This window comes from Pseudomonas sp. S8, assembly GCF_050473925.1.
GTDB classification, from domain to species: Bacteria; Pseudomonadota; Gammaproteobacteria; order Pseudomonadales; family Pseudomonadaceae; genus Aquipseudomonas; species Aquipseudomonas parakoreensis.
This window is the reverse complement of record NZ_JBFDVZ010000016.1, coordinates 5285437-5341933: the sequence shown is the minus strand read 5'-3', so window position 1 is coordinate 5341933 and position 56497 is coordinate 5285437. Positions and strand designations below refer to the sequence as shown.

54 protein-coding genes and 4 tRNA genes (2 of these 58 running past the window's edge) are annotated in these 56497 nt (G+C 60.7%); 31 read left to right on the top strand and 27 right to left on the bottom strand.

Annotated elements, in window-relative coordinates:
- The 3 genes in view from AB1J88_RS25315 to AB1J88_RS25305 are tightly spaced (at most 50 nt apart) and all read right to left on the bottom strand, a layout consistent with a single transcriptional unit that may run on beyond the window.
- Nucleotides 1–112 carry the 5' end (the start) of a heme ABC transporter ATP-binding protein gene (locus AB1J88_RS25315; protein ID WP_430292192.1) on the bottom strand. The gene continues 656 nt to the left of window position 1, outside the view, so only the first 112 of its 768 coding nucleotides appear in the window; its start codon is at nt 110–112; the stop codon falls past the left edge of the window.
- Entirely contained in the window at nt 112–1095 is a 984-nt protein-coding gene (locus AB1J88_RS25310; RefSeq protein ID WP_430292717.1) for a FecCD family ABC transporter permease, read from the bottom strand. The genes AB1J88_RS25315 and AB1J88_RS25310 overlap by 1 nt, the downstream gene beginning before the upstream one ends.
- 50 nt (nt 1096–1145) lie before the next feature.
- Nucleotides 1146–2018, bottom strand: a complete 873-nt coding sequence (locus AB1J88_RS25305; RefSeq protein ID WP_430292191.1) for a heme/hemin ABC transporter substrate-binding protein — start codon at nt 2016–2018, stop codon at nt 1146–1148.
- Nucleotides 2019–2180: 162 nt separating this feature from the next.
- Between AB1J88_RS25305 and AB1J88_RS25300 the strand changes: the two genes are divergently transcribed.
- Nucleotides 2181–2498 carry a Rieske (2Fe-2S) protein gene (locus AB1J88_RS25300; RefSeq protein WP_108183816.1) on the top strand — a complete coding sequence of 106 codons (318 nt, stop codon included), beginning with the start codon at nt 2181–2183 and terminating at the stop codon, nt 2496–2498.
- Here the strand turns inward: AB1J88_RS25300 and sfsA are convergent.
- Together sfsA and AB1J88_RS25290 are read right to left on the bottom strand one after the other, a co-directional pair.
- Nucleotides 2495–3208: a DNA/RNA nuclease SfsA gene (gene sfsA, locus AB1J88_RS25295; RefSeq protein WP_041065421.1), complete on the bottom strand. Its 714-nt coding sequence runs from the start codon at nt 3206–3208 to the stop codon at nt 2495–2497. The genes AB1J88_RS25300 and sfsA overlap by 4 nt on opposite strands.
- Nucleotides 3208–4380, bottom strand: a complete 1173-nt coding sequence (locus AB1J88_RS25290) for a pyridoxal phosphate-dependent aminotransferase (protein WP_430292190.1) — start codon at nt 4378–4380, stop codon at nt 3208–3210. The genes sfsA and AB1J88_RS25290 overlap by 1 nt, the downstream gene beginning before the upstream one ends.
- Before the next feature lie 334 nt (nt 4381–4714).
- Here AB1J88_RS25290 and dksA point away from each other — a divergent pair, with 334 nt between their 5' ends.
- From dksA to AB1J88_RS25210, 16 genes are all read left to right on the top strand, one after another.
- Complete coding sequence (gene dksA / locus AB1J88_RS25285; RefSeq protein WP_108183819.1) at nt 4715–5158, top strand: RNA polymerase-binding protein DksA; 444 nt, start codon at nt 4715–4717, stop codon at nt 5156–5158.
- Nucleotides 5159–5355: 197 nt separating this feature from the next.
- Nucleotides 5356–6252 (top strand): tRNA glutamyl-Q(34) synthetase GluQRS, encoded by an 897-nt coding sequence (gene gluQRS / locus AB1J88_RS25280; RefSeq protein ID WP_430292189.1) that lies wholly within the window; start codon nt 5356–5358, stop codon nt 6250–6252.
- A gap of 77 nt (nt 6253–6329) precedes the next feature.
- Complete coding sequence (locus AB1J88_RS25275) at nt 6330–6506, top strand: hypothetical protein (RefSeq protein WP_003176118.1); 177 nt, start codon at nt 6330–6332, stop codon at nt 6504–6506.
- A complete protein-coding gene (locus AB1J88_RS25270; RefSeq protein ID WP_161794896.1) occupies nt 6490–9444 on the top strand; it encodes a sensor histidine kinase in 2955 nt (984 codons plus the stop codon). Before AB1J88_RS25275 ends, AB1J88_RS25270 begins: the two co-directional genes overlap by 17 nt.
- Nucleotides 9445–9466: 22 nt before the next feature.
- The gene (locus tag AB1J88_RS25265; RefSeq protein WP_041065407.1) at nt 9467–10903 is read left to right on the top strand and encodes a sigma-54-dependent transcriptional regulator; all 1437 of its coding nucleotides are present in this window, start codon (nt 9467–9469) and stop codon (nt 10901–10903) included.
- 734 nt (nt 10904–11637) lie between these two features.
- Nucleotides 11638–13038 (top strand): polynucleotide adenylyltransferase PcnB, encoded by a 1401-nt coding sequence (locus AB1J88_RS25260; protein WP_041065404.1) that lies wholly within the window; start codon nt 11638–11640, stop codon nt 13036–13038.
- A 3-nt stretch (nt 13039–13041) separates the two neighbouring features.
- Nucleotides 13042–13527: a 2-amino-4-hydroxy-6-hydroxymethyldihydropteridine diphosphokinase gene (gene folK / locus AB1J88_RS25255; protein ID WP_198758344.1), complete on the top strand. Its 486-nt coding sequence runs from the start codon at nt 13042–13044 to the stop codon at nt 13525–13527.
- A 446-nt stretch (nt 13528–13973) separates the two neighbouring features.
- Nucleotides 13974–14774 (top strand): 3-methyl-2-oxobutanoate hydroxymethyltransferase, encoded by an 801-nt coding sequence (gene panB / locus AB1J88_RS25250; protein ID WP_041065398.1) that lies wholly within the window; start codon nt 13974–13976, stop codon nt 14772–14774.
- Complete coding sequence (panC, locus tag AB1J88_RS25245) at nt 14771–15631, top strand: pantoate--beta-alanine ligase (protein WP_430292188.1); 861 nt, start codon at nt 14771–14773, stop codon at nt 15629–15631. The genes panB and panC overlap by 4 nt, the downstream gene beginning before the upstream one ends.
- A 150-nt stretch (nt 15632–15781) precedes the next feature.
- Entirely contained in the window at nt 15782–16162 is a 381-nt protein-coding gene (panD, locus tag AB1J88_RS25240; RefSeq protein WP_003205654.1) for an aspartate 1-decarboxylase, read from the top strand.
- A gap of 230 nt (nt 16163–16392) precedes the next feature.
- Complete coding sequence (pgi, locus tag AB1J88_RS25235) at nt 16393–18057, top strand: glucose-6-phosphate isomerase (RefSeq protein WP_041065390.1); 1665 nt, start codon at nt 16393–16395, stop codon at nt 18055–18057.
- 213 nt (nt 18058–18270) lie between these two features.
- Entirely contained in the window at nt 18271–20208 is a 1938-nt protein-coding gene (gene acs / locus AB1J88_RS25230) for an acetate--CoA ligase (protein ID WP_430292187.1), read from the top strand.
- Nucleotides 20209–20259: 51 nt separating this feature from the next.
- Entirely contained in the window at nt 20260–21132 is an 873-nt protein-coding gene (locus tag AB1J88_RS25225; RefSeq protein ID WP_041065384.1) for an oxygenase MpaB family protein, read from the top strand.
- 191 nt (nt 21133–21323) lie between these two features.
- Complete coding sequence (locus tag AB1J88_RS25220) at nt 21324–22340, top strand: class I SAM-dependent rRNA methyltransferase (RefSeq protein WP_430292186.1); 1017 nt, start codon at nt 21324–21326, stop codon at nt 22338–22340.
- Nucleotides 22341–22496: 156 nt separating this feature from the next.
- Nucleotides 22497–25445: a DUF748 domain-containing protein gene (locus AB1J88_RS25215; RefSeq protein WP_430292185.1), complete on the top strand. Its 2949-nt coding sequence runs from the start codon at nt 22497–22499 to the stop codon at nt 25443–25445.
- Entirely contained in the window at nt 25445–25741 is a 297-nt protein-coding gene (locus AB1J88_RS25210; RefSeq protein WP_086792838.1) for a DUF2845 domain-containing protein, read from the top strand. The genes AB1J88_RS25215 and AB1J88_RS25210 overlap by 1 nt, the downstream gene beginning before the upstream one ends.
- 234 nt (nt 25742–25975) lie before the next feature.
- On the opposite strand, the gene AB1J88_RS25205 is transcribed toward AB1J88_RS25210, so the two are convergent.
- The gene (locus tag AB1J88_RS25205; protein WP_007963876.1) at nt 25976–26332 is read right to left on the bottom strand and encodes a BON domain-containing protein; all 357 of its coding nucleotides are present in this window, start codon (nt 26330–26332) and stop codon (nt 25976–25978) included.
- Between the two features lie 295 nt (nt 26333–26627).
- On the bottom strand, nt 26628–27068 hold the full coding sequence (locus AB1J88_RS25200; protein ID WP_041065372.1) for a pilin: 441 nt from the start codon (nt 27066–27068) through the stop codon (nt 26628–26630).
- Between the two features lie 228 nt (nt 27069–27296).
- On the opposite strand from AB1J88_RS25200, the gene pilB reads away from it, so the two are divergent.
- The 5 genes from pilB to yacG are packed head-to-tail and all read left to right on the top strand — an operon-like array spanning nt 27297 to nt 31908.
- The gene (gene pilB / locus AB1J88_RS25195) at nt 27297–28997 is read left to right on the top strand and encodes a type IV-A pilus assembly ATPase PilB (RefSeq protein ID WP_430292184.1); all 1701 of its coding nucleotides are present in this window, start codon (nt 27297–27299) and stop codon (nt 28995–28997) included.
- A 2-nt stretch (nt 28998–28999) separates the two neighbouring features.
- A complete protein-coding gene (locus AB1J88_RS25190; protein ID WP_430292183.1) occupies nt 29000–30217 on the top strand; it encodes a type II secretion system F family protein in 1218 nt (405 codons plus the stop codon).
- Between the two features lies 1 nt (nt 30218).
- The gene (locus AB1J88_RS25185; protein ID WP_086792844.1) at nt 30219–31091 is read left to right on the top strand and encodes a prepilin peptidase; all 873 of its coding nucleotides are present in this window, start codon (nt 30219–30221) and stop codon (nt 31089–31091) included.
- Entirely contained in the window at nt 31088–31711 is a 624-nt protein-coding gene (gene coaE, locus AB1J88_RS25180; protein WP_430292182.1) for a dephospho-CoA kinase, read from the top strand. The genes AB1J88_RS25185 and coaE overlap by 4 nt, the downstream gene beginning before the upstream one ends.
- Nucleotides 31708–31908 (top strand): DNA gyrase inhibitor YacG, encoded by a 201-nt coding sequence (gene yacG / locus AB1J88_RS25175; RefSeq protein ID WP_430292181.1) that lies wholly within the window; start codon nt 31708–31710, stop codon nt 31906–31908. The genes coaE and yacG overlap by 4 nt, the downstream gene beginning before the upstream one ends.
- Before the next feature lie 6 nt (nt 31909–31914).
- Here the strand turns inward: yacG and AB1J88_RS25170 are convergent, their stop codons facing one another.
- From AB1J88_RS25170 to AB1J88_RS25160, 3 genes are all read right to left on the bottom strand, one after another.
- Complete coding sequence (locus AB1J88_RS25170; RefSeq protein WP_222018318.1) at nt 31915–32130, bottom strand: hypothetical protein; 216 nt, start codon at nt 32128–32130, stop codon at nt 31915–31917.
- A 65-nt stretch (nt 32131–32195) separates the two neighbouring features.
- The gene (locus AB1J88_RS25165; protein ID WP_222018316.1) at nt 32196–32885 is read right to left on the bottom strand and encodes an energy-coupling factor ABC transporter permease; all 690 of its coding nucleotides are present in this window, start codon (nt 32883–32885) and stop codon (nt 32196–32198) included.
- Nucleotides 32882–33349 carry an FAD/FMN-containing dehydrogenase gene (locus AB1J88_RS25160; protein WP_430292180.1) on the bottom strand — a complete coding sequence of 156 codons (468 nt, stop codon included), beginning with the start codon at nt 33347–33349 and terminating at the stop codon, nt 32882–32884. The genes AB1J88_RS25165 and AB1J88_RS25160 overlap by 4 nt, the downstream gene beginning before the upstream one ends.
- Before the next feature lie 129 nt (nt 33350–33478).
- Here AB1J88_RS25160 and AB1J88_RS25155 point away from each other — a divergent pair, with 129 nt between their 5' ends.
- From AB1J88_RS25155 to AB1J88_RS25140, 4 genes are all read left to right on the top strand, one after another.
- Nucleotides 33479–34105 (top strand): DUF1780 domain-containing protein, encoded by a 627-nt coding sequence (locus AB1J88_RS25155; protein WP_003228301.1) that lies wholly within the window; start codon nt 33479–33481, stop codon nt 34103–34105.
- On the top strand, nt 34102–34629 hold the full coding sequence (locus AB1J88_RS25150; protein ID WP_041065352.1) for an MOSC domain-containing protein: 528 nt from the start codon (nt 34102–34104) through the stop codon (nt 34627–34629). Before AB1J88_RS25155 ends, AB1J88_RS25150 begins: the two co-directional genes overlap by 4 nt.
- Nucleotides 34630–34680: 51 nt before the next feature.
- Nucleotides 34681–34854, top strand: coding sequence for a DUF3094 family protein (locus AB1J88_RS25145; protein ID WP_003228304.1), 174 nt, complete (start codon nt 34681–34683; stop codon nt 34852–34854).
- Nucleotides 34855–34917: 63 nt separating this feature from the next.
- Nucleotides 34918–36216, top strand: a complete 1299-nt coding sequence (locus AB1J88_RS25140; protein WP_041065349.1) for an NAD(P)/FAD-dependent oxidoreductase — start codon at nt 34918–34920, stop codon at nt 36214–36216.
- A gap of 159 nt (nt 36217–36375) precedes the next feature.
- Here AB1J88_RS25140 and AB1J88_RS25135 read toward each other — a convergent pair whose 3' ends face one another.
- From AB1J88_RS25135 to rluD, 8 genes are all read right to left on the bottom strand, one after another.
- The gene (locus AB1J88_RS25135; protein WP_430292179.1) at nt 36376–38001 is read right to left on the bottom strand and encodes a methyl-accepting chemotaxis protein; all 1626 of its coding nucleotides are present in this window, start codon (nt 37999–38001) and stop codon (nt 36376–36378) included.
- A 160-nt stretch (nt 38002–38161) separates the two neighbouring features.
- Nucleotides 38162–38238, bottom strand: a tRNA-Pro gene (locus tag AB1J88_RS25130).
- Nucleotides 38239–38335: 97 nt separating this feature from the next.
- Nucleotides 38336–38411, bottom strand: a tRNA-Lys gene (locus AB1J88_RS25125).
- A gap of 5 nt (nt 38412–38416) precedes the next feature.
- A tRNA-Pro gene (locus AB1J88_RS25120) sits at nt 38417–38493 on the bottom strand.
- A gap of 9 nt (nt 38494–38502) precedes the next feature.
- Nucleotides 38503–38578: transfer RNA gene (locus AB1J88_RS25115), tRNA-Asn, on the bottom strand.
- 295 nt (nt 38579–38873) lie between these two features.
- Nucleotides 38874–41438 (bottom strand): ATP-dependent chaperone ClpB, encoded by a 2565-nt coding sequence (gene clpB, locus AB1J88_RS25110; RefSeq protein ID WP_430292178.1) that lies wholly within the window; start codon nt 41436–41438, stop codon nt 38874–38876.
- Between the two features lie 131 nt (nt 41439–41569).
- On the bottom strand, nt 41570–42292 hold the full coding sequence (pgeF, locus tag AB1J88_RS25105; RefSeq protein ID WP_041065342.1) for a peptidoglycan editing factor PgeF: 723 nt from the start codon (nt 42290–42292) through the stop codon (nt 41570–41572).
- Nucleotides 42289–43251 (bottom strand): 23S rRNA pseudouridine(1911/1915/1917) synthase RluD, encoded by a 963-nt coding sequence (gene rluD / locus AB1J88_RS25100; RefSeq protein ID WP_047296633.1) that lies wholly within the window; start codon nt 43249–43251, stop codon nt 42289–42291. Before rluD ends, pgeF begins: the two co-directional genes overlap by 4 nt.
- Nucleotides 43252–43402: 151 nt before the next feature.
- On the opposite strand from rluD, the gene AB1J88_RS25095 reads away from it, so the two are divergent.
- The 4 genes from AB1J88_RS25095 (at nt 43403) to AB1J88_RS25080 (ending at nt 47706) form a co-directional block, all read left to right on the top strand.
- Entirely contained in the window at nt 43403–44425 is a 1023-nt protein-coding gene (locus AB1J88_RS25095) for an outer membrane protein assembly factor BamD (protein ID WP_041065336.1), read from the top strand.
- 125 nt (nt 44426–44550) lie between these two features.
- On the top strand, nt 44551–44784 hold the full coding sequence (locus AB1J88_RS25090; RefSeq protein WP_027612810.1) for a PP0621 family protein: 234 nt from the start codon (nt 44551–44553) through the stop codon (nt 44782–44784).
- Nucleotides 44774–46363 carry a sensor histidine kinase gene (locus tag AB1J88_RS25085; protein WP_047296636.1) on the top strand — a complete coding sequence of 530 codons (1590 nt, stop codon included), beginning with the start codon at nt 44774–44776 and terminating at the stop codon, nt 46361–46363. Before AB1J88_RS25090 ends, AB1J88_RS25085 begins: the two co-directional genes overlap by 11 nt.
- Nucleotides 46360–47706, top strand: coding sequence for a sigma-54-dependent transcriptional regulator (locus AB1J88_RS25080; RefSeq protein WP_108183840.1), 1347 nt, complete (start codon nt 46360–46362; stop codon nt 47704–47706). The genes AB1J88_RS25085 and AB1J88_RS25080 overlap by 4 nt, the downstream gene beginning before the upstream one ends.
- 90 nt (nt 47707–47796) lie before the next feature.
- Here the strand turns inward: AB1J88_RS25080 and thiO are convergent, their stop codons facing one another.
- The 7 genes from thiO to AB1J88_RS25045 are packed head-to-tail and all read right to left on the bottom strand — an operon-like array spanning nt 47797 to nt 54569.
- The gene (gene thiO, locus AB1J88_RS25075; RefSeq protein ID WP_430292176.1) at nt 47797–48897 is read right to left on the bottom strand and encodes a glycine oxidase ThiO; all 1101 of its coding nucleotides are present in this window, start codon (nt 48895–48897) and stop codon (nt 47797–47799) included.
- A 58-nt stretch (nt 48898–48955) separates the two neighbouring features.
- Entirely contained in the window at nt 48956–49357 is a 402-nt protein-coding gene (locus tag AB1J88_RS25070) for a type IV pilin protein (protein WP_430292175.1), read from the bottom strand.
- A gap of 15 nt (nt 49358–49372) precedes the next feature.
- Nucleotides 49373–52462 (bottom strand): pilus assembly protein, encoded by a 3090-nt coding sequence (locus AB1J88_RS25065; protein WP_430292174.1) that lies wholly within the window; start codon nt 52460–52462, stop codon nt 49373–49375.
- Nucleotides 52449–52928: a pilus assembly PilX family protein gene (locus AB1J88_RS25060; protein WP_174377363.1), complete on the bottom strand. Its 480-nt coding sequence runs from the start codon at nt 52926–52928 to the stop codon at nt 52449–52451. The genes AB1J88_RS25065 and AB1J88_RS25060 overlap by 14 nt, the downstream gene beginning before the upstream one ends.
- 11 nt (nt 52929–52939) lie before the next feature.
- Nucleotides 52940–53653 carry a PilW family protein gene (locus AB1J88_RS25055; protein ID WP_041065317.1) on the bottom strand — a complete coding sequence of 238 codons (714 nt, stop codon included), beginning with the start codon at nt 53651–53653 and terminating at the stop codon, nt 52940–52942.
- Nucleotides 53650–54099 (bottom strand): type IV pilus modification protein PilV, encoded by a 450-nt coding sequence (pilV, locus tag AB1J88_RS25050; protein ID WP_041065314.1) that lies wholly within the window; start codon nt 54097–54099, stop codon nt 53650–53652. Before pilV ends, AB1J88_RS25055 begins: the two co-directional genes overlap by 4 nt.
- Nucleotides 54096–54569 carry a GspH/FimT family pseudopilin gene (locus AB1J88_RS25045; protein WP_041065311.1) on the bottom strand — a complete coding sequence of 158 codons (474 nt, stop codon included), beginning with the start codon at nt 54567–54569 and terminating at the stop codon, nt 54096–54098. The genes pilV and AB1J88_RS25045 overlap by 4 nt, the downstream gene beginning before the upstream one ends.
- 131 nt (nt 54570–54700) lie before the next feature.
- On the opposite strand from AB1J88_RS25045, the gene AB1J88_RS25040 reads away from it, so the two are divergent.
- Entirely contained in the window at nt 54701–55270 is a 570-nt protein-coding gene (locus AB1J88_RS25040; RefSeq protein ID WP_430292173.1) for a GspH/FimT family pseudopilin, read from the top strand.
- On the opposite strand, the gene ispH is transcribed toward AB1J88_RS25040, so the two are convergent.
- Together ispH and fkpB are read right to left on the bottom strand one after the other, a co-directional pair.
- Nucleotides 55227–56171: a 4-hydroxy-3-methylbut-2-enyl diphosphate reductase gene (gene ispH, locus AB1J88_RS25035; protein ID WP_222018294.1), complete on the bottom strand. Its 945-nt coding sequence runs from the start codon at nt 56169–56171 to the stop codon at nt 55227–55229. The two genes, AB1J88_RS25040 and ispH, sit on opposite strands and share 44 nt — an antisense overlap.
- A gap of 233 nt (nt 56172–56404) precedes the next feature.
- A protein-coding gene (gene fkpB, locus AB1J88_RS25030) for an FKBP-type peptidyl-prolyl cis-trans isomerase (protein ID WP_430292716.1) crosses the window boundary here: on the bottom strand, nt 56405–56497 show its final stretch. 345 nt of this gene lie beyond the right edge of the window; only the last 93 of its 438 coding nucleotides appear in the window; its start codon lies off the right edge, out of view; its stop codon occupies nt 56405–56407.

Below are 56497 nucleotides of genomic sequence, written 5' to 3'. Positions count from 1 at the left end.
CACCGTTAGGTCCGAGCACACCCAGCACCTCACCGGGCTCCAGTTGCAGGGTGACGTCGCTGAGGACGGTCTTGCGCCCGCGACGGATGTGCAGATTGTGCGCACGCAGCATCAGGCACGTCCTCGCAGCAGCAGATACAGGAAGAACGGCGCACCGATAAACGCCGTGACGATACCGATCGGCAACTCCGCCGGCGCCAGCGCCAACCGCGCCACCAGATCCGCCAGCAACAACAGGCTCGCCCCCGCCAATATTGATGCTGGCAGCAACACCCGGTGATCGGGCCCGGCCAATAAACGCACCAGATGCGGCACCACCAGCCCGACGAAACCAATCATCCCCGCTGCTGCCACCGCCGCGCCAACACCCAACGCCGTGCAGAACACCAATTCACGTTTGAGCCGTTCGACATCAATCCCCAGGTGCCCGGCTTCGGACTCCCCGAGCAACAACGCATTCAGCGCCTTGGCACGCCGCGGCAACCACAGCGCAACACCGGCGCTGATGATCAGCAACGGCCACAAACGCGCGTAACTGGCACCATTGAGGCTGCCCAGATTCCAGAAAGTCAGCGTGCGCAGGGTCGCGTCATCCGCCAGATAGGTGAACAACCCGACTGCCGAGCTGGCCAGCGCCGTCAGGGCGATCCCAGCCAGCAGCATGGTCGCGACGTTAGTCTGGCCGTTGCGCCGTCCGAGCCGATAGACCAGCGCCGTTACCCCCAACCCGCCGAGAAACGCGCACGCCGACAACAGATACGGCCCGAACCACTCTGGCAAATCGCCAAAAAACGCACCGCCGACAATGGCTACAGCCGCACCAAGCGCCGCACCGCTGGAGACCCCGACCAACCCGGGATCGGCCAGCGGATTGCGAAACAAACCCTGCATCGCCACGCCGGACAGCGCCAGTACACCGCCAACGGCCAGGCCAAGCAAGGTACGCGGTAGCCGAATCTGCCCGAGAATCAGCTCAGCCTGCTCCAGACCGTCCGGCGCCAGCGGCACGCCGAGCATGCGCAGAGCCGCGCGCAAGGTATCGAACAGCGGCAGGCTCACCGGCCCCAGCGCCAACGACAGCCAGATGGCCAGCAAACACAGAAGCGCCAGCCCGATAAACAGGCTGCGTGGTTTGACCAGTGCGGTCATTGGCCGCTCGCAGTCGGGTAGAGGCCGTCAGACAAACCCTTCAACGCCGCCGGCAAACGCGGCCCGAGCCCGCCGACCAGCAGCGTCGGATCCAGCTCCAGCACCCGTCCGGCCTTGGCCGCACGGCTTGAATTGAGAATGGGATTTTCCTTGAACAGCGCCGCTTTTGCCGCCTCACCGCTCAACGCGCGATCCGCAAACACCAGCACCTCAGGATCAAGCCCGGCCAGTGACTCAACGGAGAACGGCTTGTAACCGGTATGCGTTGCCAGGTTATGTCCGCCGGCCCGTTGCAGCAGCCAGTCGGCGACAGTGTCCTTGCCGGCAATCAACGGTTTGCCGCCGGCATGCCCGATCAGCACCAGCACACCGGGCGCCTTGTGCCTGGTCTGCAACTCGGCGACTCGCGCCTTCTGCGTGACGAGCTGCTGTTGATAACTTGCCAGCAGCTGCGTCGCCTGGGCTTGCGCGCCGAGCAACTGCCCGAGATGCGTGAGGTTTTTTTCCAGCGTCGGCAGATCCGGCTGCGCCGAGAACAGTTCGACCTGCACCTTGGCGCTCCTTACTTGAGCGATCACCGGTGGCGGGCCCATTTCTTCGCTGCCGATAAGGATGTCCGGGCGCAGGCTGAGAATGCCCTCTGCCGACAGGCTGCGTTGATAGCCGATACTTGGCAGTTTCTTCAGCGACTCGGGATGCTGGCTGGTGGTGTCGACGCCGACCAGTTTCGACTCGCCGCCCAATGCACTGACCCACTCCGAAAGCGCGCCACCGGCACTGACCCAACGCTGTGGCAAGTCGGCAGCTGTCACCTGAAGGCTGGCGAACAGTCCGACACACAGCACAGCAACGCGGATAATCAGGCGCATACGCAGCTTTCCTTGAACAGTTTTCCCGGGCAGCGAACCGGCAGGCCAAGTATCCTTGGCGGCAGCCGCGCACAGTGGGCGAAGGCGGCCATTTGATAATTGTTTGCATTTAAACGTCAAGCTCGGACATTTCCTGAAACGAGCAGACAGTTGAGGATAGTCATGAAGTTTTTGTGCGCGGGCGCCGATCTCGCCGAGGCCGGCAGCCGTGGGTTCGACATCCACGGCAACAAACTGTTTGCCGTGCGCCGCAATGGACAGGCCTATGTTTATCTCAACCGTTGCCCGCATCGTGGCGTCGGCCTGGAATGGCACCCCGACCAGTTTCTCGACCCGAGCAACAGCCTGATCCAGTGCGCCACCCACGGCGCACTGTTCCTGATCGAGGATGGCGAATGCGTCGCCGGGCCCTGCGCCGGGCAATCCCTGACCGCCATCCCCTGCCGCGAAGACGCCCAAGGGGTGTGGATCGATGTTTAACCGTTGAGCAACACGTCCAGCCGCCGGTCGATCACCATTTCTTCGTGGTTCAAGCGCACGCCGTAAGCCAGCACTTCAACTCCGCATGCCACCGCCTCGCGCAGGGCATCGGCGTAGGCCGCATCGATTTCCTCGGCCGGACGCACTGCGTCAATCCCGCTGAGATTGACGCAATACAGCTGCACCGCCCGAATGCCGTCACGGGCCAGATGCGCCAGCTCACGCAGATGCTTGGCGCCGCGCTGGGTCACCGCATCGGGAAACGCCGCAACATTCGTTCCGTCGAACCCCAGCGTGACGCTTTTCACTTCCACGTAGGCCGGGCCGCTCGGGTACTCGAGACGGAAATCGATGCGGCTCTTTTCCTGGCCGTACGCCACTTCACGTTTAAGCGCCGTAAAGCCGCTCAACTCGTCGATGACACCCGCCTGCAGCGCCTCTTCCACCAGTGCGTTGGCACGGCCGGTGTTCACGCAAAACAGCCGGCCCTGCGGAGTTTCACCAATTTCCCAGGTGCCGGGCAGCTTGCGTTTCGGGTCGCTGGAGCGACTGAACCACACCTGTCCGCCCTCAACCTGGCAGTTGAGCATCGAACCGGTGTTCGGGCAGTGAAGGGTCAACAGCTCGCCATTGACCGTTTCAACATCAGCCAGAAAACGTTTATAGCGGCGAATCAGCCGCGCCTCTTCCAGAGCCGGATAAAAACGCATCAGGCTTGCCAGCTCTTCAAACCGCGAGCGATGCGTTCCACCGCTTCCTGTAAGCGAGGGAGGTTTTGCGTGTAGGCAAAACGCACATGATGGCCCGCTTGATAACGACCGAAATCCAGCCCCGGGGTAAAGGCAACGTGCTCGGTTTCGAGGAAATGCCGGCAGAACGCGAAGGCATCACCGCCGAACTGGCTGATATCGGCATACAAGTAGAACGCACCTTCAGGTTCGACGGCGATGTTGAAACCCAACTCGCGCAACGCCGGCAGGAGGAAGTCGCGACGGCGACCAAATTCGGCGCGGCGCTCTTCGAGAATGCTGATGGTGCCCGGCTCGAAACAGGCCAGTGCGGCATGCTGCGCCATGCTCGGCGCGCTGATATAGAGATTCTGCGCGAGCTTTTCCAGCTCACTGACGGCTGCATCCGGTGCCACCAGCCAGCCGAGACGCCAACCGGTCATGCCGAAATATTTGGAGAAACTGTTGAGGACAAAGGCGTTGTCATCGACTTCCAGCACGCTGGCGGCATCGGTGCCGTAAGTCAGGCCATGATAAATCTCGTCCACCACCAGATGGCCGTGCCGCGCCTTGATCGCTGTGGATAATCCGGCCAGTTCGTCGCGGGTCAGGAGGGTGCCGGTCGGGTTGGCCGGCGACGCCACCAACGCTCCCACGCTGTCGTGATCCCAGTGCCGCGCCACCAGATCCGGGGTCAATTGATACCGCACTTCCGGGCCGACCGGCACCAGTTGCGCCGCGCCTTCGACCAGTCGCAGAAAGTGCCGGTTGCACGGGTAGCCCGGATCCGCCAGCAGCCAGTGTTTGCCCGGATCGACCAGCAAGGCACTGGCCAGCAACAGCGCACCGGAGCCCCCCGGCGTGATCAGGATCCGCCGCGGATCGATGTTTAAGCCGTAACGCGATTGATAGAACCCTGAAATCGCTTCGCGCAACTCAGGAATGCCACGCGCCGCGGTGTAGCGAGTCTTGCCCGCCGTCAGCGCCGCTTGCCCGGCGCGGATGATCGGTTCGGCCGTGGTGAAATCCGGCTCGCCGATTTCCAGGTGGATCACATCGTGACCTTCGGCCTGCAGTTCATTGGCCCGCGCCAGCAGCGCCATCACATGGAACGGTTCGATCGCACGACTGCGCGCACTGTAGGGCTGAGCCATTGGTTTTCCTTCGACGGGGCAAAAGAGACGATTCTACCCATCTGCCGGAACGAGCGAGAACCCGTCGCGGTCACAGCCTCAAGAACGCTGGACTGTAACGATATGCGCGTACGCTCCAGGATTGACTAAAATCAGAGATTGATCAGGCCTCCATCACTGTCAGACATGACTTGCCAAACTTCTGCAAGCGCCACCCGCCGGGGCCTCGACATCCGGGAGTAGCGCAGGCCGAATTGATCTGGTAAGTTCGCCCGCTTGCAGCCGCAGGGCCGGCAGGTGTCGGTGATGGAGCAATCCTGCGCAATGGATTACAAGAGTAGAGGCGGTCCATTTCATGCCCACCCAAGCAAAGCAACAGCAGCAAGTGACGATCAGCGGCTTCGAACCTTACGTTCCGAAGGACGGCGAAGAGTACATGGGCGCCCCGATGCGCGCGCACTTCACCAAGATCCTGAACAAGTGGAAACAGGACTTGATGCAGGAAGTCGACCGTACTGTTGATCACATGAAAGACGAAGCGGCCAACTTCCCTGACCCGGCCGACCGTGCCAGCCAGGAAGAAGAATTCGCCCTTGAGCTGCGCGCCCGCGATCGCGAGCGCAAACTGATCAAGAAGATCGACAAGACTCTCGAACTGATCCAGGACGAAGAGTACGGCTGGTGCGAATCCTGCGGCATCGAAATCGGCGTCAAGCGCCTCGAGGCCCGTCCTACTGCGGATCTGTGCATCGACTGCAAGACCCTGGCGGAAATCAAGGAAAAGCAGGTCGGCAAGTAATCTCGACCTGAACGAAAAACGGAGCGTGCGAACGCTCCGTTTTTGTTTCTGCCTTTTGCCTTTTGCCCTTGTGGGAGCGAGCCTGCTCGCGAAAGCGGTGTGTCATTCAACATTTAATCGTCTGACATCAAGCTTTCGCGAGCAGGCTCGATCCCACCCGTTGACCTGCGTATTGCCTGAAAAGTAGCTTCGTTTCCATGACAGCCAAAATCTCCCCCGCCTACATCGGCCGCTTCGCCCCCACCCCCAGTGGCCACCTGCACTTCGGCTCGCTGGTGGCTGCCCTCGCTTCCTACCTCGACGCGCGCGCGGTCGGCGGGCGCTGGCTGGTGCGCATGGAAGATCTCGATCCACCCCGGGAAGAGCCCGGCGCGCAGGCGGCGATTCTCAAAGCGCTGGAAAGCTACGGTTTCGAATGGGACGGCGAGATGGTGCGCCAGAGTGACCGGCACGACGCCTACGCCGAAGTCCTCAACAATCTGTTCAATCACGGCCTGGCCTACGCCTGCACCTGTTCGCGCAAGCAACTGGAGCCGTATCACGGCATTTACCCGGGCTTGTGCCGCAATGCCGGCCATGAGCAGCAAGACGCGGCGATCCGCCTGCGCGTGCCGGAACTGGAATACCACTTCATCGACCGCGTGCAGGGCGAGTTCCGCCAGCATCTGGGGCGCGACGTCGGCGATTTCGTGATTCGCCGCCGCGACGGCCTCTACGCCTATCAACTGGCGGTGGTGCTGGATGACGCCTGGCAAGGCATCACTGACATCGTGCGCGGTGCCGACCTGCTCGACTCCACGCCACGCCAGCTCTACCTGCAAGAACTGCTGGGCCTGCGCCAGCCGCGCTATCTGCACCTGCCACTGATTACGCAGCCGGACGGCAACAAGCTCGGCAAATCTTACCGTTCGCCACCGCTTGAGGCCGATCAGGCCACGCTGCTGCTGTTGCGAGCCTTGCGTGCGTTGGGGCAAAACCCCGGTGCCGAACTGGCGCATGCCACCCCCGAGGAATTGCTCAAATGGGGCGCAGCCCACTGGGATGCATCGAAGATCCCGCGCACACTGACGTTGCCCGAGGCGCAACTGCAATGACGACACTTGCAGTGGCGCGCCCATCCGTTACCATCGCCGCACGTTTTCGGGCACGCGCATAAAAAAGAGAGGCCGGGATGTACATCTATCGCTTGGTCCTGCTTCTGGTCGTGGGAATCTATCTGTTTTCGCCAGCCATCATGGATTGGTGGATCGACGCCACGGGCGCCTGGTATCGGCCGTATCTGCTCTGGTTGATCCTGATTGTCGTGACCTTCATCCTGCAGAGCCAAAAAGATGCCGATGAGCTTTAGCCTGACCCAGATGATCCTGATCAGCGCCGCGTACCTGGCGGTGCTGTTCGGCGTTGCCTGGATCAGTGAACGGGGCATGATCCCGCGGGCGATCATTCGCCACCCGCTGACCTACACCTTGTCGCTGGGGGTCTACGCCAGTGCCTGGGCGTTCTACGGCACGGTGGGCCTGGCCTATCAGTATGGCTACGGCTTTCTGTCCAGTTACCTCGGGGTGTCTGGTGCTTTTCTGCTCGCACCGGTGCTGCTGTATCCGATCCTGAAAATCACCCGCACCTATCAATTGTCGTCGCTGGCAGATCTGTTCGCGTTCCGCTTTCGCAGCACCTGGGCCGGCGCGCTGACCACGATCTTCATGTTGATCGGCGTGCTGCCGCTGCTGGCGCTGCAGATTCAGGCGGTGGCCGATTCCATCGGCATTCTTACCGGTGAGCCGATCCAGAGCCGCGTCGCGCTGGCGTTCTGTGCGCTGATCATTCTGTTCACGATTTTCTTCGGTTCCCGGCATATCGCCACTCGCGAGAAACACGAAGGGCTGGTATTTGCGATTGCCTTCGAATCGGTGATCAAACTGATCGCCCTCGGCGGCGTCGGTCTGTATGCGCTGTACGGTGTGTTCGACGGCCCGCAACAACTCGAACTGTGGCTGCTGCAAAACCAGACCGCCCTCGCCGCCCTGCACACGCCCCTGCAGGAAGGACCATGGCGCACGCTGTTACTGGTGTTTTTCGCCTCGGCGATCGTGATGCCGCACATGTATCACATGACCTTTACCGAGAACCTCAATCCGCGCTCGCTGGTCAGCGCCAGCTGGGGCCTGCCGCTGTTCCTGCTGCTGATGAGCCTGGCAGTGCCGCTGATCCTCTGGGCCGGCCTGAAGCTCGGCGCCACCACCGACCCGGAATACTTCACCCTCGGCATCGGCATCGCCGCCAACAGCAAACCGCTGGCACTGCTGGCCTATGTCGGTGGGCTTTCAGCCGCCAGTGGCCTGATCATCGTCACCACCCTGGCACTGTCGGGCATGGCGCTGAACCACCTGGTGCTGCCGCTCTATCAGCCGCCGGCCGAAGGCAACATCTATCGCTGGCTGAAGTGGACGCGTCGGGCGCTGATCGTCGCGATCATCATGGCCGGCTTCTGCTTCTACCTGATGCTCGGCGCCGGGCAGGATCTGGCCAACCTCGGCATCGTCGCTTTCGTCGCCACGCTGCAGTTCCTGCCCGGCGTGCTTTCGGTGCTGTACTGGCCGACCGCCAACCGACGCGGCTTTATCGCCGGCCTGCTGGCGGGAATTGTGGTGTGGGTGGTGACCATGCTGTTGCCGCTGGTCGGCAATCTGCAGGGTTTTTACATCCCTCTGCTGAACATGATTTACGTGCTGGACGACACCAGTTGGCACATGGCGGCGATCGCCTCGCTGGCAGCCAACGTATTGATGTTCACCCTGATCTCGCTGTTCACCAACGCCAGCCCCGAAGAAGCCAGCGCCGCCGAAGCCTGCGCGGTGGATAACGTGCGGCGTCCGCAACGCCGCGAACTGCACGCGGCCTCGCCCCAGGAATTCGCCACGCAACTGGCCAAACCGCTGGGCGCCAAGGCGGCGCAAAAAGAAGTCGAGCAGGCCCTGCGCGACCTCTATCTACCGTTCGACGAACGCCGTCCTTATGCCTTGCGCCGCTTGCGCGACCGCATCGAAGCCAACCTCTCCGGCCTGATGGGCCCGAGCGTGGCGCAGGACATGGTCGAAACCTTCCTGCCGTACAAGGCCGGCGGCGAAAACTATGTGACCGAAGACATCCACTTCATCGAAAGCCGTCTCGAGGATTACCACTCGCGCCTCACCGGGCTGGCCGCCGAACTCGACGCCCTGCGCCGCTACCACCGCCAGACCTTGCAGGAGCTGCCAATGGGCGTCTGCTCGCTGGCCAAGGATCAAGAGATCCTGATGTGGAACAAGGCCATGGAAGAACTCACCGGCATCGCTGCGCAACGGGTGGTCGGTTCGCGCCTGAGCACCATCGCCGATCCGTGGAAGCCATTGCTGCAAGGCTTCATCAACCTGCCCGACGAGCACTTGCACAAGCAGCACCTGGCTCTCGACGGCCAGACCCGCTGGCTCAATCTGCACAAAGCGGCGATCGACGAACCGTTGGCCCCGGGCAACAGCGGCTTGGTGCTGCTGGTGGAAGACCTGACCGAAACCCAAATGCTCGAAGACAAACTGGTGCACTCCGAGCGTCTGGCGAGCATCGGCCGACTGGCGGCGGGAGTGGCCCATGAAATCGGCAACCCGATCACCGGCATCGCCTGTCTGGCGCAGAACCTGCGCGAAGAGCGCGAAGAAGACGGCGAACTGACGGAAATCAGCGGGCAGATCCTCGAACAGACCAAGCGCGTGTCGCGCATCGTGCAGTCGCTGATGAGCTTCGCCCATGCCGGCAGCCACCAGCACAGCGACGAACCCGTCTGTCTGGCCGAAGTTGCGCAGGACGCCATCGGTCTGCTGGCGCTGAACCGGCGCAACTTCGAAGTGCAGTTCTACAACCTGTGCGATCCGGATCACTGGGTCGAAGGCGATCCGCAGCGGCTCGCCCAAGTGCTGATCAATCTGCTCTCCAACGCCCGTGATGCCTCGCCTGCGGGCAGCGCCGTGCGGGTCAAGAGTGAAGCCGGCGAACACACGGTCGATCTGATCGTCGAAGACGAAGGCAGTGGTATTCCGCAGAACATCATGGACCGACTGTTCGAACCTTTCTTCACCACCAAGGACCCGGGTGAAGGTACCGGTCTGGGCCTTGCACTGGTCTATTCCATCGTTGAAGAGCATTATGGACAAATCACCATCGACAGCCCGGCTGATGTACAGAGCCAGCGCGGCACCCGTATCCGGGTGACCTTACCGCGCCATGTCGAAGCGACGTCCGCTGTGAACTGAGACCGTCGAGAGTATCGAATCAATGCCGCACATTTTGATCGTCGAAGACGAAACCATTATCCGCTCCGCCTTGCGCCGCCTGCTGGAACGTAACCAGTATCAGGTCAGCGAAGCCGGTTCAGTGCAGGAAGCACAAGAACGCTTCACCATTCCCACATTCGATCTGATCGTCAGCGACCTGCGCCTGCCTGGCGCCCCGGGCACCGAGCTGATCAAGCTTGGCCAGGGTAAACCGGTGCTGATCATGACCAGCTACGCCAGCCTGCGCTCGGCGGTCGACTCGATGAAGATGGGCGCGGTGGACTACATCGCCAAACCTTTCGATCACGATGAAATGCTTCAGGCGGTCGCGCGGATCCTGCGTGATCACCAGTCGGCACCTGCCGCCGGCGAAGCGCTTGCCGGCAAACCGAGCAATGGTGGCGGCAAATCGTCTGTCGACAACAGCAACGGCGAGATCGGCATCATCGGCTCGTGCCCGCCGATGCAGGACCTGTACAGCAAGATCCGCAAAGTCGCACCGACCGATTCCAATGTATTGATCCAGGGCGAGTCCGGCACCGGTAAAGAACTGGTGGCCCGCGCCCTGCACAACCTGTCCAAGCGTGCCAAGGCACCGATGATTTCGGTGAACTGCGCGGCCATCCCGGAAAGCCTGATCGAGTCCGAACTGTTCGGCCACGAAAAAGGCGCGTTCACTGGCGCCAGCGCCGGGCGCGCCGGTCTGGTGGAAGCGGCGGACGGCGGCACGCTGTTCCTCGACGAGATCGGCGAACTGCCGCTGGAAGCCCAGGCCCGTCTACTGCGCGTGCTGCAGGAAGGCGAGATTCGCCGCGTGGGTTCGGTGCAGTCGCAAAAGGTCGATGTGCGTTTGATCGCCGCGACCCACCGTGACCTCAAGAGCCTGGCAAAAATCGGCCAGTTCCGTGAAGACCTGTATTACCGTCTGCATGTGATTGCCCTGAAACTGCCGGCGTTGCGCGAACGTGGCGCCGACGTCAACGAAATCGCCACGGCGTTTCTCGCCCGCCAGAGTGCGCGCATCAACCGTACCGACCTGAAATTTGCCGCCGATGCCGAACAAGCCATCCGGCATTATTCCTGGCCGGGTAACGTGCGTGAGCTGGAAAACGCCGTGGAGCGCGCGGTGATCCTGAGCGAAAGCCCGGAAATCTCCGCCGACCTGCTGGGTATCGACATCGAGTTGAGCGACCTGGAAGACGACGAGTTCATCGGCTTGCCCGCGCAAACCGCGGGTAACACCAGCAACAGCAGCCATGAGCCGACGGAAGACCTGTCGCTGGAAGACTATTTCCAGCACTTTGTGCTTGAGCATCAGGATCACATGACCGAAACCGAACTGGCGCGCAAACTGGGCGTCAGCCGCAAGTGTCTGTGGGAACGTCGTCAGCGCCTGGGCATTCCACGGCGCAAGACCGGGGTCACCAGCGAGAGCTGAACGTTACCTGTCGAGTGTGCGGGTAACGCTTGAAGACGTGAAAAAACTGTTACCTCAGCTTTTTCACGTAACAGAAGCCGGGGTTATCGGTAACGAAACCCCGGCTTTTTTTCGCCCCGAGAAAACGGTTATATCGACCTAACCCCTTGTTTTATTGGGCTTCGCAAAAGTTGGCACGGCACCTGCTATATGTTTGGTACAAGAACAATAACAAGCAATGCACAAGACAATAAAAATAAGACGAATCGACTCACGCACAATAAAAACAAGACGGCGAGAGGCGCAGCTAACTGATTCTTTTGGAGAGGCGTTGTATTTGGGGCTAGCCCCACGACCAGGCCGAGAACAACAAAAACTGTCCTAAGACAGAGCCTGTACTGGTTGGATCGCAAGATCACTGCAACACAGCGACCAAAGCAATCCGTTTGCTCTTGGCTCCCGATTGGGAGGGTCATGAAGGAAAAGCTTCATGGCGAGGGCACTCAACAAAAACAAGAAGCCCGAATCAATAATAAAAAGAGCACGCAACTACTTCTTGGGGAGCTTCGGCTCCCCTTGTAGTTTCTGTCTTTCGGCAAAAACCTCCGTTTCGACCCTGCCCGATGCCTGTAGCCTGCGGCTTGCAGCGCAAATCTGCTGCGTCCTACACCATCCCCCGACTAAATGCTAGAATCTGCGCCCATCATGCGGTCATTCTTTGGTATGGCCGAACATTCCTTCAAACAGTGCATCCCATGCTGAAGAAGCTGTTCCAGTCATTCCGAACACCCGTGCGTCGTACGCAACACATCCGCAGCACTCCTGAAGTGCTCAACAGCGGCCAACATTCGCTGCAAAAGGGGCAATTCAGCCGCTATGCGGTGAATATCGTCGAACGCTTGCAGGGCGCCGGTTACCAGGCCTATCTGGTCGGCGGTTGCGTGCGTGACATGCTCCTGGGCATCACGCCCAAGGATTTCGACGTCGCCACCAGCGCCACCCCCGAGCAAGTCCGAGCCGAATTCCGCAATGCGCGGATCATCGGTCGCCGCTTCAAGCTGGTGCATATCCATTTCGGTCGCGAAATCATTGAAGTCGCGACCTTCCGCGCCAATCACCCGGTCAATGAAGACGACGAAGACAGCAACCAGTCTTCGCGTAACGAGAGCGGACGGATTCTGCGCGACAACGTCTACGGCACCCTGGAAGAAGACGCGCAACGCCGCGACTTCACCATCAACGCCCTGTATTACGATCCGGTCAGCGAGCGCATTCTCGATTACGCCAACGGCGTACACGACATCCGTAATCACCTGATCCGTTTGATCGGCGATCCGAAGCAGCGTTACCAGGAAGATCCAGTACGGATGCTGCGGGCCGTGCGTTTCGCCGCCAAGTTGAATTTCGGCATCGAGAAGCACACCGTGCAGCCGATCCGCGACCTGGCGCCGATGCTGCGCGAGATCCCGTCCGCTCGCCTGTTCGAGGAAGTGCTCAAGCTGTTCCTCTCCGGCCACGGCGCGATCACCTTCGAGATGCTGGTCGATCTGCAACTGTTTGCCCCACTGTTCCCGGCCAGTGCCGACGCCCTGGAATACAACCCGGAATACACCCACACGTTGATCAGCGAAGCGCTGACCAACACCGACCTGCGCATAAAACAGAACAAACCGGTCACACCGGCGTTCCTGTTTGCCGCCCTGCTGTGGCCTGCCCTGCCGGCCCGCGTATTGCGCCTGCAAGAGCGTGGCATGCCGCCGATTCCGGCCATGCAGGAAGCCGCGCATGAGCTGATCGCCGAACAGTGTCAGCGCATCGCCATTCCAAAGCGCTTCACCATGCCGATCCGCGAGATCTGGGACATGCAGGAACGTCTGCCACGCCGCAGCGGCAAACGCGCCGACCTGCTGCTGGACAATCCACGTTTCCGCGCCGGTTACGACTTCCTGCTGCTGCGGGAAAGCGCTGGCGAGGAAACCGACGGTCTGGGCGAATGGTGGACGGATTATCAGGACGCCAACGACAGCGAACGTCGCGACATGATCCGCGATCTCAGCGGCAAAGGTGATGACGCCAGCGGTGCGCCACGCAAACGTCGCCGCAGCAGTGGTTCCAAGCGCAAGCGCGCCGGGGCTTCCAGCTCGACGGGCGAATAAGGCATGGAACGCATCTATATCGGTCTGGGCAGCAACCTCGCTGACCCGGCCGAACAACTGCGCAGCGCGCTCAATGCGCTGGGGCAATTGCCGCAAACTTCCCTTGCTGGTGTTTCGGCGTTCTATCAGAGCGATTCACTGCTGCCGGGACAACCGCGTTACACCAACGCGGTCGCTGCCCTCGACAGTGATCTCGCGCCGCTCGATCTGCTCGATGCCCTGCAAGCCATCGAAAACGACCAAGGTCGAGAGCGCCTGGAGCGCTGGGGGCCGCGCACGCTGGATCTGGATATCCTGTTGTTCGGTGATCGCCTGATCGACGAGCCGCGACTGAAAGTCCCGCACTACCAGATTCAGGAGCGGGCATTCGTGCTCTATCCTCTGGCCGAACTGGCACCCGCCGATCTGCACCTGGCCGATGGCCGCGCCTTGGCTGACCTGCTCGCCGCCTGCCCGTTCGTCGGCCTCGAACGCCTCTCCCACGCCTGACGCAAATCTCCCCCTGTGGATGGGAGGGGATTCATCCCCGATCGGCTGCGCAGCCGTCGCAAAACCGGCTAATACGGTGTGACTGATTAATGCGTACTACCATTTAAGGGCCGCTTCGCAGCCCATCGGGGATGAATCCCCTCGCCACAAAAGCGATGTTCCGTGTTCGTTTTTTGTCGGACAAAAAACCTCCCGATCAGCCCCGCCGTGCCGCTGAATCGCATCAGTAACGTCGGTAACACTCCCCTCGTAACAATGCGGTAACACACGCAATTGACTTCCTAGGTTCTCCTCACGACTATAGGCGTCCCGCTGCCGCCAACCCGGCACATACGGGCGCAATCCAGGCCTTATAAGCACGACAAAAGACCGTGCGCCTGAGTAGACGAAGAATCACGCGCGTTACTCGCAGTAGTTTCCAGAGCGCCTGAACGAGGATTTTTTACATGCCAGCCATCACCCTGACCACGCTCCAGAGCCTCAAGCAGAAAGGTGAAAAGATCACCATGCTGACCTGCTATGACGCGACCTTCGCCCACGCCTGCAACGAGGCCGGTGTCGAAGTGCTGCTGGTGGGCGACTCCCTCGGCATGGTTCTGCAAGGGCACGACAGCACCTTGCCGGTGACCATCGCAGAAATGGCCTATCACACCGCTTGCGTCAAACGCGGCAACACCGACGCCCTGATCCTGGCTGACCTGCCGTTCATGGCCAACGCCACGATCGAGCAAACCCTGACCAACAGCGCCACGCTGATGCAGGCCGGCGCGCACATGATCAAGGTCGAAGGTGCGCTGTGGCTGGCGGAGTCGATCCGCCTGCTGGCCGAGCGCGGTGTGCCGGTCTGCGCGCACATGGGCCTGACCCCACAGGCGGTGAACATTCTTGGCGGCTATAAAGTGCAGGGCCGCAACGAGAACCAGGCGCGGCAGATGCGTGCCGATGCGATCTCGCTGGAACAGGCTGGGGCCGCCATGCTGCTGCTCGAATGCGTGCCGAGCGAACTGGCCGCCGAAATCAGCCAGGCCGTGAAGATTCCGGTCATCGGGATTGGCGCCGGTAGCGATACCGACGGGCAGGTACTGGTGCTGCACGACATGCTCGGCCTGTCGATCACGGGGCGCGTACCGAAATTCGTCAAAAACTTCATGCAGGGTCAGGACAGCATCCAGTCCGCCCTGAAGGCCTACGTCAACGAAGTCAAAGGCGTTACGTTCCCTGGCCTCGAACACGGATTCTCTGCATGAACACTGTCAAAACCGTACGCGAATTGCGTGCCGCCGTGGCCCGTGCCCGCAGTGAAGGCAAGCGCATCGGCTTCGTGCCGACCATGGGCAACCTGCACAGCGGTCACATTGCGTTGATCACCAAAGCCACACAGCGCGTGGACTTCGTGGTTGCCAGCATCTTCGTCAACCCGCTGCAGTTCGGCGCCGGCGAAGACCTCGACAAGTACCCGCGCACCCTGGCGGCGGATCAGGAAAAGCTGCTGCAAGCCGGCTGCCATTTGCTGTTCGCCCCGACCGTCGAAGAGATGTACCCCGAAGGCATGGCCGGGCAGACCCGGGTCAGCGTGCCGCAACTGTCTGAAGGCCTGTGTGGCGCCAGCCGTCCGGGGCACTTCGAAGGTGTGGCGACGGTGGTCAGCAAGCTGTTCAACATGGTGCAGCCGGACTTGGCGATCTTCGGTCAGAAGGATTTCCAGCAACTGGCGGTGATCCGCGCGTTGGTGCATGACTTGAACATGCCGATCCAGATCATCGGCGAACCGACCGTGCGTGCCGCCGACGGCCTGGCGCTGTCATCGCGCAACGGTTTCCTCAGCGAAGACCAGCGTGCGGTGGCCCCGGTGGTTTATCGGACCCTGAGCGCAATCGCCGAGTCGATCAAGCAAGGCGAGCGCAACTACCCGGCGCTGATCGCCGCTCAAGTGCAACAGCTGGAGGCCGCCGGCCTGCGCCCGGACTATCTGGAAATCCGCCACGCCCTGACCTTGCGTCCGGCGACGGCTGAAGACCGCGATCTGGTGATTCTGGTGGCCGCGTTCCTCGGCACCACGCGGTTGATCGACAACCTGCACCTGAACCTCGATACCCCCGTTTAAAGCAAGATCAAAAGATCGCAGCCTGCGGCAGCTCCTACACATGAGTCCATGTAGGAGCTGCCGCAGGCTGCGATCTTTTGCGTTGTATTGCCGCCCCCAAAGCCTTCGGGCACACTGCCCGCCGTTCGCTTCCAACCCGGGAAATCCCTCATGCACGCCATCATGCTCAAGGCCAAGCTGCACCGCGCCGAAGTCACTCATGCGGTACTCGATTACGAAGGTTCCTGCGCCATTGATGGCGAGTGGCTGGACTTGTCCGGCATCCGTGAATACGAGCAGATCCAGATTTACAACGTCGACAATGGCGAGCGCTTCACCACCTACGCGATTCGTGGCGAAGAAGGTTCGCGGATGATTTCGGTGAACGGCGCAGCCGCGCATAAGGCCAAGGTCGGCGACCGCGTGATCATTTGCGCCTACGCCCATTACAGCGAAGCGGAACTGGTCAATTTCAAACCGCGCATGCTGTACATGGCCCCGGGCAATGAGCTGAGCCACACCAGCAACGCGATTCCGGTTCAGCTCGCCTGAGCCCTTTCGACGCGCCACTCCCCTTCCGTTGGTCGGCCCGTTCCCGGTCTTGATGTTAAAAAAGTACAGGGAACAGGTCAGAAGAAGTCAAGACAGATCGCAGCGCGAGGTTTACTGTATTCGCCCTGCGTTGAAAAATCGTGTCGACGCATTTGACCCTCGCCCAACCAGGGCGTATCGGTCTGTTCTGTGTTCAAAAGGCCGTTCAAGTAAAAAGGAAAACCGCAGCGATGGCGTACTACCGCACTCCTCATGACGTTACCGCTCTGCCTGCCTGGCAGGCGTTGAAAGATCACCGCCAAGCCATGCAGGATTTCAGCATGCGCGAGGCCTTCAACGCCGATCCGCAGCGCTTCAATCAATTCACGCTCAGCAGCTGCGGCCTGTTTCTCGATTATTCGAAGAACCTGATCAACGCCGAGACCCGCAACCTGCTGGTGGGCCTGGCCAATGAAGTCGATCTGAAAGGCGCGATCAAAGCGCTGTTCGACGGCGAAATCGTCAACGCCTCCGAAGGCCGCCCGGCGCTGCATACCGCCCTGCGCCGCCCGGTGGGCGACAAGCTGTCGGTCAATGGCGTCAACGTGATGCCGGAAGTGCACAAGGTGCTGAACCAGATCACCGATCTGGTTGGCCGCATCCACGACGGTCTGTGGCGTGGTTACACCGAGAAGCCGATCACTGACGTGGTCAACATCGGCATCGGTGGCTCGTTCCTCGGCCCTGAGCTGGTTTCCGAAGCATTGCTGTCCTATGCGCAGAAAGGCGTGCGTTGCCATTACCTGGCGAACATCGACGGCAGTGAGTTCCACGAGCTGACGCAGAAGCTGCGCGCCGAAACCACACTGTTCATCGTTTCGTCGAAATCCTTCAACACCCTCGAAACCCTGAAGAACGCTCAAGCCGCCCGCGCCTGGTATCTGGCGCAGGGTGGTTCGGAAGCCGAGCTGTATCGCCACTTCATCGCGGTATCGAGCAACAACGCGGCGGCCGTCGCGTTTGGCATCCGCGAAGAAAACATCTTCCCGATGTGGGACTGGGTCGGCGGTCGTTACTCGCTGTGGTCGGCCATCGGTCTGCCGATTGCCCTGGCCATCGGCATGTCCAACTTCAAGGAACTGCTGTCCGGTGCCTTCACCATGGACCAGCATTTCCAGAGCGCACCGTTCGAACAGAACATGCCGGTGCTGCTGGCCCTGCTCGGCGTGTGGTACGGCAACTTCTGGGGCGCGCAAAGCCACGCGATCCTGCCGTACGACCACTACCTGCGCAACATCACCAAGCACTTGCAACAGTTGGACATGGAATCCAACGGCAAGAGCGTGCGTCAGGACGGCACCTCGGTGTCGACCGATACCGGCCCGGTGATCTGGGGCGGCGTCGGCTGTAACGGTCAACACGCGTATCACCAGTTGCTGCACCAGGGCACCCAATTGATCCCGGCCGACTTCATCGTGCCGATCGTCAGCTTCAACCCGGTCTCCGATCACCATCAGTGGCTGTACGCCAACTGCCTGTCGCAGAGCCAGGCGCTGATGCTCGGCAAGACCCTGCCGGAAGCCGAGGCCGAACTGCGCGAAAAAGGCATGAGCGAAGAGCAAGTGCGCAAACTCGCACCGCACAAGGTGATTCCGGGCAACCGCCCGAGCAACACCCTTGTGGTCGAGCGCATCAGCCCGCGTCGTCTTGGCGCGCTGGTCGCCATGTACGAGCACAAAGTGTTCGTGCAGAGCGTGGTCTGGGGCATCAACGCCTTCGACCAGTGGGGCGTGGAACTGGGCAAGGAATTGGGCAAAGGCGTTTACAACCGTCTGGTCGGCAGCGATGAAACCATAGCTGACGATGCTTCCACCCAAGGCCTGATCAACTACTTCCGCGGTCGTCACCGCGGGTGAGGTGAATGGCTTGCCCACAAATCCTGTGGGCAAGCCATTTCCAATGTGGGAGCGAGCCTGCTCGCGAATTCGGTGTGTCATTCAGCATCTTTGTGGCTGATACAGCGCATTCGCGATCAGGCTCGCTCCCACAGTTGTTTCAGGGGTGACTTGAACCTCCAGGCCGCTCGGCGCATCTTTATTCCTGTCGCACAACAAGAATAAGGAACCGTCATGTTCGATATCAGCACGTTCCCCAAAGCCGATGCCGTCCGCCGGGCTGCGCAGTTGAGTCAGGACGACTACAAGCGCCTGTACCGCGAATCGATTGAACACCCCAGCGCCTTTTGGGCCGAACAGGCCACGCGCTTCCTCGACTGGAGCACACCGTGGCAGACCGTTCAGCGCTACGACCTGAAAACCGGTGAAGCATCCTGGTTTGCCGGCGGCCAACTGAACGTCAGCTACAACTGCATCGACCGCCACCTCGCACAACGCGGCGAGCAGACCGCGATTCTCTGGGAAGGCGACGACCCTGCCGAATCGGCGCAGATCACTTACAAAAAACTCCACCATCATGTCTGCCGCCTGGCCAACGTCCTGAAAAGCCGTGGCGTGAAAAAAGGCGACCGGGTGTGCATCTACATGCCGATGATCCCCGAGGCGGCCTACGCGATGCTCGCCTGCGCGCGGATCGGCGCGATTCACTCGGTGGTGTTCGGTGGCTTCTCCCCGGACTCCTTGCGCGACCGCATCCTCGATGCCGACTGCCGCACGGTGATCACCGCCGATGAAGGCGTGCGCGGCGGCAAATTCGTACCGCTCAAGCAAAACGTCGACAAGGCCCTGCACAGTTGCCCGGACGTCAGCACCGTCGTCGTGGTCGAGCGCACCCAAGGCAAGGTCGATTGGGTCGAGGGCCGTGACCTCTGGTATCACCAAGCCGTGCGTGACGTCAGCGACGACTGCCCGCCGGAGCCGATGGACGCCGAAGATCCGCTGTTCATCCTTTACACCTCCGGCAGCACCGGCAAACCCAAGGGCGTGCTGCACACCACCGGCGGCTACCTGCTGCAAGCGGCGATGACCTTCAAGTACGTGCTCGATTACCGCGAGGGCGAAGTGTTCTGGTGCACCGCCGACGTCGGCTGGGTCACCGGCCACAGCTACATAGTCTACGGCCCGCTGGCCAATGGCGCGACCACGCTGATTTTCGAAGGCGTGCCGAGCTATCCGAGCACTTCGCGCTTCTGGCAGGTGATCGACAAACACCACGTCAACATCTTCTACACCGCGCCGACTGCCCTGCGCGCGTTGATGCGCGAAGGTGCCGGACCGCTGCAGGAAACGTCGCGCCAAAGCCTCAGATTGCTCGGCAGTGTCGGTGAGCCGATCAACCCGGAGGCGTGGGAATGGTACTTCAACGTGGTCGGTGAACAGCGCTGCCCGATTGTCGATACCTGGTGGCAGACCGAAACCGGCGGCATCATGCTCAGCCCGTTGGTGAGTGCCCAGCGGATCAAACCGGGTTGCGCCACGCAGCCGATGTTCGGCGTGCAACCGGTGTTGCTCGACGAGCACGGCAAGGAAATCAAAGGCGCCGGCAGCGGCGTGCTGGCGATCAAGTCGAGTTGGCCGGCGCAGATCCGCAGCGTCTACGGCGACCCGCAACGGATGGTCGACACCTATTTCAAACCCTACCCCGGCTATTACTTCACTGGCGACGGCGCACGCCGCGACGAGGACGGCGACTACTGGATCACCGGGCGTATCGATGACGTGATCAACGTCTCCGGCCACCGCATCGGCACCGCCGAAGTGGAAAGCGCGCTGGTGCTGCACGACAGCATTGCCGAGGCCGCCGTGGTCGGTTACCCGCACGACGTCAAAGGCCAGGGCATCTACGCCTTCGTCACTCCCATGAACGGCTTCGAGCCGAGCGATGATCTGAAGAAAGAGTTGCTCGCCCACGTCAGCAAGGAGATCGGCAGCTTCGCCAAACCGGACCTGATCCAGTGGGCGCCGGCCTTACCGAAAACCCGTTCAGGCAAGATCATGCGGCGCATCTTGCGCAAGATCGCCTGCAACGAACTCGACAGCCTCGGTGACACCTCAACCCTGGCCGATCCGAGCGTGGTGCAGGGTTTGATCGACAAGCGCCTCAATCAGTAACATCCGTGGCGCGGTCACCCGGCCGCGCCCGTTCATCACCAATGAGTTGTCATGGAATTCATCCGCAGCCGTATCGAAAACCAACTCATGAGCCTGACCGGGCTGTCCCTCGGTCAACTCGATCTGGAAAACCCCAAGGGCGATCCCGGGCTGTTCGGCCCCGACTCGATCAGTTGGCAAGTGCACGGCGACTTCAGCAGCATGCTGATCGGCGGCATCAGCGCGCTGTTGCTGCAAGCCCTGCATCCGCTGGCGCTGGCCGGGGTCTGGGATCATTCGAATTTTCGTCAGGACATGCTCGGGCGTTTGCGCCGCACCAGTCAGTTTGTCTCCGGCACCACCTTCGGCTCGCGCAAGGACGCCGAATGGCTGATCGACAAAGTGCGCACCATTCACCTGCAAGTGGTCGGTACCGCGCCGGACGGCCGACCGTATGCGGCCAGCGATCCGGACCTGCTGACCTGGGTGCACGTAGCCGAGGTCAGTCACTTTCTTGCCGCGCATCTGCGTTACCGCAACCCGCAATTGTCGGGGGCGGATCAGGATCGCTACTACGCAGAAATCGCCGTGGTCGCCGAGCGCCTGGGTGCGCAGGACGTGCCGAAATCACGTCAGGCCGTGGCCGACTATCTGCAACGCCTGCGCCCGCAACTGCTCTGTGATGAGCGCAGCCGCGAAGTCCTGCGCCTGCTGCTCGACGCCCCGGCCCCAAGCGTGCTGGCCCGACCTTTTGGCGACCTGATGATGAAGGCTGGCATCGATCTGCTGCCGGACTGGGCCAGCGCCATGTTCGGCATACGGCAGAATCCGCTGCAACGCCAGCTGATCCGCGCCAGCGTCAAGCGCAGCGCGCCGATGCTGCGCTGGGCGATGCGCAATGGTTCGGTGCAGCGAGCCAAACGCCGGATGGGTTTGCTGATCTGATCTATACACAGAACCTGTGGCGAGGGAGCTTGCTCCCGCTGGGTTGCGCAGCGACTCTCGAAATGTTGCGAGCGCTTCGCACTCGAGCGGGAGCAAGCTCCCTCGCCACAGGTCTGGGCAATGGCTCAGGGCATCTGTAGCTGCACAATGCTAAACTCCCGCGCCCACATTCTCACCAGCAAGGCGCACGCATGTCTTCCTTGAATCAGGCGCTGCGCGCCGCCCTCGACCAACGCCAGGATCTGCTCGCTGAGCTGCACAGCCAGGGCACCGATTGCTATCGGCTGTTCCACGGCAGCCAAGAAGGCGCCGGCGGCCTGACGGTGGACCGCTACGGTCCGCAATTGCTGGTGCAGAGTTTTCACCAGACACTGGAACGTGACGACCTGCTGCAACTGCACGCCATGGCCAACCAGACGCTGGGGGTTGACACCCTGCTGGTCTACAACGACCGCTCCCGCGGCAACTCGCGGATTGACCGTGAAGACAATGTCTACAAAGCCAACGAGGCCGCGCTGGTGGATCTGGTCGGCCACGAATGGGGCCTGAACTATCGCGTGCGCGGGCGACATGCCGGGCAGGATCCGCTGCTGTTTCTCGACCTGCGCAACACTCGCGGCTGGGTCAAGGATCACGCCAAGGGCAAAAGTGTGCTCAACCTCTTTGCCTACACCTGTGGCGTCGGCCTGAGTGCCGCTGCCGGTGGCGCGCGCGAGGTGTGCAATCTGGATTTCGCCGAAGGCAATCTGGCGGTCGGCCGTGAGAACGGCCTGCTCAACCCGCAATTGCCCGAGATGCAATTTATCCAGTCCGATTATTTCCCGGCGATCCGTCAGTTCGCCGGGCTGCCGATCAGCCAGCGGCGCGGGCAGAAACTGCCGAGCTATCAGCGCCTCGAACAGCGCCAATACGATCTGGTGCTGCTCGATCCTCCGGCCTGGGCCAAGAGCGCGTTCGGCACCGTCGACCTGCTGCGCGACTATCAAAGCCTGCTCAAACCGGCGCTGCTGACCACCGCCGACAACGGCGTGCTGATCTGCTGCAACAACCTGGCGAAAGTCAGCATGGACGACTGGCGTGAACAGGTCCTGCGTTGTGCAGAGAAGGCCGGGCGACCGGTGCGCGAATGGAGCGTGATGACCCCGGGCGCGGACTTCCCGTCGCTGGACCAACAGCCACCGCTGAAAACCCTGATCCTGCAGCTGTAACCCCCCCTGCGGGACTGGCAACCATCCAATGTGGGAGCGAGCTTGCTCGCTCCCACAGTATCTTGGTCCTACAGAACAATCTGAACAATCCTGCAACCCAAGATGCACTTCGGAACCAGAATCGCGTGCCATACTCCAAGGCACTCCGATTCAGAGATGAAGCCGCACATGCCCAAAGGATTGATTCGCGCGATTGGCGCCTTGTTGACTGCTCTGGCCCTCTACAGCCTGCTGGGGTTTCTGATTTTGCCGGGCATCGCACTGCGTATCGCCAACCAGCAACTGGCGAACTACGCCACGGTGCCGGCGCATATCCAGCGCATCGAACTCAATCCGTTCAGCCTGGAAGTCACCCTGTGGGGCCTGGTCGTCGGTGAGCCGGGCAAGGAGCAAGTCGGCTTCGAGCGGCTGTACGCCAACCTGCAACTCGACAGTCTGTGGACCAAGGCGCTGCACCTGGCCGATATCGAGCTGGACAAGCCCAAGACTGAAATTCTCTTCGCCAAGGACGGCCAGCTCAATCTGCTGGGCCTGTTCAAGATTCCCGCCAGCGAGCCGACCCCGGCCGACCCGAATGCCAAACCGTTCCCGCTGCGCATCGACCGCATTCAGTTGGCCGGCGGCAACGTGCATTTCGAGGACGCGCGGCCGAGCGAGCCCATCGAGTTCCTTTACGACAAACTCGACTTCGAACTGAAAAACCTCAGCACCCTGCCCGAAGACAATGCCGACATGACCCTGGTGGCTGCCGGCCCGGCCGGTGGGCAGATCGACTGGAAGGGCAACTTCAGCCTGATCCCGTTCACCTCTGAAGGCACCTTGAAAGTCACCGACGGCAAGATGAAATCCTTCTGGCCTTACGTGCGTGACGCGCTGCCGCTGGTACTCGAAGACGGCGTTCTGAATCTCAGCACCGAGTACAAACTGAATCTGTCGAAAGAAACCGAACTGCTGTTGAACAACGTCGCGGTGAGCATTGCGCCATTCGCGATCAAGGCGCCGGACGGACGCCCATTGGCGAAACTTGAACGCCTCGACGTAAGCGAAACCTCGCTGGACCTGGCCAAACAGCAAGTAGTGGTCGGCAAGATCCGCAGCAACAAACTGGAAACCTGGGCCGCGCTCGAAGCCGACGGCCAGCTCGACTGGCAGAAACTGTTCGCCAGCCAGCCCTCGAAACCTGCCGCCAAGGCCGCCGCCGAACCCAAGACCACTCCGGCCGCCGCCGACTCGCCGAAAGAGCCGGCCGCGCCGAGCAAGCCCTGGCAGGTGCTGCTCAAGGATGTGCAACTGCGCAACTACACCGTGCATCTCGCCGACCGTTCGGCCAACCCGCCGGTGGCGCTGGATGTGACGCCGCTGAATATCGACCTGCAGGATTTCGACAGCCTCAACGGTTCGCCCTTCAAGGTCAGACTCGACAGCGGTCTGGGCAAACAAGGCAAGATCAACGCCGACGGCGTGGTCAACCTCGCACCGGTTAGCGCCCAGCTCAACGTGAAGACCCAGGACATCGACCTGCGTGTCGCGCAGTCCTACATCAATCCGTTCATTCGCCTGGAACTGCGCAGCGGCATGCTCGGCAGTGACCTCAAGGTCAACCTCAAGAGCACCGAGCCACTGGCACTCAGCGTTACCGGGCGCGCGCAGATCGATCAACTGCACACCCTCGACACCCTGAAAACCCGCGACTTCCTCAAATGGCAGCAAGTGGTGGTTGAAGGCATCAACTATCAACACGGTGACAGTGTGTCGATTGACAAGGTCAACCTGTTCCAGCCGTATGTGCGGTTCATGATCAACGATGACCGCACCACCAACATTGATGATTTGCTGATCCCGCAACCTGCCGATTCCGGGGCGAAAACGGCAGCGGCCAAACCCGCCAATCACTCGAAACCGCTGGGCATTCACATTGGCGGTATCGCGATCAATGACGGCTCGGCCAACTTCGCCGACTTCAGCCTGACCCCGAACTTCGCCACGGCAATTCAGCAACTCAACGGCCAGATCGGCACCATCGACAGCCGTCAGGCAAAACCGGCCAGCGTCGACGTCAAGGGCAAGGTCGACCGCTATGCGCCGGTGACCATCAAAGGTGCGGTCAATCCGTTCGACCCGATGGCCAGCCTCGATATCGCTACCAGTTTCAAACGCGTCGAACTGACCACGCTCACCCCGTATTCCGGCAAATTCGCCGGCTACCGCATCCGCAAGGGTCGGCTCAATCTCGACCTGCACTACCTGATCACCAAGGGCCAGTTGAAGGCTGAAAACAAAGTGGTGGTCGAGCAGCTGCAACTCGGCGAGAAAGTCGACAGCCCGGATGCCGTGAGCCTGCCGTTGAAACTGGCGATTGCCCTGCTCAAGGACGTCGATGGCAAGATTTCCATCGAATTGCCGGTCACCGGCGACCTCAACAACCCGCAATTCAGCGTAATGCCGATCGTCTGGCAGACCCTGCGCAATCTGATCGTCAAAGCGGCTGCCGCGCCGTTCAAGCTGATTGGCGGACTGGTCAGTGGCGGCGGCTCTGAAGACCTCGGCACCGTGTCCTTTGCCCCAGGTTCGAGCGACCTGAGCAAAGACGCCGAATCAGCGCTGGACAAACTGTCCCAGGCGCTCAAGGAACGTCCGACCCTGCGCCTGGAGATCGAAGGCACCGCCGCGCAAAGCAGCGACGGTCCGCTGCTGGCCGAACAGCGTCTGGAACGCGAATACCAGTACAACTACTACAAGATGCTCCAGCGCCGTGGCGACAAGGTGCCGGCCCAGGCTTCCCTGCTGCAAGTGCCGGAGAACGAGAAAGGCCCGTTGCTCGAAGGCATCTACCGCACGCGTCTGAAAACCCAGCCGCCGGCCGAATGGAAGGATCTGGGCAAGGAAGAACGCACGGCGAAAATGCGTGACGGCGTGATCAAGTTCTGGAGCTCCAGCGATGTCCTGCTGCGCCAGTTGGGTCAGGAACGCGCCAGCAGCATCAAGGACTATCTCGTCGACAAGGGCCAACTGGCCGATGACCGGGTGTACTTCATCGATGCCAATCTGGGCGAGGCCGAGAGCGATGGCCGGGTCGTGACGCAAATGCATCTGGACGCCGAATGATGAACCGCAAATGGCGGGTGGCTTTGACGCTGCTGCTCGCCGCCAGCCCTGCGCTGGCCTCCGACACGCTGCGCTGTGGCAGCCAACTGGTCAGTCTCGGCGACCGTGCCAGCGAAGTGCTGCAGAAATGCGGCGAACCGGTCAGCCGCGATGTCCTCGGCTACAAACGCAGCGCCAACCGGCGCGAAGAATTTCAGGTCGAGGAATGGACCTACGGCCCGAGCAACGGCATGTATCAATACCTGCGCTTTGAAGGCAGTCGCCTGCGGCAGATCAACAGCAAGCGCGGTAACTGAAAGATCAAAAGATCGCAGCCTCCGGCAGCGCCTACAGGGAAATGCATTCCACTGTAGAAGCTGCCGGAGGCTGCGATCTTTTGCTTCTACCCAATAGAACAGGCCCCGACACAAGTGCCGGGGCCCGTAATGGTCACATCCGTGTGACCGTTCGCATGAACTCTAAAGTTGCGGCAGACGTATTGCTCGGCCCGTCTGTCGCGTCTTCTCCCGGTCCAGGCGAGAAGTCATGCCTTACTCGGCTTTCAGGCCGTCAGCGGAGACCGCTTTGACGCCTTTGATTTTCTTGGTGATGTTCACAGCGGTGGTTTTCTGAGCTTCGGTGACAGCGACGTCAGAAGACAGGGAAACCACACCTTTGTTGGTTTCGACTTTGATGTCGGTACCAGGAATGCCTTTTTCGGTTACCAGGTCGCTTTTGACTTTGGTCGTGATCCAGGTATCGGAAGTAGCTTCTTTAGCCTTGGTCATTTCACCAGCAGCCAGAGTCATTGGAGCCTGAGTAGCCTGGGTGGATTGTGCGAAAGCACCGGAAGCCATGGTCAGGGTCAGCGCGGTAGCAGCAGCGGCAGTGATAGCGAACTTCTTCATACGAGTAACTCCTGTTTTTCTGGAAAGTCTGCTGGTTGTCTTGTCAGCAGGGTTACTGGGTATATTGCGAACGCTGTGCCAACTTTTCGAAAGACAATAAATCTTTATAAATCAATTAGTTACGAATTAGACAAATTTTCGGAATCATGCAATTTGCATGACGCGTGGATTATCGACATGCAAGTTGCGGTTTTTTGGAAAGTTCCTAAATGGCTGAAATTATTGAAGCTTTTTTTACTGCACTGGAAATGAAAATGCCCCGAAGATCGGGGCATTTGCCATTCAGGCCCTCGCATCAAGTGCCGCTGGCAGTGCAACCTTTTGGCGAGTAGTCAGGGTTGACGGTGGTTGCGCAGGTCCACACGCCAGAGGTGCTGCCCGTTGCAGCGCCTGAACGGGTGAGCGTGATTGTCTTACCCAATACCGGACCCGGTGCGTTCACCAGTGTGCACGTGATGGTGCCGGCACCGGTCGAGGCCGTCCCAGAGGCCGCCAGTGTGCAGTTCGACGTGGTCGCAGAAGCGCCGCCCGCCACCAGTGTCAGCGTCGGATCCGTACCTTGATTGATGGTGTCTTCAAACGGCACTTTGAGCGCGCTGATTTCTGCCAGACCCGCTGTCACTTTCGAACGGGCCTGGTATTTCGAGTATTGCGGCAGGGCGATAGTCGCCAGAATGCCGATGATCGCCACCACGATCAGCAGCTCGATCAGTGTGAAACCCTTTTGGTTGTTCATAGACAGGCTCTCCATGCATGAGTCGGAATCTCATGATCTGCAAAGGGCTCAGCACAGGCCATGCCAACCGCCTGCAGACCCCGTGCGCTGGGCATCAACGCGCGATATCGCGCTTTCCTACAACCTCTAACCGCACTATCTGACACTTTTTGTCACCTGTACCGGGCGTGTTTGGCGCTGTCACTTGACTAGGCTATAAGTCATGAACTGTCAGCATCCGGAATCCCCATGAATGACATCGCTCTGAGCGGTCTGGCCAAGCAATTGGTACAGGCCGAACTGCTTACGGAAAAAAGTGCCCAGCAGGCCTGGCAGCAGGCGCAGCGCAATCGGCTGTCGCTGGTCAGCTACCTGGTGCAGAACAAACTGGTGAAAAGCTCACAGGTCGCCGAGATCGCTTCCGAGCATTTCGGCATGGCCTTCATGGACCTCAATTGCCTGGACAAGGAAACCCAGCCCAAAGGCCTGGTCAGTGAAAAACTGGTGCGCCAGCACCACGCCCTGCCCTTGTGGCGCCGGGGCAACAAACTGTTCGTGGGCATTTCCGACCCGAGCAACCATCAGGCGATCAACGACATTCAGTTCAGCACCGGGCTGAGCACCGAAGCCATTCTGGTAGAAGACGACAAGCTCACCGAGGCCATCGAGAAATTCTTCGACACCCACGCCAGCGGCCTCGAAGAAATGGCCGACGTCGATCTCGACGGCGTGGATGTCGAGTCCGTCGACGACAGCCGCCAGGACGCCATCGGCGGACTCGACGCCGATGACGCGCCGGTCGTGCGTTTCGTGCACAAGATGCTGCTCGACGCGATCAAAAGTGGCTCGTCGGACCTGCATTTCGAACCCTACGAAAAAAACTTCCGGGTGCGGGTGCGTACCGACGGCATCCTGCGCGAGGTGGCCAAACCGCCGATCCAGTTGGCCGGCCGGATCGCCGCACGCCTGAAAGTCATGGCCAGCCTGGATATCTCGGAGCGACGCAAACCCCAGGACGGGCGGATCAAGATGCGCCTGTCGAAGACCAAGTCCATCGACTTCCGGGTCAACACCCTGCCGACCCTGTGGGGCGAAAAAGTGGTGATCCGGATTCTCGACCCGTCCAGCGCGCAGATCGGCATCGATGCATTGGGTTACGAACCGGCACAGAAAGAACTGTACATGGCCGCGCTCAAGCAGCCCCAAGGGATGATTCTGGTAACCGGGCCTACGGGTTCGGGGAAAACCGTATCGCTGTACACCGGCCTGAATATTCTCAATACCGTCGACATCAACATTTCCACCGCCGAAGACCCGGTGGAAATCAACATGGAAGGCATCAACCAGGTCAACGTCAATCCGAAACAGGGTCTGGATTTTGCCCAGGCCCTGCGTTCGTTTCTGCGGCAGGACCCGGACGTGATCATGGTCGGCGAGATCCGCGACCTGGAAACTGCCGAAATCGCGATCAAGGCCGCACAGACCGGCCACCTGGTGCTGTCCACGCTGCACACCAACAGCGCCGCCGAAACCCTGACCCGCCTGCACAACATGGGCATTCCCGGGTTCAACATCGCCACCTCGGTAAGCCTGATCATCGCCCAGCGCCTGGCGCGCAAGCTGTGCAACCACTGCAAGAAACCGATCGAAATCCCCCGCGAAACGCTGATCAAGGAAGGTTTCCCGCCGGAACAGATCGGCAATTTCACGATCTACGAGCCGGTCGGTTGCGATCACTGCAACGGCGGCTACAAGGGACGCGTGGGGATTTATGAAGTGGTGAAAAACACCTCCGAGCTGCAGCGGCTGATCATGGCCGAAGGCAACTCGCTGGAAATCGACAGCCAGATGCGTCGCGACGGCTTCGACGACCTGCGCACCTCGGGCCTGCACAAGGCCATGCAAGGCATCACCAGCCTGGAAGAAATCAACCGGGTCACCAAGGACTGAACATGGCGGTCAAGGCAGCGAAAATCAGCATCTACGCCTGGGAAGGCACGGATCGCAAAGGCAGCAAGGTCACGGGCGAGTTGAGCGGGCAGAACCCTGCGCTGATCAAGGCCCAGCTGCGCAAACAAGGCATCAACCCGGGCAAGGTGCGCAAGAAATCAACGTCCTTGCTCAGCCTCGGCAAACGCATCAAGGCCCAGGACATCGCCCTGTTCACCCGGCAGATGGCAACCATGATGAAGGCTGGCGTGCCGTTGTTGCAGTCGTTCGACATCATTGGCGAAGGCTTCGACAACCCGGCGATGCGCAAACTGGTGGACGAAGTGAAGCAAGAGGTGGCAGCCGGCAACAGCTTCGCCGCCGCCCTGCGCAAGAAGCCGCAGTATTTCGATGAGCTGTATTGCAACCTGGTGGATGCCGGCGAGCAATCCGGCGCCCTCGATACGTTGCTGGAACGGGTCGCGACCTATAAGGAAAAAAGCGAAGCACTCAAGGCCAAGATCAAGAAAGCCATGACCTATCCCGCCGCCGTGGTACTGGTGGCGATGGTGGTCACGGGGATTTTGCTGGTGAAAGTGGTGCCGCAGTTTCAGGCGGTATTTTCCGGTTTTGGCGCTGAACTGCCGGCCTTCACGCTGATGGTGATCAGCATCTCCGAGTTCATGCAGCAATGGTGGTGGGCGGTGCTCGGCGCCCTGATTGCAGCGGTGTTCGGCATCCGTCATGCGCTGAAGACATCCCAGGCATTGCGCGACCGCAAGGACACCTGGCTGCTGAAGCTGCCGCTGGTGGGCACGCTGATGTACAAATCGGCGGTGGCGCGATTCGCCCGCACCTTGTCGACCACCTTCGCCGCTGGCGTACCGCTGGTGGAGGCACTGGATTCGGTGGCCGGCGCTACCGGCAACGTGGTGTTCAAACGTGCAGTGCTGCGTATCCGCCAGGACGTCGCCACCGGCATGCAGCTGAATTTTTCCATGCGCAGCACCGGGGTGTTCCCGAACATGGCGGTACAGATGACCGCGATCGGTGAGGAGTCGGGCGCGCTGGATGACATGCTCGACAAGGTCGCCGGTTTTTATGAGGACGAAGTGGATAACATGGTCGACAACCTCACCAGCCTGATGGAACCGTTCATCATGGTGGTGCTCGGGGTCATCGTCGGCGGGTTGGTCGTGGCCATGTACCTGCCGATTTTCCAGCTCGGCTCAGCGATCTGACATGCCTATCGACCAACTCTTCAGTCTGTATCCGCTGGCCTTTGTGTGCACCGCCCTGCTGCTGGGTCTGGTGGTGGGCAGTTTCCTCAACGTGCTGGTCTGGCGTCTGCCGAAAATGCTCGAGCGTGATTGGCGCCAGCAGGCGCAGGACGTCCTCGGCCTGCCGAGCGAAACGCCACTGCCGACCTACAACCTGATGCTGCCGCATTCCCAGTGCCCGCACTGCGGCCACCGGATTCGGCCGTGGGAAAACATTCCGCTGCTCAGCTACCTGTTGCTGCGTGGACGCTGTTCGGCGTGTGCCGCCCCCATCAGCAAACGTTATCCCCTGACCGAACTGGCTTGCGGCCTGCTCTCGGCATTCGTCGCCTGGCATCTGGGTTTCGGCTGGCCGGCCGCCTTGTTGATCGTCCTCACCTGGGGTCTGTTGGCGATGAGCCTGATCGACACCGAGCATCAATTGCTGCCCGATGTGCTGGTGTTGCCGTTGTTGTGGCTGGGGTTGATCGTCAACAGCTTCGGGCTGTTCGTCTCGCTACACGCCGCGCTGTGGGGCGCGGTGGCCGGCTACATGGCGCTGTGGTCGGTGTTCTGGCTGTTCAAGCTGCTGACCGGCAAGGACGGCATCGGCCACGGCGATTTCAAGCTGCTGGCGCTGCTCGGGGCCTGGGGCGGCTGGCAGATTCTGCCGCTGACGATTCTGCTGTCGTCGCTGGTGGGGGCGATTGTCGGGGTGATTCTGCTGCGGCTGCGTGAGCAGAAAACCTCGACGCCGATGCCCTTCGGCCCGTATCTGGCAATTGCCGGCTGGATTGCCTTGCTCTGGGGTGGTCAAATAACCGACTTCTATTGGCAGTTTGTCGGTTTGAAATGAATACCCCTGTGGAAAAACCCTGGATTCTCGGCCTGACCGGCGGCATCGGCAGCGGCAAAAGCGCCGCGGCCCAGCACTTCATCGATCTCGGGATTCATGTGGTCGACGCTGATCACGCAGCGCGCTGGGTGGTCGAGCCGGGGCGTCCGGCGCTGGCGAAGATTGCCGAACACTTCGGGTCCGGCGTCCTGCAAGCCGATGGCACGCTGGACCGTGCGGCCCTGCGCAAGTTGATCTTTGAAGTGCCGGAAGAACGCCGCTGGCTCGAAGCCCTGCTGCATCCGTTGATCGCCGAGGAAATCGCTCACCATCTGGCGCTGGCAAAATCGCCTTATGCGATTCTGGTGTCACCGCTGCTGATCGAATCCGGGCAATACGCGATGACCCAGCGCATCCTGGTGATCGACGCCCCGCAACAATTGCAGATCGAACGCACCTTGCAGCGCGACCAGACCAGCGAACAGCAGGTCCAGGCGATCCTCAAGGCCCAGTCGAGCCGCGAAGACCGCCTGAGCCGTGCCGACGATGTGGTGGTCAACGACCGTGACCTCGCCTGGCTGCACAGCGAAGTCGAGCGCCTGCATCACTTTTACCTGACTTTATCCGGAGGCCAAGCATGAGCCCAAACCCAACCGTTGACTGCCCAACCTGCGGCGCCCCCGTGGAATTCACCCCAGAGAACAAATTCCGCCCGTTCTGCTCCGATCGCTGCAAGCTGATCGACCTCGGCGCCTGGGCGTCCGAAGAGCACAAGATTCCGGTCGCCCCGGATGCCGAAGACGAAATGTTCTCCGGCGATTTCGACCCGCGTCACTGATCGCGATCAGGGCCGCATGAAGCCGTAGTCCTGATCGTCGTCGAGGTTTTCCGCGAGAAAGCGCAACTCGTCGGCCAGGTCTTCGGCGTTGCGCACCGTCTTGCTCTGTTGCACCACCGCGCTGAGCAAGGCGCGCAAACTCAGGCCCGGATCGAAACCGACCTCCAGCGCCATCTCCAGATTCTGCCGCGTTTCCTGCCTCGCCCACTCGTAAACACTCATGCCGCTGCTCCTGAAGGAATTTGGCCGAGCATGAAATGCCGTGCGGGTGGCGGGTTTGATGTGGATCAAGACTTGGGATCGTCGTCCTTCCAGGGCGCCGAAAGGTAGCGGGTGCGGTTGAAGGTTTCCAGCCACTCGGGACTGAACACCACCAGCGCGCTGATCACCATGCCGTTGATAAAGGCTTCGGGGAAAATCAGCAGCCACAGGTAGCCGATGAAGTCTTCCAGCCATTCCGGCATGGCAAACAGACCGTCGTACCATAGCAGGCTCAGGCTCAACGTCAGGCACAACAAGGCCGACAACGCCGCGGCAAAGAATCCGGAACAGAAGATATACACGAACGGATTTCGCGGCTGGGCACGCTCGACGATGATCGCCACGCACTCAGTGATCAACACCGGCAACAGGATCAGCAACGTACCGTTGACCCCGACCGCCAGCAGATCCTGACGCCCGAGCAACACCAACCCGATCTGCGCCACCAGCCCGCCGACAATCGCCAGCGGCCAGTCCAGCAAAAGTGTCACCGCGGTCATGCCGATGAAGTGATAAGAAACCCCGGTGTCGAAATCCCTGCGCACCATCCACAGCAAAAACACGGCGAACACGGTGCCGAACAGCAGGTGCTGACGGCGACTGTCACTGAACAACTCGACCCACGGCGCACGACAGATCGCCCAGATAAGCACCGGCAGATAGATCAGCCAGCCGACCGTCAGGCTTTGCGATGACAGCAACTCGGCGCCGATCATGGGCGGGCCTTCTCCAGTGCCTCGTGCAGTTGGGCCGCGTCGGTGTACTCATGTTGCTCGAGCAGTCGGCCGTCCTTGAGTTGCAGCCACAGCACCGAGCCTTCGGCGCCGGGATAACGCGACGCCACCCTGCCTTCACGATCAAGCATGACCCGATAGCTGTAGTCACGCATCGCCGGAACCGCGAACATCTTCGCGATCAGCGCCGGCATGCGCTGGATGTCAGCGACGAACACTGCGTGACGCGCCTCCAGATAGCCTTTTGGCTGGTCTTTCAACGCCTGCTTGATCAGCTTGGCGCCGTCCATGTCGCGCGCCACCAGCAGCGTCGTAGTGGCGCTGTCGAGGGTAAAGGGCTGATCGTATTGATCCAGCAGCGTCCAGGGCGCCATCCGCTCACCGATTTCAAGCGCCTGGGCCCACAGCGGAATCACAGCCAACACCAGCAGCCAGCGAAATTTCACGTTCATCCCCTCGATTTGGCATTAATGGACGGTTTTCATCAGTCTACACCGCCCATTGCAACCGCCCACTGACACACATTGCCGCGTGGTGCTTTCAGCTTGTCGCAATTGAACGCTAAGCTTGGGCTTATGGATGACTCAGATTATTTACGCCTGCTGACCATCGCGGCCGAGCAAGCCAACGCGTTCCTGTCCAATGCCCGCAAATGGGAGCGTGAGCGTTGGGTCTGCCAGCGCCTGCTGCAAGGCTTGAACATTCCTTACCGCGCCGATGAGTTTGCCCCTGCTGGCGAGCCGCCGGATGTGCTGTTTCGCGATGCCAATTTCGAAGTGTTTTTCGTGCTCGACGAAGGCCGCCGACTCAACGACGAATGGCGCGACGAACTGCAACGCCGGCGCAGTGCATTTTCCCTCAGCCAACTGGTGCGCCGTGAAGCCAAGCCACGGCGGATCCCGGCCAATGAATTCTTGCTGCGGCTGGCGCCGACCTTGCGCAAAAAAGCGCACAACTACAAGGAACGCGGCATGGATCTGGGCGAACTGGACATCATCGCCTTCGCCAGTCTCAAGCGCGAAGTGCTGGACCTCAACAGCCACTTTCCACCGCCCACCGAGTATCTGCGGCAGGGCTGGCGCTCGCTGTCGCTGGTCGGGCCGACCTTCGCCCGGGTGCTGTTCGCGCATCCTGATGCACCGGATTTCCTGCGCAGCAACCTCGGTCGCAGCATCGTCTTCGATGTCGGGATCAGCCTGTGACGCCGCTGCAGCAGTTGATTGCCGACGTCCCACAGACCGGGCGCGTGCGCTGGATCGGCGTGCGCCCCGAGTCTCGCGGGCCGATGATCGAACTCGACGCGGTGGAAGCACGACTGGAGGCCGGACTGACTGGCGATCACGCCCGGCCGGGAGTACGCAACGCGCGGCAGGTGACGTTGATTCAGTTCGAACACCTGGCCGTGATCAGCGCGTTGATGGGCCGGTCACAGGATCATCCGGTCAAGCCTGAAGACCTGCGGCGCAATCTGGTCATCAGCGGTATCAATCTGTTTAGTCTCAAGGGTCGGCGCTTTCGCATTGGTCAGGCAATATTCGAGACCACTGGCTGGTGTCAGCCCTGCGCGCGCCTGCAAAACAACCTCGGCCCCGGCACCTTTCAAGCGGTGCGCGGGCATGGCGGAATTACCGCCCGGGTGTTACAAAGCGGGATCATCCGCCTCGACGACGGTGTTTCTGTCGAACCGGTTCCGGCCAGTGGCTATGCTGCGTTCAACCCGGGATAAAAACCGCTGTAGCGTCTCCACCTTCAGCAACGTCTACCTGACGAGGCCTTTATGACCAGCCGCCTGAACCCCGAAGACCAGAAGCATGTCGAAGAGTACCTGCAGTTGTCCCAACACCGTGTCGAGCGCCGGCCTTTCCGGCCGTGGATGCTCCTGGTGCTGGTGCTGGCAGTGACCATTGGTCTGGGCTTGCTGAGCCGACTTATCAGTTACCTGACGCTATGAGCTGCCTGGCGCTCGCTCGGGTAACCGCACCGATTTCCTTTAAAAACCTTGCGAGTTATCCCTATGTCCCATCGTATTGTCATTGTCGGCGGCGGCGCCGGCGGTCTGGAGCTGGCTACCCGTCTGGGTAAGACTCTGGGCAAGCGCGGCACGGCCAGCGTGATGCTGGTCGACGCGAACCTGACGCACATCTGGAAACCCCTGCTGCACGAAGTGGCCGCCGGATCGCTGAACTCTTCCGAAGACGAACTCAACTATGTTGCCCAGGCGAAATGGAACCACTTCGAGTTCCAGCTGGGGCGCATGAGCGGGCTTGATCGGGCGCAGAAGAAAATCCAGCTGGCCGCCACCTACGACGAGAACGGCGTGGAACTGGTACCGGCGCGTGAAGTGCCTTACGACACGCTGGTGATCAGCGTCGGCAGCACCACCAACGATTTCGGCACCCAGGGCGCGGCGCAGCACTGCCTGTTCCTCGACACCCGCAAACAGGCCGAGCGTTTCCACCAGCAACTGCTCAACCACTATCTGCGCGCGCATGCCGGACAGACCGATGTGGTCGAGCAGATCAGCGTGGCCATCGTCGGTGCCGGCGCCACGGGTGTCGAGCTGGCGGCAGAACTGCACAACGCGGCGCATGAACTGGCGGCTTATGGTCTGGACCGGATCAAACCGGAGAACATGCACATCACCCTGATCGAGGCCGGCCCGCGGGTGCTGCCAGCCCTGCCGGAGCGCATCAGCGGCCCAGTGCACAAGACCCTGGAGAAACTCGGGGTCAATGTGATGACCAATGCGGCGGTCAGCGAAGTGACCGCCGACAGCCTGATCACCGCCGATGGCAATGTGATCAAGGCCAGCCTGAAAGTCTGGGCCGCCGGGATTCGCGCACCGGGCTTCCTCAAGGACATCGACGGCCTGGAAACCAACCGCATCAATCAGCTGCAAGTGCTGCCGACGTTGCAGACCACTCGCGACGAAAACATTTTCGCCTTCGGTGACTGCGCCGCGTGCCCGCAACCGGGTTCGGATCGCAACGTGCCGCCGCGTGCACAAGCCGCACACCAACAGGCATCGTTGCTGGCCAAGTCGCTGAAGCTGCGTATCGAGGGCAAAACCCTGCCGGAGTACAAGTACACCGACTACGGCTCGCTGATCTCGCTGTCGCGTTTTTCCGCTGTGGGTAACTTGATGGGCAACCTGACCGGCAGCGTGATGCTCGAAGGCTGGCTGGCGCGGATGTTCTACGTGTCGCTGTATCGCATGCACCAGATGGCGCTGTACGGACCGTTCCGCACGGCGATGCTGATGCTGGGCAGCAAGATCGGTCGCGGTACCGAGCCACGCCTGAAGCTGCACTAAAACCAAAACTTGTGGGAGCTGGCTTGCCAGCGGTAGCTGGTCGCTCAGTCGGCGATGATGTTGACTGATCCGCCGCTATCGCGGGCAAGCCACGCTCCCATATTGTTTTGTGCAGCTCACAAAATCAGCAGGCTCACTCCTGCAATCGATCACCGCTCATCAGAGCTGGAAGCGGCGCACCATGCCTTGCAGTGCGTTGGCCAGTTGCGACAGTTCTTGGCTCGACGCACGGGTCTGATCGGCACCCGTCGCCGAACGGACCGACAGGTCGCGAATGTTCACCAGATTACGATCCACTTCCCGCGCGACTTGCGCCTGCTCTTCGGCGGCACTGGCGATCACCAGATTACGCTCATGGATCTCATGCACCGAAGCGGTGATGGTTTCCAGCGCTTCCCCGGCGCGCTCGGCCAATGCCAGTGTGGTCGTGGCCCGTGCAGCGCTGGCCTGCATTGAGTCCAGCGCCAGGCTTGAACCACTGCGCATGCCCTGCACCATCTGCTCGATCTCCTGCGTCGATTGCTGGGTGCGATAGGCCAGCGCCCGCACTTCGTCGGCGACCACCGCAAAACCTCGTCCGCTTTCCCCTGCACGGGCCGCCTCGATGGCGGCGTTGAGCGCAAGCAGGTTGGTCTGCTCGGCAATGGCACGGATCACATCCAGCACTTTGCCGATGTCCTGTGACTGGTTGGCCAGCGATTGCACCAACTCGCCGGTATGCTGCACGTCGCTGGCCAGCGCATGGATGGCCGATGCGGTATCAATGACCCGCGCCTGCCCCAGTTGCGCCGACTCACTGGATTGGCGGGTGGCATCGGATGTCGACACGGCATTGCGAGCGACTTCTTCAACGGCCGTGGTCATTTCATTGACCGCCGTCGCCGCCTGTTCGATTTCGTTGTTCTGCTGCTGCAAGCCGTGTGTGCTGTCGAGCGTCACCGCGTTGAGTTCATCAGCAGCGCTCGCCAGTTGCGTGGCCGAACCGCTGATGCCTTGCAGCGTTTCCCGCAGGTTTTGCTGCATGGTTGCGAGCGCCTTGAGCAATCGGCTGACTTCATCGTTACCGGGGGTTTCGATCAGCCGGGTCAGGTCGCCCCGGGCCACGCTTTCGGCAGCGCTGACGGCGCTGCTCAGCGGACGGACGATGCTGCGGGTGAGCAACATCGCCAGCGCCACCGTGGCCAGCGCCGCCAGCGCTATGAACAGGCTGACGATGGTGCGCGAGGTCTGGTAGTGGTCAGCGGATTTCTGGCTTTCCGCGGCGACCTGCCTGGCGAACAAATCCGCCAAGTCATTGAGCTGCTTGCCGGAGCCATCGACCACGGTCTTCATATCAATCAGCAACAGTTTGGTCAGTTCTTCACGCCGGCCTTGATCGGCCAGGGTGAAGGATTGCGCAATGCCGGTGCGATAGGCAGCGAAGGTTTTTTTGAACTGGTCATAGAGCTGCTGGCCTTCCGGCGTGGTGACCAGTTTGTCGTAGGCGGCGATCTTCTCGCTCAGTTCCCTGTCGCGGGTGTCCATCTGGCTGCGGTAAGTCGCGATGTTCTGCGGATCCTGATCAAGGGCCATGCGCAGGGAAATCGTACGGATCCGCAACATCAGCTCGCGAATTTCGTCACCGCCGCGAATGCTCGGCAGCCACTGGCTCTCGACCGCGACCTCACTGTCACGGATGCTCGACATCTGCCCCAAGGCAAATACGCCGAGCAACGCCACCAGGACCGCGATCAGGGCAAAACCCAGCGCGGCACGTGGAGCAATATTCAACTGACGAAGCAACATGACGAACGCCCTTATTCTTGTATTGGCCAGATTGAAGGGGCGAACAGTGGCAGCCCCTCTCGTTAGCGGGCTATCGGCAAGTTGTACGATGACTTGAAAGGAATTGTCTGACGCGAGGACAAAAAAATCCCCGTATCTTTCGATACGAGGATTTTTAATATGGTCGGGGTAAGGGGATTCGAACTCCTGACATCCTGCTCCCAAAGCAGGCGCGCTACCGGACTGCGCTATACCCCGGTAAAAAAAAGGCGACCTTTCAAAGATCGCCTTCTTCGATCAGCGCTTTTGGCCTCTGATCTTAAGATTCGATCCCAGTGTTACCTGGTTTCAAAAATGGTGGGTCGTGTGGGATTCGAACCTACGACCAATTGGTTAAAAGCCAACTGCTCTACCAACTGAGCTAACGACCCAAAAATGGTCGGGGTAAGGGGATTCGAACTCCTGACATCCTGCTCCCAAAGCAGGCGCGCTACCGGACTGCGCTATACCCCGGCTTGAAATTGGCTCCGTGACCAGGACTCGAACCTGGGACCCAATGATTAACAGTCATTTGCTCTACCGACTGAGCTATCACGGAACTACATATTTCAATTTACAACGGTGAAACTTACAGCTCTTAGACGTCGTTCGCATCGCTGCGTTCGTGTGTCTGAGGCGCGCTATTCTACAACCTAGAACACCTCTGTCAACCCCCTAAATCGCTTTCAAGTTAATGATTTGCAACTTATTTCAGATTTCAGCTCAGTGAGCTGAGATGCTGCGGGTGACTGACTGCGGGGCGCACTTTACAAGCCTTTTCCTTAGAGTTCAACAGCCTAACGAAAAAAAGGCCTCGCAAAGCGAGGCCTTCCTTATTTCATTGGCTTTACCGCTCAGTCGAAAACGATTTCGTCGTTCACGACCTTGCCGGTTGCCGTGTCGCCCGGCAGGAAATGCCCCGACAGGATCAACTGCGCCAACGGGTTTTCGATCCAGCGCTGGATCGCACGTTTGAGCGGACGTGCGCCATACACCGGGTCGTAACCCACGGCAATCAGCTTGTCCATCGCTTCCGGGCTCAGTTCCAGCTTCAGCTCGCGCTCGACCAGACGACTGCGCAGACGGCCCAGCTGGATCTCGGTAATGCCCGCAATCTGATCCCGCGCCAATGGCTCGAAGATCACCACTTCGTCGACCCGGTTGATGAACTCGGGACGGAAGTGACTGGTCAGCGCGTCCATCACCGCTGCACGCTGCGCCTCACGATCACCGACCAGTTCCTGGATCTGCGACGAGCCGAGGTTCGAGGTCATGACAATCACGGTATTACGGAAATCCACCGTACGTCCGTGGCTGTCGGTCAGGCGTCCATCCTCCAGCACTTGCAGCAGGATGTTGAACACGTCCGGGTGCGCCTTCTCGACCTCATCCAGCAAGATCACCGAGTAAGGCTTGCGACGTACCGCTTCGGTCAGGTAACCGCCCTCCTCGTAACCCACGTAGCCTGGTGGTGCCCCGATCAGCCGCGCCACGGAATGTTTCTCCATGAATTCGGACATGTCGATCCGCACCATTGCCTCTTCCGTGTCGAAGAGGAATTCGGCCAGCGCCTTGCACAGCTCGGTTTTACCGACCCCGGTGGGGCCGAGGAACATGAACGAACCGCTCGGACGATTCGGATCCGCCAGCCCGGCGCGCGAACGCCGTACCGCGTTGGAGACCGCAACCACCGCCTCGTCCTGACCAATTACACGCTGATGCAACAGGCTTTCCATCTTCATCAGCTTGTCGCGCTCGCCTTCGAGCATTTTCGACACCGGAATACCGGTCCACTTCGAAACGACTTCGGCGATTTCCTCTTCGGTCACCTTGCTGCGCAGCAACTGGTTCTCGCTCTTGCCGTGCTGGTCGACCATTTGCAGGCTGCGTTCCAGATCCGGGATCACCCCGTACTGCAATTCGGCCATGCGGTTGAGGTCGCCTTTACGGCGCGCGGCTTCCAGTTCCTGACGCGACTGTTCGATCTTCTGCTGAATCTGCGCCGACCCCTGAACCTCGGCTTTTTCCGAGTTCCAGATTTCTTCCAGATCCGAGTACTCACGTTCGAGGCGGACAATTTCTTCCTGGAGTTTTTCCAGGCGCTTCATCGCCGCTTCATCGCTTTCTTTCTTCAGTGCCTGGGATTCAACCTTGAGCTGAATCAAGCGACGCTCCAGACGATCCAGCACTTCCGGCTTGGAGTCGATCTCCATGCGGATGCGGCTGGCAGCCTCGTCGATCAGGTCGATGGCCTTGTCCGGCAACTGCCGATCAGTGATGTAGCGATGGCTGAGCTTGGCGGCCGCGATGATCGCACCGTCAGTGATCGCCACCTTATGGTGAACCTCATAACGCTCCTTGAGGCCACGCAGGATGGCGATGGTGTCTTCTTCGCTCGGCTCGTCCACCAGCACTTTCTGGAAGCGCCGTTCGAGGGCGGCATCCTTCTCTATATATTGGCGGTACTCGTTGAGCGTGGTTGCGCCGACGCAATGCAACTCGCCGCGAGCCAATGCCGGTTTGAGCATGTTGCCGGCATCCATCGAGCCTTCGCCCTTACCGGCGCCGACCATGGTGTGCAGCTCGTCGATGAACAGAATGATCTGCCCTTCCTGCTTCGACAGTTCGTTGAGCAGCGCTTTGAGGCGTTCTTCGAACTCACCGCGATACTTGGCACCGGCAATCAGCGCGCCCATGTCCAGCGACAGCAGACGTTTGCCCTTGAGCCCGTCCGGCACTTCGCCGTTGATGATCCGCTGGGCCAGACCTTCGGCAATCGCGGTCTTACCCACACCAGGCTCACCGATCAGCACCGGGTTGTTCTTGGTGCGACGTTGCAGCACCTGAATGGTACGGCGGATTTCGTCGTCACGGCCGATCACCGGATCAAGCTTGCCGTCTTCGGCGCGCTTGGTCAGGTCGACGGTGTATTTGTCCAGTGCCTGACGCGACTCTTCGTGGTTGGCGTCATTCACCGCCTCACCACCGCGCAGGTTGTTGATTGCGTTCTCCAGGGCTTTCTTGCTCACGCCCTGGCCGAGCAGCAGTTTGCCCAGTTTGCTGTTCTCGTCCATCGCGGCGAGCAGCACCAGCTCGCTGGAAATGAACTGGTCGCCCTTCTGCTGGGCCAGACGATCAGCCTGATTGAGCAGACGCGCCAGATCCTGCGACATGTTGACGTCGCCGGTCGGGTTCTGGATTTTCGGTAATTGATCGAGCTCTTTGGTCAGCTCTTTGCGCAGGCTGTTGACGTCGAAGCCCACTTGCATGAGCAGGGGTTTGATCGAACCACCCTGCTGTTCAAGCATGGCTTGCATCAAGTGCGCCGGCTCGATGGCCGGATGATCGTGGCCAACGGCCAGGGATTGGGCGTCGGACAACGCCAACTGTAATTTGCTGGTTAAACGGTCTATACGCATGGGGTCACCTTCCTTTTGAGCAGGTCGGACCTAAAAACCATCCTGAATAAAGAAACCTGCCAGATACCACTGTAGATGCGGTCGATTCTGGGAGATTCAAGCGTCGGGAGATTGATGTAGATCAGACAAGCTTAGCGGGTGAGCCAGACAAGGGAGGCAAAGCGCCCCGTGCGCGACGCACGGCGGTAAGAAAAGAAGCGCGGATCGGTCACCGTGCAGAAACCGCCACCATAAACCGCCGTGACACCTTTGGCCGCCAGACGCAGGCGCGCCAGCAGATAGATGTCAGCCATGAACTTGCCAGCATTGTGGCTGGGCACGAAGGCGGCTGCTGCTTCCGGCAGTTGCTTGACGAAGACTTCGCGTACTTCCGGGCCGACCTCAAAGGCTTTCGGGCCGATGGCCGGGCCGAGCCAGACCAGCACGTCCGCCGCAGCGGTGTCGAGATGATCGAGGGTGGCTTCCAGTACGCCGGCCGCCAACCCGCGCCAACCGGCATGGGCCGCCGCGACGCGAGTGCCGGCCCGGTTGCAGAACAATGCCGGCAGGCAATCGGCAGTCATCGCCGTGCAGGCAATCCCGGGAGTTGCCGTCCAACTGGCATCGGCGGTGGCCACCACGCCCGGATCAGCATGAGCCACGACAATGCCGTGCACTTGCTGCAACCAGGCAGGCTTTATAGAGAAATGTTCGGTCAGACGCCGACGATTCTCGGCGACTGCGTCTGGGCGATCATCGACATGATCGCCCAGATTGAGGCTGTCGAACGGCGCCTCGCTGACACCTCCCTCGCGGGTGGTGACACAGGCCCTGACGCTGGCCGGCGCAGGCCAGTCCGGCGTCAGCCAGTTCATCCGACGAAGGCCTCGCGATCCTGCTTGAGCAAGGTCAGCAGCCAGACGAAATCTTCCGGCAACGGCGATTCCCAGCTCATGCGTTCACCGGTGGTCGGATGATCCAGCTCAAGGAAACGCGCGTGCAGCGCCTGACGCGGGAAGTGCTTGAGCGACTCGACCATGGTCGGGTTCGCCGCCGGCGGAATGCGGAAACGACCGCCGTACGCCGGGTCGCCGACCAACGGGAAGTTGATGTGCGCCATGTGCACACGGATCTGGTGGGTCCGGCCGGTTTCCAGCTTGACCCGCACGTGGGTGTGGGACCGGAAACGCTCCAGCACGCGGTAGTGACTGACGGCCGGCTTGCCGCCCTCCATCACGGCCATGCGCTGGCGCTGCTGACCATGGCGACCGATCGGGGCGTTGATCTTGCCCCCGGCGGTCACCACACCGATCACGATGCACTCGTAGATCCGGCTGACGCTGCGGCTCTGCAGCTGGGCAACGAGCTTGGTCTGCGCCTGAATGGTCTTGGCCACCACCATCAGACCGGTGGTGTCCTTGTCCAGGCGATGCACGATACCGGCACGCGGGACATTGATGATGTCCGGCACGTGGTGCAGCAAGGCATTGAGCAAGGTGCCATCGGCGTGGCCGGCAGCCGGGTGCACCACCAGGCCCGCAGGCTTGTTGATCACCAGGATGTCGTCGTCTTCATAGACGATGTCGAGCTCGATGTCCTGGGCGATCCACTCGCCCTGGGCTTCCTGCTCGGCAGTCAGCTCAAGGACGGCACCGCCATGCACGATGTCGCGCGGGCGGATGACCGCCCCGTCCACAGTCAGGCGACCTTCTTTGATCCAGGCGGAAAGGCGCGAGCGTGAGTGCTCAGCGAAGAGTTGGGCGGCGACTTGATCGAGGCGTTGGCCGCCCAAATCGGACGGCACCTCTGCGCGAAGTTCAATTTTATCGGACATGCTCTGACTGGGCGTCGGCACAGCCTTTGGTTTCGGCTGCGCGCTTGTGGTTAAATACGGCGTCTTTTGCCCCGAGGCTTTTCAACGGGGCGCTCATCATAACAGGACGGCCCCGCCCAAGACAGCGGCCGTCATAGGGACGCAAGCCGCCATGCAAGTGAAACACCTGCTGCTGATCGCCATCCTCGCATTGACCGCTGCTTGCTCATCGAAGGAAGTCGTCGACGAAAACCTGAGCGAAGCCGAGCTGTACCAGCAGGCTCAGACCGACCTGGACAACAACAGCTACACCAGCGCCACGGCCAAGCTGAAGGCTCTGGAGTCGCGTTATCCGTTCGGTCGCTACGCGGATCAGGCACAGCTTGAACTGATTTATGCCAACTATAAAAACGCCGAGCCGGAAGCTGCCAAGTCCGCCGCCGAACGTTTTATCCGTTTGCACCCACAGCACCCGAACGTGGACTATGCCTATTACCTCAAGGGCCTGACCTCGTTCGACCAGGACGTCGGCCTGCTGGCGCGCTTCCTGCCGCTGGACATGACCAAGCGTGACCCTGGCGCTGCCCGCGACTCGTACAACGAGTTCGCCCAACTGACCAGCCGCTACCCGAACAGCCGCTACGCGCCGGACGCCAAGCAGCGCATGATCTACCTGCGCAACCTGCTGGCCGCCTACGAAATCCACGTAGCCGACTACTACCTGACCCGTCAGGCCTACGTCGCTGCCGCCAACCGTGGCCGTTATGTAGTGGAAAACTTCCAGGAAACTCCATCGGTCGGCGACGGCCTGGCGGTGATGACCGAGGCTTACCAGCGTCTGCACCTGGACGAACTGGCCGCTACCAGTCTGGAAACCCTGAAACTCAACTACCCGAATCACCCGAGTCTGCAGGACGGTCAGTTCGTGCCATCGGTTGCCGAAGCCGACAACCGCTCGTTCCTGAGCAAGGCGACTTTGGGCCTGATCGAGTCGCGTCCACCGTTGCCGCCGGGAGAAACCCGCGCCAACCAGGACGTGCAGAAGCAGTTCCAGGACGCGAAAGACGCGATCCCGAACGAGCTCAAGCCTAAAGACGAAAACGGCGACGTGATCGAGGAAGAGCGTCATGAAGCCGAAGGCAACAACGAAGATCGTTCGTGGTTCAGCTACATGACCTTCGGCGTGTTCGACTGATCACATCGGTTACATGAAAAGGGAGATCTGCGGATCTCCCTTTTTTGTGGCGGCGCGTTAATAGTCTGTGCGCCTGCCGGCGCCTTGGCTAAACTGCCGAATCATTAGCCGAAAAGCCGCCCATCATGCTTCGTTTACTGTTCTGGATTGTCCTGATTTTCGCCGCGGTATGGCTGTGGCGCAAATTCAAGGCGCCCGCCTCGTCTGCTCAATCGCCCCGCGAGCAAGACGCCGCACCGATGGTGCGCTGCGCCCACTGCGGCGTGCATCTGCCCCGCGACCGCGCGCTGAACCTTCAGCAACAATGGTATTGCAGCCAGGCTCATCTTGAGCAAGGCCCGGGTGCCAGTGATCGCTGAGGCCGCCAACGCCGACCGTAAACAGGCGCAGCGCCTGCTGCGCCTTTATCATCTTTACCGTTTGAGTGTCGGCATCACGCTGGTGCTGCTGATCTCCAGCAATATGGACAATCGCCTGCTGACGTCGGCCGACGACGATCTGCTGCGCAGTGGCAGCTGGTTGTATCTGGTGCTGAACATCCTGCTGGTGGTGTTTCTGGAAAATACCCGGCGGCCCTCGCAGCTGTTCAGTCTGGCGCTGGTGGATGTGCTGCTGTTGTGCGGTTTGTTCTACGCGGCGGGCGGGGTGGCCAGCGCGATCGGCAACCTGCTGATTGTCTCGGTGGCGATCAGCAACACCTTGTTGCGCCGGCGCATTGGCCTGCTGATCGCCGCCATCGGCGCACTTGGCATTGTCGGCTCAAGCTTCCTGCTGAGCTTGAGCCATCCCCTGAGCGCCAATGACTATCTGCAAGCCGGAACCTTGGGCGCCTTGTGTTTTGCCGCATCGCTGCTGGTCCAGGGCCTGATCCGGCGCCTGGAAGTCAGCGAAAATCTCGCCGAACAGCGCGCCAGCGAAGTCACCAGCCTTGAAGCCCTCAACGCTCTGATTCTGCAACGCATGCGTACCGGCATTCTGGTGCTCGACGAGCAGCGCCGGGTCCAGCTGGCCAACCACAGTGCGAAGACGCTGTTGGCCCAGTCGCATCTTGAAGGCCATTTGATCAGCGACTATTCGCCGGCATTGGTCGAGCGCCTGCAACTGTGGCTGAGCAACCCGACCCTGCGCCCGCAGAGTCTGAAGATTCCCGGCAATGGCCTGGAACTGCAACCGAACTTCATCGCCCTCGATCAGAGCCCCAACCAGCAAACCCTGGTGTTCCTCGAAGATCTGGCGCAAGTCGCGCAGCAGGCCCAGCAACTCAAGCTCGCCGCGCTCGGGCGCCTGACCGCCGGCATCTCCCATGAAATCCGCAATCCACTGGGCGCCATCAGTCACGCCGCGCAGCTGCTGGGCGAGTCCGAGGAACTCGATGGTGCGGATCGGCGTCTGACGCAGATCATTCAAGACCACTCCCAGCGCATGAACCGAGTCATCGAAAACGTCCTGCAACTGTCGCGCCGCCAGCAGAGCGCCCCTCAGCGCCTGGATCTCAAGCCATGGCTGGAGCACTTCGTTGCCGAGAGCCGCGAACAGGCGAGCGAGCGGCAGTCGATTCATTTGCGGATCAATTCCGGGGACTTCATCACGTTGATGGATCCGGATCAGCTTACGCAGATTCTCGACAATCTGTTACGTAACGGCTGGCGCCACAGCGCCCTGCTGCACGAGCAGGCCGAGGTCTGGCTGGCGCTGTTCATCGACCCCGAGAGCCAGCTGGCGGTGCTTGAAGTCCAGGACAATGGCCCCGGTGTACCACTGGATCAACAACCGCATCTGTTCGAACCCTTCTTCACCACCAGCAGCCAGGGCACCGGCCTTGGGCTTTATCTGTCCCGTGAGCTGTGCGAAAGCAACCAGGCGCGCCTAGACTTCAAACCACGCCAAGGCGGCGGCTGCTTTCGCATCACCTTTGCTCACGGACGGAAACAAAGTTGAACACGAGCCCACGGCAAAAAATCCTCATCGTCGACGACGAGCCGGATATCCGCGAACTCCTGGAAATCACCCTGGGACGGATGAAACTCGACACCTTCAGTGCTCGCAACCTCGGCGAAGCCCAGGCGCTGTTGCAACGCAATGCGTTCGACCTGTGCCTGACCGACATGCGCCTGCCCGACGGCACGGGGCTGGACCTGGTGCAGCACATCCAGCAACGTCATCCACAACTGCCGGTGGCGATGATCACCGCGTATGGCAGCCTGGAAACAGCGATCAATGCGTTGAAGGCCGGCGCCTTCGACTTCCTCACCAAGCCGGTTGATCTGACGCGCTTGCGCGAACTGGTCAGCACCGCGTTGCGCATGCCGGCGGTGGGCGGCGCCGGCACGTCGATAGATCGGCGCCTGCTCGGCGACTCGCTGCCCATGCGCGATCTGCGCAAACAGATCGACAAGCTGGCGCGCAGTCAGGCGCCGGTCTACATCAGCGGAGAGTCGGGCAGCGGCAAAGAACTGGTCGCACGGCTGATCCACGAACAGGGACCGCGCGCCAGCAAGCCATTTGTGCCGGTCAATTGCGGGGCGATTCCGTCCGAGCTGATGGAAAGCGAGTTTTTCGGCCATCGCAAGGGCAGCTTCACCGGCGCGGTCGAGGACAAACCCGGGCTGTTCCAGGCCGCGCATGGCGGCACCCTGTTTCTCGACGAGGTGGCGGACCTGCCGCTGGCGATGCAGGTCAAACTGCTGCGGGCGATTCAAGAGAAAGCCGTGCGCAGTGTCGGCGGCCAGCAGGAAGCGGTGGTCGATGTGCGCATTCTCTGTGCTACCCACAAGGATCTTGAGGCCGAGGTCGCCGCCGGGCGCTTTCGCCAGGACCTGTATTACCGCTTGAACGTGATCGAACTGCGCGTGCCGTCCCTGCGCGAACGGCGCGATGACATTCAGGTATTGGCTGCACACATGCTCCAGCGTCTGGCGGCAGGCAGCGGTCGAGCGGCGGCCCGCCTGCACCCACAGGCGCTTGAGGCGCTGAAGAGTTACCGCTTCCCGGGGAATGTGCGAGAGCTGGAAAACGTCCTCGAACGGGCGCACACGCTGTGTGAAAACCAGTTGATCGAGGCGGCAGACTTACGCCTCAGCGAAGGTAATTGCGCGGTCGAGGGCGGCATCGCCGATCTTACCCGGATCGACAACCTTGAGGATTATCTGGAGAACGTCGAGCGCAAGCTGATCCTGCAGGCGCTGGAGGAAACCCGCTGGAATCGCACGGCAGCGGCGCAGCGCTTGAGTCTGTCATTTCGCTCGATGCGCTATCGGCTGAAGAAACTCGGTCTGGATTGATTCGTTAAAAGATCGCAGCCTGCGGCAGCTCCTACAGGAAATGCATTCCAATGCAGGAGCTGCCGCAGGCTGCGATCTTTTGCTTTTGCCTTAAATGCGACCTTCAGGCGCATACGGCGCCGGATCGATAATCGGCGTACGCCCGAGCATCACATCGGCAAACAACTGACACGACGCCGGCGCCAGCACCAGGCCGTTGCGGTAATGCCCGCAGTTCAGCCACAAACCGTCAAACCCCGGCACCCGGCCGATATACGGAATACCCTCCGGCGAACCCGGGCGCAAACCGGCCCAATGCCCCACCACTTCGGCCTCCGCCAGCGCCGGCAGCAACTCGACTGCCGAAGCCTTGAGGCTCTCCAGCGCGACCTCGGTCGGGGTCTTGTCGAAGCCTTCGTGCTCCAGCGTGCTGCCGATCAGAATGTGCCCGTCGCGACGCGGAATCGCATAACGTCCCTTGGCCAGCACCATGCTCGGCAGGAAATCCGCTGCACACTTGTAGAGAATCATCTGGCCCTTGACCGGCTCGACCGGGAGCGTCAGATCCAATGTCTTGAGCAGATCACCGCTCCATGCCCCGGCCGTCAGCACGATCTGCTCGCCGCGGATCAAGCCCTTGGACGTCTCGACGCCACTCACTCGCTCGCCTTCGCGAACAAACCCGCTGACTTCGCATTGCTCGTGAATCGTCACGTTCGGCAGCGCCAGCAACGCCGCTTTCAGCGACTTCACCAGCCGTGGGTTTCTGACGTTGGCCACATCGGCCATGTAGATCGCCCGGTCGAACCCGCCACCCAGCACCGGCACCGCGTCGTGCACCGCCGAGATATCCACAGCCCGCAGCGGACGGTTTTCCCGCTCAGCCCAGGCCAGTGCTTCGGTTTCATCTTCAAGATCCAGCCAGTACAGGCCGGTGGTGTGCACTTCGGGATCAACTCTGGTATCGGCAAACAGCCGCTCGCCCAGCTGTGGATAAAAATCCTGCGACCAATGCGCCAGCGCAGTGACGGCCGGGCTGTAGCGCCACGGGTACAGCGGGGAAACGATGCCGCCACCGGCCCAGGACGATTCCTGGCCGACGTTCGAGCGATCCAGCAGCACCACGCTGCGCACTTCGGAGGCGAGGTTGTAGGCGGTCAGCAGGCCAATCACCCCGCCACCGACAATCACCACTTGCTGTTGCCTGGTCATGTTTGATCCAACCGTAATAAAGACAGCGGGCGCAAAGAGGCGCCCGTAAGAAGTTACCTCAGCGGCCCCAACAATCCTTGGTGGTCAGCCCGGTGGTAGCGTTGTTCATGCTTCTGACGCCGGTGTTGGTCAGGGTAAAATCCCCGCACTTGTCGGTCGCCATGGTCGTACCGGCCTTGCGGGTGGCGGTCAGCAGGAAGGTCTGGTCAGCGATCGTCGGGGTGATGGTGTAGAAATCATTGCCTGTGCTCAGACCGGTGATGCCGGTGTAGACGTTGTTTTTGGTGTAGAAGCGCTCGAGGATCTGCGCCTGTTCCGAAAGCAGCGACTCCACTTCGGCGCGCCGGCCCTTTTTCAGGTACTCGGTGTAGCTCGGTGCAGCGATGGTAATGATGATCCCGATGATCGCAATCACGATCATGATTTCGATCAGGGTGAAGCCCCGGTTGAATCTGCGCATGCCTCAAACTCTCACTTACTGTATTTGTCGCCACATGATACGACGGCTGCCGCCGCCGGATTTTTCCACCAGTGTGGTGACAGTGCCACTGGAATCGTTGACGATCTTGCGCGTCGCGCCATTGACGATGGCGTTCAGGGTCGGAATCCCGCCGGTGAACACCACGCCGCTGGAAATCGTGTCGTTGCTGTCGACCACGCCATCGGCGTTGGTGTCGAGCACCGCGTAGTTGAGCATCTTACCGCTGAACGCATCGAGTTCGACCAGTTTGCCGGTACCGAAACTGGCACACGGGTCCGTGGTGTCGACACTGGCGGTGGTAAACACGATGCGTCCGAGCACCAGACTGGCCTGATTGATCACCCGCTCGCCAGTCAGCACATTGTTGTACACCAAAGGCAGATACCAGCCCTTCTCCCCCGGATAGGTCGTGTCGTTCTGGCTGGTAGTGATGAACTGCCCAGTGCTGCCGGAGAACACGCCGGTCACCGCCTGCGCCTGCAGACTGCTGACCGTCAACTGTCCGGAACCGCCGTCGGCATCCCACACCGAGTAGAACGCCTGCAAATCCTTGTTGGTCTTGTCGGCGGTCTCGTTGAATTTGCCGGTGCCGACGAAGATCTGTTTGCCCCCCAGCGAATTGTCCGCCAGCAGCGGCTGCGCGGTGATCGGCTGAGTCGCACCGCCCGCCGTGGTGAACAGTGGTTTGCCGGAAAACGCCACGCCCCAGCTGTCGGTCGACGTCGCGCTCAGATCGAATTTCCACAGACGCCCTTTCAAATCACCGCCATAGGCGGCCTGCACCACGTTCGAAGAATTGACCTTGAGCTTGACCGACGACAGACCATTGGTGGTCTCGGTGCTGTCGATAATGATCTTCTTGATCAACGAACCGTCACGCACATCCAGCACATACAAAGCCGCCACTCCGGAGTTGCTGCCATAACCATTGGCAATGAACGCCGCCCAGCGACCGTCGGCCAAGCGTGCCACTTCCGGCCGCGCGTAGGCATAACCCAGATCATTAAATGCGTTGGCTGTGTTCGCTGTGGCGGGTGCGCTGACTTCCCACAAGGCATTGAGCACATTGCCCGCAGACGCGTCGAACAGTTGCAGCGCGTAGAAAGTCTTGCCGCCGGCACCGGTGCCGCCGATGGCCAGGGTTTTCCAGGCGCTGTTGATTTGCGCGTCATACACACCGACCTGACCGTCCACCAGAAACTTGTGGCTGACACCATTGATGTACGCCGGATCAGCAATCAGCCGTAGCGACGGCAACACGCTGGACGGCATGTAGGCATAACGTCGAGTGCCGTTGGCCGAGTTGATCACGTTGACGAACCCGTCGTTGGCATTCACCACCAGACTCGAATTCATGTTCGCTGCTTTGGTGGTCAGGTACGTGGTGTAAGTGGTGTCGCCCGACAGGTCGGAGGCGGTTTTATCACTGGGCGAAGCCAGCACCAGTGGCGAGTTGATGATGTCGCCGAGCAATACGCTGCGCACCTTGAGCCCGGTCTTGTTGGTGCCCTTGCTCCACTCCACCAGATCGCTGCCGCTGATGCCGGTGGGCAGACTCTGGCTGAGCGCCGTCTGTTGGGCCGCGGAAAAGTTGCCGTAGGCCAGCGTCACGGCGGCGTTGCTGCTGGTGTTCCACGATTGATAGGTCGGTGCGGTCGCGCCCGGGACGATAGTGGTATCGGTGGTCCACAGGGCCGCCGAGGTGTTCACCGCGCCCGCCGAAGTGAAGCCGAATGACTTGATCGTGCCACGCCAGTCCTTGGGGTCGTAGCTGGTCTGGAAATAACTGGTGCCACTGGCCAGCGTGGTGCCGCTGGTGACTCCCGCGCCGCCGGAACCGGCCTTGGAGGTGATATCGCTCAACGCCGAAGACAACGCGGTGTTGAGACCGGTGCTGTCGGTCGCCTGGTAATAGCGGCCCTGCCCGTAGCTGGCAGCGTCCGAGAGCATGTCGTTGTCGGCGGTAAAACCGACGGTGTAGGTATTCATGTTCTGCTTGGGAAAATCCACCGCGTTCCAGCTTTTGCCGGCAGCGTCGGTCCCCGTCGAACGCATGTCGATGTCGAACGCAAACTTGGCAATGTCATCCAGATACAGCGTGTCACCCTCGTTATCGCCATTGAGGTTGTTGCCGTCATTGTTGATGCCGTCCCAGTTCGGCAGACGACTGCCACCCAACGGATCGTTGCTCGGAAAGGTGCGGTCGTAGGTCGGCAGACCGTCGGTGATGACCACGCCGTAGTTTTTCTGGCAACGGTACTGGATCGGACTGGTGTAAGTCGTTGGCGTGCTGTTGTAGTACGGCGCCATGCCGCGCATGTAGCGGGTAATTTCGTAGTAGGTTTCCGCCAGCGGCGTGTTGGCCACGGCACCTAAAGCGTTGATCGAGGAAATCAGCGCATTGTAGTTGGCGTCGGCCTGCGCCTGGGTCACGCTGCCGGACACCGGTGACAGGTCGCTGATGGAGCGGGCGATGTAGCCACCATTCCCCGGATTGTTGTTGGTGACCGGGTTGAAGGTCGACAGGCCCATGCGCAAGTTACGGTTGCTGGTGACCAGGGCGGTGGACACGTTGCGCGCGACGTTGATCCGGTAGTCGTTGGGAATCGCCCCGGTGGTGAAGTCGCGGGTGCCGTTGTTGATCGCCAGACTGACCACATAAGAAATGTAATCCCCCGTGTAGCGCGTATTGCCGCCGCCCACCGGATCAGGCAGTTTCAGGCACAGCGGTGCAATGCTGTTGTTGTAAAAGGCGAAGGCACCGCCGGAACAACCGGATGTCGGCAGGTTCGATAAAAACACCGGATCGCCGGTAATCGCGGGCGCATTCAATGCCGAACACAGGCCAAGGAACGCATTGCACTGCCGGGCCGGGGTGCGCGTGACGTTCGGGTCGAATCCTGCCGCGTAAATGATGCTGTTCATACTGCCGGAATCGTCGATCAGCAACATCACGTTGGGCGGCACCGCCGCTGCGCTCAAGAGTGGCGAATCGGACGGCGTGAACGCATACGCCGGCGCCGCCAGATACAAGCCCAGCAGCATGCCCGTCAACAGTGTCCAGCAGCGCTCAATACTTCGCATAGACACTCTCCACCACACTGCGCGACGTACCGGCAATGCCGACTGCCGTAACCCGATACAGGGTCGCCGACGTGTTGCTCGGCACGTTGACCGCCGTCAGAGTGGTACCGATATTCTGTACACCATAAAAGCCGTTACCGGCTGCAATCCACGTTACGCCGGAAGTCGAATTGAGCCCCGCCGCACTGACCACCGAGGACTCTGCTGGCGGCGCACACTGCGTGGTATTGGCACACACCGCCAGCGAATAACTGTCGAGTTGCACCGCACTCTCACCGATGCGCAACGCTGCCTCGGCGGTCTGGAACGACTGATTGCGCAGGCTGACGCTGCCGGCCATTTTTTCCTGCAGGTTGGCGCTCTGCATCGAGGACAGCCCGATCAAGGTCAACAGCAACAGGAACACCAGACTGACCAGCAGCGCCATTCCGCGCTGGTTTTGCCGCTGGTTGAATGCAACGTTCATCAGCCCGGCCCTCACTGCAAGCGGTTGCGCAACGCGGCAACCACGTTGAAGGTTTGATTGGCCACCCGATTGTTCGGGTCGGTGAGGGTCAGGCTCAGGCGCACACTGCGAATACGCGCCGGATCGCTGGGGTTGGCGCTGTAGGAGGAAGCCGCGACGTCGGTGGCGGACGCGGCCAGGCCGAAGGTCACATTAAAGGCACTGACGTTATTCACCAGGACCTGTTGGGTCGGGGTGCCGCTGCCGGTGCCCATGAGAATCTGGTTGTTGCTGAAGCTGTAGATCAAGCGGCGGATCGGAAAGGCGATCTGCCCGCTCGCCGCCGCCCGCAACCCGGTATAGGCCGTGGCGCTGTTGCGGCAATCGGAGAGCACCGTCCAGGTCGGTGTGCCGCCACTGCCGCCAACATCGGCGGTGACCAGGGTCAGCTTGAGGTTGCTGTTGTCCCAGTTGATCGGCGTAACCTGCGCCGCGTAGAAATCCCCTGCCGAACTCGCGTCAGTAATTGTGCCCAGGCAGCCAAACATGCCGACCATGCGCAGTTCCTGGATCATCTTGCTCAGGACAAAACGCGCGTCTTCCTGCATCGCAGCGGCGGTGTTCTGGCTGACGTAAGTGTTTTTGGCCGCAAGGAACGTCTGCACCACCCCCAGTACGATGATCAGCCCAAGCGCCAGCGCGATGAGCATTTCGATCAGGCCGAACCCCCGCTGATCATGCTTCATGGCGTGGCCACCGGGTCGACCGTGGCGCGACTGGTCAGAACAAAGCTGCGTGTGGTGCCGGTGGCATTCGCGGCCCGCGAGTCATTCCAGTTGATGGTGATGGTGTACACCCGCTGATTGAGGGTGATCGTGCCCGTGGCGGTGGGCCCGCCGAAATTGACGATGTTGGTGGTGAAGTCGTAAAGATCCTGATCGCGGGCCACACCGAGATTGCCCGAGGTCGGCGGCGTCACCGTGTAGTCGGCGGCAGCGTTGGCGCGGATGCGGTCCATCATGTCGTAGGCGATAAAACTGGCCTGACTGGTCATTCGTGAACTGTCAGTGTATTTCAGCGCATTGAGCTGCACGGCGGCTGCGCCCAATATCCCGACCGTCAGAATCAGCAACGCGACCAGCACTTCGATCAGCGACATGCCCTCCTGTGCCTGTGTGCTCCCTGCCCTCATCCGCAACTTCCACCCGATTGAATTCGTCCGTTCAGACACACGTTCAGCGTCCTGCTTTGCGTTCCCAGCACGTAACTGATGACCACCGCTGTCGACGGCGCCGCCAGGCCACCCAGATTATTGAAATCCAGTGCGGACACTCCTGAGGGTAGCGTCAGAGTCGCGCCGCTGCTCATCGCTGGAACAACCCGCAATACATTGGCCGCAGTGCCAGTACCATCGTAGACCGACAATTCGCCGGTCCACACGCTGCCGCCGGCGCTCGGGCGCAAGCGTGTGGTCACGCCGCGATCAATCGCCTCCAGCCGCGCAAAGTTGATGGCACGCTGCAGGTCGCCCATTTCCGTATCGGCCTTGCTGCTCTGGATCGAGCGGGTGAAACCCGGCACCGCCAGGGTGATGAGGATCACCAATACGGCGACCGCAGCCAACAACTCGGGCAGCGTGAAACCTTTTGTACGATGATCCATCGATGCCCTCCGTTGCCGTCGGCTATACCTGCTTCTACAAACTAGAACATTCGACCGGCCTGCGTCGGTTGATTTGCCCTGCCCGGTAAAAAGGATCGTGCCGGGCTTCATGCTCCACGGAGGGAGTCGTCATGCCGCAACAGGGTTTCAGCCTGATCGAATTGCTTATGGGACTGGCGATTGGCGCAATTGTTCTGTCACTGGTCAGTCCGGCGTTCGCCGCCTTCACCGAGGCGACTCATCGCGAGCAGGCAGCACGGTCGCTGCTCGAGGGCATTCGCAACGCCCGCACCCTGGCCATCACCCGCAATCAGAGTGTGGTAATCCATGGCATCGGTGGCGACTGGAGTCAGGGCTGGCGGATCATCCTGGATCTCAACGGCAAGGGGCCGCAGGACAGCAGCAATCCGCTGCTGGTGGAACAGGCGAGTGACGGACGAATACCGATCGTCGGCAATTGGGCGGTCAGTCGTTTTGTGCGTTTCAGCAGTCTGGGACAACCGCTGATGCCCGGGCGGGCGTTTCAGGCGGGGACGCTACATATCTGCTCGGCACGCGAGCCGGTCAGCCAGCTCCAGGTGGTGCTGGCGGCAACCGGTCGGGTGCGCCTGACCAGCGCAAAGGCTGAGCAGGCGCTGTGCCTGAAGACGAAGAACGTCAGATCGAGCGGACGCGCAGCTCTTTCGGCATCGAGAAGGTGATGTTCTCTTCGCGGCCGGCCAGCTCATCGGCCCCCGTCGCGCCCCAGGCCTGCAACTGCTGGATAACGCCGCGAACCAACACTTCCGGCGCGGAGGCTCCGGCGGTGATGCCGATGCGCTCAACGCCATCGAACCAGCTTTTCTGCAGGTCTTCGGCGCCGTCGATCAGGTAGGCCGGCGTGGCCATGCGTTCGGCCAGTTCACGCAGGCGATTGGAGTTGGAGCTGTTCGGGCTGCCCACCACCAATACCACGTCACATTCGTCAGCCAGTTGCTTGACCGCGTCCTGACGGTTTTGCGTGGCGTAGCAGATGTCGTCCTTGCGCGGACCACCGATGGCCGGGAAACGTGTGCGCAAGGCATCGATCACGCGACTGGTGTCGTCCATCGACAGGGTGGTCTGGGTCACGAACGCCAGTTTTTCCGGGTTACGCACCTGCAGTTCGGCCACGTCTTTTTCGTCTTCGACGAGGTAGATCGCGCCGCCATTGCTGGCGTCGTATTGGCCCATTGTGCCTTCGACTTCCGGGTGGCCGGCGTGACCGATCAGGATGCATTCACGACCGTCGCGGCTGTATTTGGCGACTTCGATGTGCACCTTGGTCACCAGCGGGCATGTGGCGTCGAATACCTTCAGGCCACGGCCGGCTGCTACATTGCGCACGGCCTGGGAAACACCGTGGGCACTGAAGATCACGATGACGTCGTCCGGCACTTGATCCAGTTCTTCGACGAAGATCGCGCCACGGTTGCGCAGGTCTTCGACGACGAACTTGTTGTGCACCACTTCATGACGCACATAGATCGGCGGCCCGAAGACTTCCAGGGCGCGGTTGACGATTTCGATCGCCCGGTCCACGCCGGCGCAGAAGCCACGGGGGTTGGCGAGTTTGATTTGCATGCTGTGCCTCGTGTCTTGCGCGCAAGAAATAGCGAAAACGGTTGAAAACATTGTGGGAGCGAGCCTGTTGTGGCGAGGGGATTTATCCCCGATCGATTGCGAAGCAATCGTCAAAACAGTCAACGCTTTCCGGCTCTGGATCGCGGTGATCGGATTCGGGGGCGCTTCGCACCCCATCGGGGATAAATCCCCTCACCACAAAAGCCCACTCCCACAGTGGTTCTGCTCTGTACTCAGATCGCTTTGACGTTGATGATCTCGACGTCAAAGGTCAGCGTCTTGCCGGCCAGCGGATGGTTGAAGTCGATGGTCACTTGCGCGTCATC

Excerpts from the sequence above, each read along its gene's own strand:
- AB1J88_RS25210 (WP_086792838.1), top strand. The coding sequence starts at position 25,445 with ATGAACCGCAAATGGCGGGTGGCTTTGACGCTGCTGCTCGCCGCCAGC.
- acs (WP_430292187.1), top strand. The coding sequence starts at position 18,271 with ATGTTCGATATCAGCACGTTCCCCAAAGCCGATGCCGTCCGCCGGGCT.
- AB1J88_RS25045 (WP_041065311.1), bottom strand. The coding sequence starts at position 54,569 with ATGGATCATCGTACAAAAGGTTTCACGCTGCCCGAGTTGTTGGCTGCG.
- AB1J88_RS25200 (WP_041065372.1), bottom strand. The coding sequence starts at position 27,068 with ATGAACAACCAAAAGGGTTTCACACTGATCGAGCTGCTGATCGTGGTG.
- AB1J88_RS25220 (WP_430292186.1), top strand. The coding sequence starts at position 21,324 with ATGTCTTCCTTGAATCAGGCGCTGCGCGCCGCCCTCGACCAACGCCAG.
- coaE (WP_430292182.1), top strand. The coding sequence starts at position 31,088 with ATGAATACCCCTGTGGAAAAACCCTGGATTCTCGGCCTGACCGGCGGC.
- AB1J88_RS25270 (WP_161794896.1), top strand. The coding sequence starts at position 6,490 with ATGCCGATGAGCTTTAGCCTGACCCAGATGATCCTGATCAGCGCCGCG.
- AB1J88_RS25155 (WP_003228301.1), top strand. The coding sequence starts at position 33,479 with ATGGATGACTCAGATTATTTACGCCTGCTGACCATCGCGGCCGAGCAA.
- AB1J88_RS25145 (WP_003228304.1), top strand. The coding sequence starts at position 34,681 with ATGACCAGCCGCCTGAACCCCGAAGACCAGAAGCATGTCGAAGAGTAC.
- yacG (WP_430292181.1), top strand. The coding sequence starts at position 31,708 with ATGAGCCCAAACCCAACCGTTGACTGCCCAACCTGCGGCGCCCCCGTG.
- AB1J88_RS25070 (WP_430292175.1), bottom strand. The coding sequence starts at position 49,357 with ATGCGCAGATTCAACCGGGGCTTCACCCTGATCGAAATCATGATCGTG.
- rluD (WP_047296633.1), bottom strand. The coding sequence starts at position 43,251 with ATGTCCGATAAAATTGAACTTCGCGCAGAGGTGCCGTCCGATTTGGGC.
- folK (WP_198758344.1), top strand. The coding sequence starts at position 13,042 with ATGGAACGCATCTATATCGGTCTGGGCAGCAACCTCGCTGACCCGGCC.
- AB1J88_RS25290 (WP_430292190.1), bottom strand. The coding sequence starts at position 4,380 with ATGGCTCAGCCCTACAGTGCGCGCAGTCGTGCGATCGAACCGTTCCAT.
- dksA (WP_108183819.1), top strand. The coding sequence starts at position 4,715 with ATGCCCACCCAAGCAAAGCAACAGCAGCAAGTGACGATCAGCGGCTTC.
- gluQRS (WP_430292189.1), top strand. The coding sequence starts at position 5,356 with ATGACAGCCAAAATCTCCCCCGCCTACATCGGCCGCTTCGCCCCCACC.
- AB1J88_RS25170 (WP_222018318.1), bottom strand. The coding sequence starts at position 32,130 with ATGAGTGTTTACGAGTGGGCGAGGCAGGAAACGCGGCAGAATCTGGAG.
- sfsA (WP_041065421.1), bottom strand. The coding sequence starts at position 3,208 with ATGCGTTTTTATCCGGCTCTGGAAGAGGCGCGGCTGATTCGCCGCTAT.
- AB1J88_RS25190 (WP_430292183.1), top strand. The coding sequence starts at position 29,000 with ATGGCGGTCAAGGCAGCGAAAATCAGCATCTACGCCTGGGAAGGCACG.
- clpB (WP_430292178.1), bottom strand. The coding sequence starts at position 41,438 with ATGCGTATAGACCGTTTAACCAGCAAATTACAGTTGGCGTTGTCCGAC.
- AB1J88_RS25265 (WP_041065407.1), top strand. The coding sequence starts at position 9,467 with ATGCCGCACATTTTGATCGTCGAAGACGAAACCATTATCCGCTCCGCC.
- AB1J88_RS25305 (WP_430292191.1), bottom strand. The coding sequence starts at position 2,018 with ATGCGCCTGATTATCCGCGTTGCTGTGCTGTGTGTCGGACTGTTCGCC.
- panC (WP_430292188.1), top strand. The coding sequence starts at position 14,771 with ATGAACACTGTCAAAACCGTACGCGAATTGCGTGCCGCCGTGGCCCGT.
- AB1J88_RS25135 (WP_430292179.1), bottom strand. The coding sequence starts at position 38,001 with ATGTTGCTTCGTCAGTTGAATATTGCTCCACGTGCCGCGCTGGGTTTT.
- AB1J88_RS25185 (WP_086792844.1), top strand. The coding sequence starts at position 30,219 with ATGCCTATCGACCAACTCTTCAGTCTGTATCCGCTGGCCTTTGTGTGC.
- AB1J88_RS25215 (WP_430292185.1), top strand. The coding sequence starts at position 22,497 with ATGAAGCCGCACATGCCCAAAGGATTGATTCGCGCGATTGGCGCCTTG.
- ispH (WP_222018294.1), bottom strand. The coding sequence starts at position 56,171 with ATGCAAATCAAACTCGCCAACCCCCGTGGCTTCTGCGCCGGCGTGGAC.
- AB1J88_RS25040 (WP_430292173.1), top strand. The coding sequence starts at position 54,701 with ATGCCGCAACAGGGTTTCAGCCTGATCGAATTGCTTATGGGACTGGCG.
- AB1J88_RS25140 (WP_041065349.1), top strand. The coding sequence starts at position 34,918 with ATGTCCCATCGTATTGTCATTGTCGGCGGCGGCGCCGGCGGTCTGGAG.
- pgi (WP_041065390.1), top strand. The coding sequence starts at position 16,393 with ATGGCGTACTACCGCACTCCTCATGACGTTACCGCTCTGCCTGCCTGG.
- panD (WP_003205654.1), top strand. The coding sequence starts at position 15,782 with ATGCACGCCATCATGCTCAAGGCCAAGCTGCACCGCGCCGAAGTCACT.
- AB1J88_RS25090 (WP_027612810.1), top strand. The coding sequence starts at position 44,551 with ATGCTTCGTTTACTGTTCTGGATTGTCCTGATTTTCGCCGCGGTATGG.
- AB1J88_RS25060 (WP_174377363.1), bottom strand. The coding sequence starts at position 52,928 with ATGAACGTTGCATTCAACCAGCGGCAAAACCAGCGCGGAATGGCGCTG.
- panB (WP_041065398.1), top strand. The coding sequence starts at position 13,974 with ATGCCAGCCATCACCCTGACCACGCTCCAGAGCCTCAAGCAGAAAGGT.
- AB1J88_RS25065 (WP_430292174.1), bottom strand. The coding sequence starts at position 52,462 with ATGCGAAGTATTGAGCGCTGCTGGACACTGTTGACGGGCATGCTGCTG.
- AB1J88_RS25260 (WP_041065404.1), top strand. The coding sequence starts at position 11,638 with ATGCTGAAGAAGCTGTTCCAGTCATTCCGAACACCCGTGCGTCGTACG.
- AB1J88_RS25225 (WP_041065384.1), top strand. The coding sequence starts at position 20,260 with ATGGAATTCATCCGCAGCCGTATCGAAAACCAACTCATGAGCCTGACC.
- pgeF (WP_041065342.1), bottom strand. The coding sequence starts at position 42,292 with ATGAACTGGCTGACGCCGGACTGGCCTGCGCCGGCCAGCGTCAGGGCC.
- pilV (WP_041065314.1), bottom strand. The coding sequence starts at position 54,099 with ATGAGGGCAGGGAGCACACAGGCACAGGAGGGCATGTCGCTGATCGAA.
- AB1J88_RS25055 (WP_041065317.1), bottom strand. The coding sequence starts at position 53,653 with ATGAAGCATGATCAGCGGGGGTTCGGCCTGATCGAAATGCTCATCGCG.
- pilB (WP_430292184.1), top strand. The coding sequence starts at position 27,297 with ATGAATGACATCGCTCTGAGCGGTCTGGCCAAGCAATTGGTACAGGCC.
- AB1J88_RS25165 (WP_222018316.1), bottom strand. The coding sequence starts at position 32,885 with ATGATCGGCGCCGAGTTGCTGTCATCGCAAAGCCTGACGGTCGGCTGG.
- AB1J88_RS25275 (WP_003176118.1), top strand. The coding sequence starts at position 6,330 with ATGTACATCTATCGCTTGGTCCTGCTTCTGGTCGTGGGAATCTATCTG.
- AB1J88_RS25300 (WP_108183816.1), top strand. The coding sequence starts at position 2,181 with ATGAAGTTTTTGTGCGCGGGCGCCGATCTCGCCGAGGCCGGCAGCCGT.
- AB1J88_RS25095 (WP_041065336.1), top strand. The coding sequence starts at position 43,403 with ATGCAAGTGAAACACCTGCTGCTGATCGCCATCCTCGCATTGACCGCT.
- thiO (WP_430292176.1), bottom strand. The coding sequence starts at position 48,897 with ATGACCAGGCAACAGCAAGTGGTGATTGTCGGTGGCGGGGTGATTGGC.
- AB1J88_RS25205 (WP_007963876.1), bottom strand. The coding sequence starts at position 26,332 with ATGAAGAAGTTCGCTATCACTGCCGCTGCTGCTACCGCGCTGACCCTG.